The sequence below is a fragment of the Desulfovibrio sp. Fe33 genome, assembly GCF_028532725.1.
GTDB lineage: Bacteria > Desulfobacterota > Desulfovibrionia > Desulfovibrionales > Desulfovibrionaceae > Pseudodesulfovibrio.
In genome coordinates, this window is record NZ_JAQKGU010000008.1 from 115,344 (window position 1) to 173,014 (window position 57,671).

The 57,671-nt window shown below is 54.3% G+C and carries 46 protein-coding genes and 2 pseudogenes (1 of these 48 only partly in view); 28 read left to right on the top strand and 20 right to left on the bottom strand.

Annotated features, from left to right (window positions below; genetic code table 11):
• Nucleotides 1-110: 110 nt before the first annotated feature.
• Entirely contained in the window at nucleotides 111-554 is a 444-nt protein-coding gene (locus PSN43_RS11560) for a MucR family transcriptional regulator (RefSeq protein WP_272700879.1), read from the bottom strand.
• A gap of 429 nt (nucleotides 555-983) precedes the next feature.
• Here PSN43_RS11560 and PSN43_RS11565 point away from each other — a divergent pair, with 429 nt between their 5' ends.
• The 6 genes from PSN43_RS11565 (at nucleotide 984) to PSN43_RS11590 (ending at nucleotide 7,401) form a co-directional block, all read left to right on the top strand.
• Nucleotides 984-2,678, top strand: coding sequence for a primase-helicase family protein (locus PSN43_RS11565; protein ID WP_272700880.1), 1,695 nt, complete (start codon nucleotides 984-986; stop codon nucleotides 2,676-2,678).
• 331 nt (nucleotides 2,679-3,009) lie between these two features.
• Nucleotides 3,010-3,597 (top strand): hypothetical protein, encoded by a 588-nt coding sequence (locus PSN43_RS11570; protein ID WP_272700881.1) that lies wholly within the window; start codon nucleotides 3,010-3,012, stop codon nucleotides 3,595-3,597.
• Nucleotides 3,598-4,158: 561 nt separating this feature from the next.
• Complete coding sequence (locus PSN43_RS11575; protein ID WP_272700882.1) at nucleotides 4,159-4,758, top strand: site-specific integrase; 600 nt, start codon at nucleotides 4,159-4,161, stop codon at nucleotides 4,756-4,758.
• A gap of 106 nt (nucleotides 4,759-4,864) precedes the next feature.
• Nucleotides 4,865-5,101 (top strand): DNA-binding protein, encoded by a 237-nt coding sequence (locus tag PSN43_RS11580; RefSeq protein WP_272700883.1) that lies wholly within the window; start codon nucleotides 4,865-4,867, stop codon nucleotides 5,099-5,101.
• Between the two features lie 2 nt (nucleotides 5,102-5,103).
• Entirely contained in the window at nucleotides 5,104-6,126 is a 1,023-nt protein-coding gene (locus PSN43_RS11585; protein WP_272700884.1) for a tyrosine-type recombinase/integrase, read from the top strand.
• Between the two features lie 66 nt (nucleotides 6,127-6,192).
• Nucleotides 6,193-7,401 (top strand): hypothetical protein, encoded by a 1,209-nt coding sequence (locus tag PSN43_RS11590; RefSeq protein ID WP_272700885.1) that lies wholly within the window; start codon nucleotides 6,193-6,195, stop codon nucleotides 7,399-7,401.
• Here PSN43_RS11590 and PSN43_RS11595 read toward each other — a convergent pair.
• Nucleotides 7,395-7,772 (bottom strand): hypothetical protein, encoded by a 378-nt coding sequence (locus PSN43_RS11595; protein WP_272700886.1) that lies wholly within the window; start codon nucleotides 7,770-7,772, stop codon nucleotides 7,395-7,397. The genes PSN43_RS11590 and PSN43_RS11595 overlap by 7 nt on opposite strands.
• Before the next feature lie 233 nt (nucleotides 7,773-8,005).
• Here PSN43_RS11595 and PSN43_RS11600 point away from each other — a divergent pair, with 233 nt between their 5' ends.
• Entirely contained in the window at nucleotides 8,006-9,049 is a 1,044-nt protein-coding gene (locus PSN43_RS11600; protein ID WP_272700887.1) for a GSU2403 family nucleotidyltransferase fold protein, read from the top strand.
• A 509-nt stretch (nucleotides 9,050-9,558) separates the two neighbouring features.
• Here the strand turns inward: PSN43_RS11600 and PSN43_RS11605 are convergent.
• Entirely contained in the window at nucleotides 9,559-9,765 is a 207-nt protein-coding gene (locus tag PSN43_RS11605) for a hypothetical protein (protein WP_272700888.1), read from the bottom strand.
• 110 nt (nucleotides 9,766-9,875) lie between these two features.
• Here PSN43_RS11605 and PSN43_RS11610 point away from each other — a divergent pair, with 110 nt between their 5' ends.
• The 6 genes from PSN43_RS11610 (at nucleotide 9,876) to PSN43_RS11635 (ending at nucleotide 15,432) form a co-directional block, all read left to right on the top strand.
• Nucleotides 9,876-10,952 (top strand): DUF1214 domain-containing protein, encoded by a 1,077-nt coding sequence (locus PSN43_RS11610; protein ID WP_272700889.1) that lies wholly within the window; start codon nucleotides 9,876-9,878, stop codon nucleotides 10,950-10,952.
• Between the two features lie 133 nt (nucleotides 10,953-11,085).
• Nucleotides 11,086-11,886, top strand: coding sequence for a hypothetical protein (locus PSN43_RS11615; protein WP_272700890.1), 801 nt, complete (start codon nucleotides 11,086-11,088; stop codon nucleotides 11,884-11,886).
• 125 nt (nucleotides 11,887-12,011) lie between these two features.
• Complete coding sequence (locus tag PSN43_RS11620) at nucleotides 12,012-12,806, top strand: hypothetical protein (protein WP_272700891.1); 795 nt, start codon at nucleotides 12,012-12,014, stop codon at nucleotides 12,804-12,806.
• A gap of 564 nt (nucleotides 12,807-13,370) precedes the next feature.
• Nucleotides 13,371-14,288, top strand: a complete 918-nt coding sequence (locus PSN43_RS11625) for a hypothetical protein (RefSeq protein WP_272700892.1) — start codon at nucleotides 13,371-13,373, stop codon at nucleotides 14,286-14,288.
• Nucleotides 14,289-14,290: 2 nt separating this feature from the next.
• Nucleotides 14,291-14,743 (top strand): hypothetical protein, encoded by a 453-nt coding sequence (locus PSN43_RS11630; protein WP_272700893.1) that lies wholly within the window; start codon nucleotides 14,291-14,293, stop codon nucleotides 14,741-14,743.
• A 191-nt stretch (nucleotides 14,744-14,934) separates the two neighbouring features.
• Nucleotides 14,935-15,432, top strand: a complete 498-nt coding sequence (locus PSN43_RS11635; protein WP_272700894.1) for a hypothetical protein — start codon at nucleotides 14,935-14,937, stop codon at nucleotides 15,430-15,432.
• Between the two features lie 163 nt (nucleotides 15,433-15,595).
• On the opposite strand, the gene PSN43_RS11640 is transcribed toward PSN43_RS11635, so the two are convergent.
• The 4 genes from PSN43_RS11640 to PSN43_RS11655 all read right to left on the bottom strand — a co-directional run bounded on the left by PSN43_RS11640 (nucleotide 15,596) and on the right by PSN43_RS11655 (nucleotide 22,605).
• Nucleotides 15,596-16,420, bottom strand: a complete 825-nt coding sequence (locus tag PSN43_RS11640; RefSeq protein ID WP_272700895.1) for a HEPN domain-containing protein — start codon at nucleotides 16,418-16,420, stop codon at nucleotides 15,596-15,598.
• Between the two features lie 78 nt (nucleotides 16,421-16,498).
• The gene (locus PSN43_RS11645) at nucleotides 16,499-19,630 is read right to left on the bottom strand and encodes a type I restriction endonuclease subunit R (RefSeq protein ID WP_272700896.1); all 3,132 of its coding nucleotides are present in this window, start codon (nucleotides 19,628-19,630) and stop codon (nucleotides 16,499-16,501) included.
• A 22-nt stretch (nucleotides 19,631-19,652) separates the two neighbouring features.
• Nucleotides 19,653-20,951: a restriction endonuclease subunit S gene (locus PSN43_RS11650; RefSeq protein ID WP_272700897.1), complete on the bottom strand. Its 1,299-nt coding sequence runs from the start codon at nucleotides 20,949-20,951 to the stop codon at nucleotides 19,653-19,655.
• Nucleotide 20,952: 1 nt separating this feature from the next.
• A complete protein-coding gene (locus PSN43_RS11655; RefSeq protein WP_272700898.1) occupies nucleotides 20,953-22,605 on the bottom strand; it encodes a class I SAM-dependent DNA methyltransferase in 1,653 nt (550 codons plus the stop codon).
• A 287-nt stretch (nucleotides 22,606-22,892) separates the two neighbouring features.
• Here PSN43_RS11655 and PSN43_RS11660 point away from each other — a divergent pair, with 287 nt between their 5' ends.
• Nucleotides 22,893-23,951, top strand: a complete 1,059-nt coding sequence (locus tag PSN43_RS11660; RefSeq protein ID WP_272700899.1) for an IS1595 family transposase — start codon at nucleotides 22,893-22,895, stop codon at nucleotides 23,949-23,951.
• Here the strand turns inward: PSN43_RS11660 and PSN43_RS11665 are convergent.
• Nucleotides 23,876-24,367, bottom strand: coding sequence for a hypothetical protein (locus tag PSN43_RS11665; protein WP_272700900.1), 492 nt, complete (start codon nucleotides 24,365-24,367; stop codon nucleotides 23,876-23,878). The genes PSN43_RS11660 and PSN43_RS11665 overlap by 76 nt on opposite strands.
• Nucleotides 24,368-24,411: 44 nt before the next feature.
• On the opposite strand from PSN43_RS11665, the gene PSN43_RS11670 reads away from it, so the two are divergent.
• Nucleotides 24,412-25,101, top strand: a complete 690-nt coding sequence (locus PSN43_RS11670; protein WP_272700901.1) for a DUF1883 domain-containing protein — start codon at nucleotides 24,412-24,414, stop codon at nucleotides 25,099-25,101.
• A gap of 102 nt (nucleotides 25,102-25,203) precedes the next feature.
• Here PSN43_RS11670 and PSN43_RS11675 read toward each other — a convergent pair whose 3' ends face one another.
• The 3 genes and pseudogenes from PSN43_RS11675 to PSN43_RS11685 all read right to left on the bottom strand — a co-directional run.
• Nucleotides 25,204-25,866 (bottom strand): Fic family protein, encoded by a 663-nt coding sequence (locus PSN43_RS11675; RefSeq protein ID WP_272700902.1) that lies wholly within the window; start codon nucleotides 25,864-25,866, stop codon nucleotides 25,204-25,206.
• A 311-nt stretch (nucleotides 25,867-26,177) separates the two neighbouring features.
• Nucleotides 26,178-26,546 carry a tetratricopeptide repeat protein gene (locus tag PSN43_RS15990; protein WP_442874873.1) on the bottom strand — a complete coding sequence of 123 codons (369 nt, stop codon included), beginning with the start codon at nucleotides 26,544-26,546 and terminating at the stop codon, nucleotides 26,178-26,180.
• Nucleotides 26,547-26,614: 68 nt separating this feature from the next.
• Nucleotides 26,615-27,371 (bottom strand): annotated as a pseudogene (locus tag PSN43_RS11685) (IS3 family transposase); the annotation flags it as partial.
• A 127-nt stretch (nucleotides 27,372-27,498) separates the two neighbouring features.
• On the opposite strand from PSN43_RS11685, the gene PSN43_RS11690 reads away from it, so the two are divergent.
• Complete coding sequence (locus PSN43_RS11690; RefSeq protein ID WP_272700904.1) at nucleotides 27,499-30,195, top strand: S1C family serine protease; 2,697 nt, start codon at nucleotides 27,499-27,501, stop codon at nucleotides 30,193-30,195.
• Nucleotides 30,196-30,379: 184 nt separating this feature from the next.
• On the opposite strand, the gene PSN43_RS11695 is transcribed toward PSN43_RS11690, so the two are convergent.
• A complete protein-coding gene (locus tag PSN43_RS11695; protein WP_272700905.1) occupies nucleotides 30,380-30,736 on the bottom strand; it encodes a transposase in 357 nt (118 codons plus the stop codon).
• Nucleotides 30,737-30,787: 51 nt separating this feature from the next.
• Nucleotides 30,788-31,018 carry a hypothetical protein gene (locus tag PSN43_RS11700; RefSeq protein ID WP_272700906.1) on the bottom strand — a complete coding sequence of 77 codons (231 nt, stop codon included), beginning with the start codon at nucleotides 31,016-31,018 and terminating at the stop codon, nucleotides 30,788-30,790.
• 900 nt (nucleotides 31,019-31,918) lie between these two features.
• On the opposite strand from PSN43_RS11700, the gene PSN43_RS11705 reads away from it, so the two are divergent.
• A complete protein-coding gene (locus PSN43_RS11705; protein WP_272700907.1) occupies nucleotides 31,919-32,563 on the top strand; it encodes a hypothetical protein in 645 nt (214 codons plus the stop codon).
• 735 nt (nucleotides 32,564-33,298) lie between these two features.
• Complete coding sequence (locus tag PSN43_RS11710) at nucleotides 33,299-34,552, top strand: NRAMP family divalent metal transporter (protein ID WP_272700908.1); 1,254 nt, start codon at nucleotides 33,299-33,301, stop codon at nucleotides 34,550-34,552.
• Between the two features lie 80 nt (nucleotides 34,553-34,632).
• Here PSN43_RS11710 and PSN43_RS11715 read toward each other — a convergent pair whose 3' ends face one another.
• Nucleotides 34,633-35,355, bottom strand: a complete 723-nt coding sequence (locus PSN43_RS11715; protein ID WP_272700909.1) for a FadR/GntR family transcriptional regulator — start codon at nucleotides 35,353-35,355, stop codon at nucleotides 34,633-34,635.
• Nucleotides 35,356-35,677: 322 nt separating this feature from the next.
• Here PSN43_RS11715 and PSN43_RS11720 point away from each other — a divergent pair, with 322 nt between their 5' ends.
• The 3 genes from PSN43_RS11720 to PSN43_RS11730 all read left to right on the top strand — a co-directional run bounded on the left by PSN43_RS11720 (nucleotide 35,678) and on the right by PSN43_RS11730 (nucleotide 42,062).
• Entirely contained in the window at nucleotides 35,678-38,179 is a 2,502-nt protein-coding gene (locus PSN43_RS11720; RefSeq protein WP_272700910.1) for a 2-oxoacid:acceptor oxidoreductase family protein, read from the top strand.
• 99 nt (nucleotides 38,180-38,278) lie between these two features.
• Nucleotides 38,279-40,687: an acetate--CoA ligase family protein gene (locus tag PSN43_RS11725; protein ID WP_272700911.1), complete on the top strand. Its 2,409-nt coding sequence runs from the start codon at nucleotides 38,279-38,281 to the stop codon at nucleotides 40,685-40,687.
• Nucleotides 40,688-40,751: 64 nt separating this feature from the next.
• The gene (locus PSN43_RS11730) at nucleotides 40,752-42,062 is read left to right on the top strand and encodes an MFS transporter (protein ID WP_272700912.1); all 1,311 of its coding nucleotides are present in this window, start codon (nucleotides 40,752-40,754) and stop codon (nucleotides 42,060-42,062) included.
• Nucleotides 42,063-42,166: 104 nt separating this feature from the next.
• Here the strand turns inward: PSN43_RS11730 and PSN43_RS11735 are convergent.
• Nucleotides 42,167-42,349 (bottom strand): annotated as a pseudogene (locus PSN43_RS11735) (transposase); the annotation flags it as partial.
• 605 nt (nucleotides 42,350-42,954) lie between these two features.
• Here PSN43_RS11735 and PSN43_RS11740 point away from each other — a divergent pair.
• From PSN43_RS11740 to PSN43_RS11770, 7 genes are all read left to right on the top strand, one after another.
• Complete coding sequence (locus PSN43_RS11740; protein ID WP_272700913.1) at nucleotides 42,955-45,531, top strand: ATP-binding protein; 2,577 nt, start codon at nucleotides 42,955-42,957, stop codon at nucleotides 45,529-45,531.
• Nucleotides 45,532-45,540: 9 nt separating this feature from the next.
• On the top strand, nucleotides 45,541-46,977 hold the full coding sequence (locus PSN43_RS11745; RefSeq protein WP_272700914.1) for a sigma-54-dependent transcriptional regulator: 1,437 nt from the start codon (nucleotides 45,541-45,543) through the stop codon (nucleotides 46,975-46,977).
• Between the two features lie 194 nt (nucleotides 46,978-47,171).
• Nucleotides 47,172-49,607: a DMSO/selenate family reductase complex A subunit gene (locus PSN43_RS11750; protein ID WP_272700915.1), complete on the top strand. Its 2,436-nt coding sequence runs from the start codon at nucleotides 47,172-47,174 to the stop codon at nucleotides 49,605-49,607.
• A gap of 10 nt (nucleotides 49,608-49,617) precedes the next feature.
• On the top strand, nucleotides 49,618-50,238 hold the full coding sequence (locus tag PSN43_RS11755) for a DMSO/selenate family reductase complex B subunit (protein ID WP_272700916.1): 621 nt from the start codon (nucleotides 49,618-49,620) through the stop codon (nucleotides 50,236-50,238).
• Between the two features lie 2 nt (nucleotides 50,239-50,240).
• On the top strand, nucleotides 50,241-51,107 hold the full coding sequence (locus tag PSN43_RS11760; RefSeq protein WP_272700917.1) for a dimethyl sulfoxide reductase anchor subunit family protein: 867 nt from the start codon (nucleotides 50,241-50,243) through the stop codon (nucleotides 51,105-51,107).
• A gap of 45 nt (nucleotides 51,108-51,152) precedes the next feature.
• On the top strand, nucleotides 51,153-51,791 hold the full coding sequence (locus PSN43_RS11765) for a TorD/DmsD family molecular chaperone (protein ID WP_272700918.1): 639 nt from the start codon (nucleotides 51,153-51,155) through the stop codon (nucleotides 51,789-51,791).
• On the top strand, nucleotides 51,751-52,845 hold the full coding sequence (locus PSN43_RS11770) for a 4Fe-4S dicluster domain-containing protein (RefSeq protein ID WP_272700919.1): 1,095 nt from the start codon (nucleotides 51,751-51,753) through the stop codon (nucleotides 52,843-52,845). Before PSN43_RS11765 ends, PSN43_RS11770 begins: the two co-directional genes overlap by 41 nt.
• Before the next feature lie 148 nt (nucleotides 52,846-52,993).
• Here PSN43_RS11770 and PSN43_RS11775 read toward each other — a convergent pair whose 3' ends face one another.
• From PSN43_RS11775 to PSN43_RS11795, 5 genes are all read right to left on the bottom strand, one after another.
• A complete protein-coding gene (locus tag PSN43_RS11775; protein ID WP_272700920.1) occupies nucleotides 52,994-54,301 on the bottom strand; it encodes a (Fe-S)-binding protein in 1,308 nt (435 codons plus the stop codon).
• A gap of 3 nt (nucleotides 54,302-54,304) precedes the next feature.
• Complete coding sequence (locus tag PSN43_RS11780) at nucleotides 54,305-55,681, bottom strand: FAD-binding oxidoreductase (protein ID WP_272700921.1); 1,377 nt, start codon at nucleotides 55,679-55,681, stop codon at nucleotides 54,305-54,307.
• A 42-nt stretch (nucleotides 55,682-55,723) separates the two neighbouring features.
• On the bottom strand, nucleotides 55,724-56,068 hold the full coding sequence (locus PSN43_RS11785) for a DMT family transporter (RefSeq protein WP_272700922.1): 345 nt from the start codon (nucleotides 56,066-56,068) through the stop codon (nucleotides 55,724-55,726).
• Nucleotides 56,061-57,482: a sodium:solute symporter family protein gene (locus tag PSN43_RS11790; RefSeq protein ID WP_272700923.1), complete on the bottom strand. Its 1,422-nt coding sequence runs from the start codon at nucleotides 57,480-57,482 to the stop codon at nucleotides 56,061-56,063. The genes PSN43_RS11785 and PSN43_RS11790 overlap by 8 nt, the downstream gene beginning before the upstream one ends.
• A gap of 74 nt (nucleotides 57,483-57,556) precedes the next feature.
• Nucleotides 57,557-57,671, bottom strand: the 3' end of a protein-coding gene (locus tag PSN43_RS11795; RefSeq protein WP_272700924.1) for an MFS transporter. 1,133 nt of this gene lie beyond the right edge of the window; only the last 115 of its 1,248 coding nucleotides appear in the window; the start codon falls outside the window, past its right edge — the gene reads right to left on this strand; its stop codon occupies nucleotides 57,557-57,559.

A 57,671-nucleotide genomic window follows, 5' to 3' on the forward strand; every position in this document is an offset into this window, starting at 1 on the left:
ACGCGTCTTCTCCGAAAGTTGATAAGATCATGCCGATCTAGGAGCGAACACGCCCCTGCCCGGCCCTAGGAAACGAGAAGGCCCGCCGTGATCACGGCGGGCCTCCCAATCTAGGCATCCTTGGCAGATTCTTTGGCCGCGCCCTTGGAAGGCTTGGGCTTGGCGTCGTCCTTCTTCCCGGTCCGCGTCCAGATCTTCATCGCCTTCATGCGCTCTGACCGTGCCTTAGCCGTATCTCGGCAGGAAAGCGGGGCACGCTTCTTGTAGCCCCACTTGGCCCGGTACTCGTCCGGCGTCAGCCCGTGCGACTCCAGGTGCTTCTTCGAGAGGGTCTTGAATGTCCGTCCGCACTCCAGGCAGACGATCGACTTGTCCCTGATCGCCCGCTTGGGATCACAAGGGGGCTCCTGCTTGGGCGGCTCACTCTCGCCATCGGCGATCCTTTTCAGCCTTTCCGCTAACCTCTCAATGGTCTCGCACAGCTCGTCAGCAGTCATCGGCCTGACTCCAGCCTGCGCCTCCACGATCTTCACGGCTTTCTCCATGTGGTCCATGCTCATCTCCTTGTTTTAGCTTGAGATCCAAGGAGACGCCTTTATCTCGCCCTTTGGGTTTCGTACACCCCTATCACCACATATTCTCACCGCCTCCCCAAGCCACTCCCCCCCCTGCAGCTCTATATTTTTACAACTAAAATCAAACACCTATCCACCAACGCCACTTGTGCCACCTAAATCATCCAAAAACAAAAATTCAAAATGACCAGCCAACCTGTGAAAGATTTTCGGTGACGGGTGCGCGCCCCGGAGCGCGCTCCGGGGCGGGGCATTCCAACGTGCTGGCAACTTTTTAAAAAAAATACCAAATTCGACTCTCCCGCATGCCTCACTCAACTAAATAAACGAACCCTGCTGAAACGCGCCGCCGACAATGGGTCGGCGGACAGCACCCGGCACTAACGAGATTGTAGGACGGAAACCTGCATGAATGAAACATCAAAGGAAATGATCCAGAAAATCCTAAACCCCAGCTATGATACGGAGGAAATCACCGATGACAATGTCAGGCCTGAGGGGCTGAAAGCCCTCCTGTGCATGAACGAGATGTACTGCCAGGCCATGCACGACGGGGCCATGATGATTATGGAGCGCACCCACGACCATCGCGGAGCCAAAGAAATCAACGCGATGAAGAAGCGCGACTTGTACGACAGGCACGAGGCAGACACGATCCTGGTCAAGCACATGACCCAGAACGGCGAGTCATGGAAGCCGATGCCGATCGCCAAATACTGGTGCAAGTGGAAGCACAAGAACCAGAAACTCAAGACCGTATTCAGCCCCCGCCCCTTGTCCAAGGAAATGGCTAAGAAGTTCTTCAACTCGTACCCAGGCCTGTCCAGGAGGCCGAAGAAAGGCGACTGGTCCCGCTTGAAGTCCCACCTCCGCGAAATCTGGTGCAACGGCGACGAAGAACTGTTCGAATCTGTCATGGGCTGGTTTGCCCACCTCTTCCAGAGACCGTGGGAAAAGCCCGGCGTGGCCCTGATCGTCACTGGAGGCAAGGGCACTGGAAAATCCACAATTCTGGAGTGCGTTTTCAAGCCGATCCTCGGCAGCCTGTATTGCAAGGTGTGTCACCGAAACCACCTGACCGGCAATTTCAACGCCCACCTTGCCAGCAAGCTCCTGGTCGTGAACGAGGAAGCGTTCTTTCATGGCGACCACGAAGCCAATGAGGTCGTCAAATCGATGATCACTGAAGAACTGATGGGAGTCGAGCCGAAGGGCGTGGACATCCGAGAGGTAGAAACCTTTATGCGCGTCGTGTTCATCTCAAACAACGAGCACGTTGTCTCGGCGTCTCCCGACGAACGCCGCTTCCTGGTCTTGGAAATCTCGCCGGATAAGGCCCAGGATCACGCCTATTTCAAGGCCCTTCGGCATGAGATCAACAACGGCGGCATTGAAGCGTTCCTCGATGACCTGCTGGAGTGGGAAATCGACATGAACAAGCTCAGGACACCGCCGAGAACGGAAGGTCTGTTCAAGCAGATGGTCAACAGCTTCACCCCGCTCCAGCGCTGGGCATACGAAGGTCTGCTTCACATCGGCGACGATCACTCCTCCATCAAATGGAACCAGAGGGTCAAGACGGCTGATCTCTACACCCATTTCAAGGAGTGGCGAGAAAACCTGAAGGCCTGCGAAGTGCGCACCAGGGCGAACAGGATCGCTGATCCGGGAGCCTTAACCAAGGAAATTCGCAAGTTGCTCGAATTCGACCGAACCAGGATCGGTAACGACCGCGCACTGTTCCTTCCCCCGCGCGAAGAGGCGCGGCAGATGTTCGAGGAGAAGGTCAATTCCAAGGTTGTTTGGGATGATTTCGTGCTGGATAAACCCGCAGCCGCCGAAGTGGGAGGCGACATTATGGACGGCTTCATCCAAGGCGAAGAAGCGGCGTTCCGGGAAGAGCGCGAGAGAAAGAACCTGGAGCGTTTCTACAAGGAGAAGAACCAGGCATATCGAAGCGCCGGAGTGAACGGAGGCATCGTCGAACGAGCAGTCCAAAAAGAAACGCTGTTAGCCGTTTTCCAGGTGCCCCGCTTCCCCGCATGGAACGGCAATGAGCCTGCATCGTTTCAGATGATCGAAATGCCTTTCTGGAGAGGGTAGCAACAATATGGGGCTTCCGGATTCCGGGAGCCCTTTTCATTTCCAACGCCGAAAGACGCCCCTTCCTTCAGGTAGCCGTATTCGATAATCGAATTCAAACTGCTCGGCGTTTCCCACGAGTACTAAATCGATCGCCAAGCCATCGCCGACAAGCTCCACAAAATCATCGAATCAGCTTCTGATGAGGACCTCTGCGCCATCTACGGCTTCGCCTCTGACATCGTGAACTAAAATTTCTTTCCGTCCACATAAATAGAAACGTGAGGGGCTTGCGGATCGTCCGCCTGCCTGCTCACGTTCTCTATTCTTATATGTAATACGGAGAGATACGATGTTCGAAACCATCAACTACCAAGACCTTTTCGTCGAGCTCAGCCTCGACCCCATCGCAAAAAGCGGCAACCTCGTCTGCCCGTTCTGCGGCGAAAGGGCTTTCACCCCATACGACAATGGCCAGGTCCACTGCCACGCCTGCTCATGGCACGGCAACGCGATCATGCTCTGGGCCAAAGTGAAGGGGATCGACAACAAAACGGCGTACGCCGAGCTCGCGGAGCTTTACAAACTCAATCGGATCAAGGCGAAGAAGAGGACAAGAAGCGAAGCGCTCAAGTCCCTCGCCAACGACCTCGACTTCCTGGCCTGGGCCCGCCTCTACTTCGCCTTCTACAAGTCGGATCGAATAAGCCCGGCTCGCCTCCAAGAGGCGTCCGGCTACAGCAGGTCGCACTTCACCAAGGTCATGAACGGCCAGTTCGACAAGGTTTCTCGCAAGGCCTGGGACGAGATCGTGCTGCTGCTCAAGCAATCAATCAACCCCGACGAGCTCAGGAAGGACATGGGAATGAAGTCCGGCTACTGGAAAGAGCGAATCCAGCAGGATGCGGTGCTCAAGGAGTGCGTGTCGAAATTTCAGTAGGGACGATGGACGGCATTTGAAGAAGACGAATTTGGCGTTTGCGGGCTATGGCCTGCGAACGCCATTTTTGCGTTTGACCAACAATTCTATTGAAAGACACTTTGCGCCCACAGCTTGATCCCCATTCATCGACCATTCGATTCAGCACATTCTCAATATTCCAAATCAAGATTCAAGTTCATTGAATGAGCCATTGTGCGCTTCGCGCATGAGCACACTCACCGGAAAAGGTGAGCAAGGCTCACCCATCCGATGAGCGTTGCTCATCGTTGCATTTCTTGAAAGAAATCCACTCACGCTGCTTCGCTCCCCGCGATTCATCGCTCCTTATTAGTATTTATCTAATCAATGTTTCTGACTTCGACTTTTCAGCCACATTTCCGCATTTTTCTTCTCGACGCGACATTCACGATAACCGACCGACAATGTTAAGTTTTTGATAAAAGTTAACATTCTCCGAAAAGCGACTGTGATTTTGAAGACTTATCGACTCCTCAAGATCGTCCGCCCAGAGAATGTTAAAAATACACGCAAAACCAAGCAGATACTTAACATTCGGAAATGAGCCCTAGAAACGACAATCATCCCCCCAAGGGAAGTTCCATCACCGTCGAGCCCATCCGCTCCCTCGACGTTATCTCGGCCATCAAAGGCATACTCCACGACAAGCCGCGTGACCTTTTGCTCTTCGTGATTGCGACCAATAACGGCATCCGTTGTGGAGACCTCCTGCGGCTCAAGGTCGGAGACCTGCGCGGTAAGAACATCGACGACACCATCGACATCAAGGAGTCCAAGACGGGCAAGACCAACGTCCTTGCCGTCAACGATTCAGTCCACGCGGCACTGACGCGGTTCCTCGCGTCAGGCTCGTTCAGCGACGACAACTACCTGTTCCGATCACAGAAGGGAGACAACAGGCCTCTGACCATCCAGTCCGTCAACCGCATGGTCAAGGCGTGGTGCCGCGAGGCTGGCCTCGACGGCAACTACGGCGCTCACAGCCTGCGAAAGACGTTCGGCTACGTTCAGCGCGTCCATTTCGGCGTCGGCTTCGAGGTGCTGTGCAAGCGTTTCAACCACGCCTCGCCAGCCGTCACCATGCGCTACCTCGGCATCAGCGACACGGAGGTGGTCAGCATCCTGAAGAATTCCATCTAATTTCAGAGGACAAGTTTACTTATGCACCCGTTTTTTAGTCCCATGAAGAGAGAGAGGGAGACTCTTCACATTTTTTCATCAACGATTTAACCGGAGGAGATTAGAGATGAGCAAACCGCTTCGTGTCGAACGGCACTTCTTCAACCAACGCGAAGCAGCAGAATACTGCGGCTACAGCACGGCTAAATTCAGGCAGTTCGCCAAGGATTACGACATCCCGAAGTGCGGTCCGAACAAGGACAGGTACCGCAAGGTGGACCTGGATAGCTTCATGGCCTGCCCCGGCGACTTCTTCAATCCCCTGCGCGTCCGCAAGGCCGGGTTCGTCCCGGTGGAGGTGTAGGGATGGCGGTAGGAGTCACCAAGGACGGACGCTGGTTCGTCCAGTACCGCGTCGTCCACCGCAAGAGCCCGAAGAAGGAGTACTTCGGCAAGGGGACCGAGGCCAAGAAATCGGCCCACGAGCGCAACGCCGAGATCAACCTGATGAAGGCTCGCAAGGAGGATATCAGGGCGGGGCACATCTACCTGGACGAGCTCGGCCAGATATACCTCGACCACGAGAAGGCCCGTGGCCGTGAGCAGAAGTTCCTCAAGGAGGTGGCGAACAGGCTGAACAACTCGTACCTGCCTGCCCTGAACCACGCGCCGATCCACAAGCTGAAGGGGGAGGACTTCAACGTGTTGGCCCTAGAGTACGCCGACCTATCCCCCAGCTCGTTCAACCGCTACATCACGTACCTCAACGTCATGTTCAACTTCGGCGTGGAGTTCGAGTACATCGAAAAGAACCCGATGGCGGCTTGGCGAAAGCGCGTGCTGAAACGCGAGAAGCACCGCGACTTGCCCATCGACAAAGACGACATCCTGACCATCCTCGACCACTCTCCGCTGCACATCTACAAGGCGATCAGGCTGATCATGAGCACGGGCTGCCGACCGGGCAAGAGCGAACTTCTCAAGATCAAGTACAGCGACGTGGACTTCCATAACAAGCGCGTCAGGATTCGCGGCTCTAAGACGGCCAGAAGCGACAGGTACGTTCACCTGCTCGACGACATCCTTGAGGAGATCAAGGAGTGGCAGAAAACGGCAACTTCTGAATACATCGTTGAGTATAAGGGCAAGCCCGTCCAGAGCTACATCAAGGCGTTCAGGACCGCAGTGAAGAATTCCGGCATCGGCAAGCAGGTGGTGCCTTACCACCTCCGACACTACTTCGCCTCCAGCCTGATCGCCCAAAAGGCAGACATCAAGGCGGTCGCCTCCCTCATGGGCCACTCAGGCCCGGCAATGCTGTTTAACGTGTACTACCACCTGATCGGCGACGGCGAGAAAGAAGCCATCGAAAAACTGGCTGAGATATAAGCCCACCAACAGCTTGGGTGCTGTTTTGTTGCCCCGAGCTCCATCCTTCCAATCCAGGACACGACCATGAAAAAATTTATTTCCATCGCGGAAGGCAAGCTCGTCAACGACGGGATGCAGCCGACCGCAAAGGCCAAACTCGACCTTCTGACGGACTCCGAGGACGCCCAGCCCACGTTCCCTTTCATACTCGAAAACCTGGGACTCCACGCCTGTCTGGACGCCATGGATGCAGCATCCTACAAGCACGAGGATTTCATAGAGAAGACGCTCAGGCTGCTCGCCATCGATGCGGCATACCGCGTCATGCCTCTTTGGGAAGACTCCGACATCGCCCAGGACAACCTCGGGGGACTCATGCGCATGGCCCACCTCCATGCCCACGGCGAGGTCGAGTACGAAGAACTCCAGGAATGCCTCTGGCAAACGGCCCAGCCCATCATGCTAGAAAACATGACTGACTCGCCGATCTCGGGCCGAGATGCGCGGGACTGTGCCCTGCTGACAGGGTCGCACAACCTCGTCCCCGCTCTGAACAAAGCGGCCGAGGCTGTCAGGTCGTATCACGGAGCCTGGGCCAGGCTCGGTGCTTACAGCGGCACGGGCAACAGGGAGACGGGCCTACGCTGCGCCTGGAGACGAGGCAGCCCAATCTCTTTCGGCGCGGCATTCGGGGCCACGTCTAAGCACGTCCTGGCTGCCGTTGAAGCCGAGATATGGCACGTCGCCTACACCCTCGCCGATGAGCTGCTCAAGTTACAAGGGTACGAAAACGTCGAGATCACCGAAAAGGAAATGGAGAGCTTCCTCCCGGAAGCCCTGGCGTCAGCGGCAAGAGGCATTGCGCACAACGTGGTGCACAAGGGCGCGCGGAGGGTGATCGAATCGATCTTGCCTGCGAAGACGTACGAAGAGGCCCTACGGCAGGCGAAAAACGCTGCCCAAGAGTTCTTCAAAGACGCCTGCTCCGCTCCCGACCTGTATGAGCAATTGGCTATCGGCAGGGTGACGCTCACCGCCACCTGCCATGACTTCGACGACCAAGCGACCTTCACCGTATGTCACGCCCTGCACTACCTCCTCGATGAGAACTTCCACAAAGCCCACCCGCTCAACCCGAAAGCGGACGGAATTGCGAAAGAGGTCGCTCTGGACGCCCGGAAACAGCTTTATCTTGCGCAGGTGGCCGACGCTGCCGCCGGGAGCTTTGCCTGGGAGCGTGAAACAGAAGATCAGTCGATGGTCCTGGCAAGGCTCCTGTCAGAGGATCAATAGCGTACAATGTTTGGATACTTCGCCGCCATCTTCGGCCAGAAGTTCTTGGCCTCGCCTTCGGTAGAGTCATATACGCACACCGTCATGTCCTCGGACAAGCAGTCCATGACCACGGACACAAGCCCGGTCCCGCCTCCATTGATGCACGACTCGACCGTGACGATCTGCATGTGCTCACCGTACTCCTCATCCTCAAGGTCGAAATTGAAATGCAACGCGATACAAACATTGACCGGGTCAGTATTGGCCTGGCACTCCCCGTCCAGCGATGCCACGAGAACGTCCTTCGCCCAGGTTATCTTGGGCAGGTTCAGTTTGCTCAGTCCGTTGATGATTTCCCTGACAATGGGGTGGTTGCGGTATTTTGACATTAGTTTCTCCGTTTCAGCTTTTGTATGGCGGCACTTGATGCTTATCATAGCTATTTATATCAACCGGATGGACGCAAAAACTTTGTGCCGCAGAATAGGCGGGTACAGGCTCGGGAGGAAGGGACACGCTCAGTTCCAGCCCATCTTCGGGATGCAGAGACTGCCCGATCGAGCGGGAAGAATTATAGCCACACACGCTATACTTCATTTCCAAATTGAATTATAGTCGCTTCATGAAACGACTTCCCATCATAACTCACAGTCTGTTTGCCGAGCTTGTTGATCAATGCAGAGCCGAACCGCGTGATCCTGAACTTTGGCCTTTGAGCGGCAGCATCGTCACCGTTCCCGTTGACGGCCAAGACCACTGGTATTTCCAAAAAAGCAGGAGGACGACACCTGGGAAATATCAACAGCGGGAATACCTCGGCCCCGTGGGCGACACTGAACTTGCCCTCAAGGTGGGAAGATTCGAAGCGGCCAAAGCGGGCTATACAAGCCGAGGCGAGATCATCAGCACTCTCAAGTCGTCAGGGGTTGCGGCCCCGACGGGCAAGCTGGCCAACCTGCTCCTGGGCCTGCACGAAGCGGGAGTGCTTGAAAAAGCCATCCTCGTCGGGACCATTGCCTTCCAAGCCTATGGCGCGATGCTGGGGGCGAAATTCGGTCAAGCCGCATTCTACACCATGGATGTTGACATGACTCAGGCCGATGCGATTTCTCTCGCCGTAAAGGACAATTCGCTTGATGTCCCATTGCTTGATATCCTCAAACAGCTTGATGACACGTTCAGCGAAGTTCCGGGGATTGATCCCAAGATGCCTCCGGTATCCTACATCAACAAGGACAAGCTTCGCCTTGATGTGCTCATGCCCTTTTCCGGTCCTAGCCGAGGTCCAATCCACTCGCGCACACTCAAAGCGCATGGACACCCTCAGCGATTTTTGGATTTCCTCGTCGTAGAACCCGTGCAAACCGTCGTACTCGTCGGAGGTGGTGCTTTGACGCATGTGCCATCCCCAGCACGGTTTGCCCTGCACAAACTGATCGTGTCGCAACGCCGTGACGCCATTGAAACAGCCAAGCGGCGCAAGGATCTGCTGCAAGCTCAGCAGCTCATCGAGATACTCATGGAAGATGACCCGGACGCCCTGCTTGAGGCACATGAAGACCTCAGACAACGCGGCCCCAACTGGAGCAAGTATTTCCAGGGTGGTCTGAACGCGTTGGACAACTCGACGACCAAGCAGGTCGCACTATCCTTTTTCGAAGAATAAGGGATGGGAATTCAACGGCCTCAGATTCAGACGACCAAATGACCAACAATCAGCAAGTCGCCACTCTATCCGCTTGGGAACTCGACAAATTTAGATACACCTTTAAGCATAACACATCAGAAAACCAAAAGTAACCGTCCAGAATTCATGAATTTTCCCCTGGTATACGAACTGTATACCAGGGTATGTTTTTATGTGCCCAGGCGGCAGATTTTGTTGAAAAAAGTTAATAATTTCAAAGCGTATATTTTCAGCACAGGTCTTCGTAATCAGTAGGTCGTCGGTTCAACTCCGATTCCTGGCTCCTGAAAAGACAGCCACTTACATGAATGTGTAAGTGGCTTTTTCTTTGTCAGTCGTCCAAGTGAGTCCGTAAGTGAGTCTTGGAGGGGCAAAGTACCAATAAGGTTAAATAGGGGTTAATGGGCGGATTGCCAGAGAACAAACGAGAAGAAATCGAGCAGCGGAACGCCGCGGCCAATAAAGAAATCCGCCATGGAGAAATAACTCTACCGCCCCATCCTCTCCAACGCCGCCAACCTTTCCCCGTACAGCCGGTTGAACTCCGCAGCGGTAGCTTCGGCGTATCGACTGTCCATGCCTTTGTGGTCGGACTCCGGCGGGAACTGGGCCACGGTGCGGCTCGTCTTGAGGTCTTTGACGATGGCACCGTCAGTGCTGTCGAGTTTGGCCTGAAACCGGTTGGGGTGTCGCATGGGGTAAGGGGGACACCGAGCGACCCTATGGAGCCACAATCTTTCCCCTAATTAAAACTACCCCTTCGATTATACCCACTTGGGACTTTGCCCCAATTCCATTCAAACATATGTACGAATATTCAATTGTTTGCTATGTAGGCGGCAAACATTTTCAAAAGGACATTCACATGAAGGCATTAATTTTGTGTTTTTTTACTGCAATCGGGTTGGCCATTTCGGCTCCGCTGCCTGCAAAAGCCGTGGAAAAAGTTACGGTTGACAATTTTATCCGGGCTGAAACGGATACGACTTTTGCGCGCTATGTCAAAGATCAGGCCTTTGGCAAGCTTCTGCACTTTCGCAAGCCCACGCCCATAGACAAACAAAACGTGATCCGCATGAACCGCGATACGATCTATTCCGTGGGGGTATTCGACCTCACGGAACCGGTCACCATTGTGAAGCCCGACGGCAAAGGGCGTTATCAGTCCATGCAGGTCCTCAACCAGGATCAGTACACGCTTGCGGTGGAAACCGGTAAAGGAGAATTCACTTTTACCGAAGACACCGTCGGCACCCGGTATGTTCTCTTTCTTTTTCGGACATTTATCGATGCCAACGACCCAGCCGACATAAAGGACGGCAACGAACTGCAGGATCAAATAGCCGTCAGGCAAAAGAGCGCGGGTACCTTCGATGTCCCGGATTGGGATCAGAAGTCCCTTGCCGGACTTCGTGACGCCATTAACGTCCTGGCGGCGACCAAAACCAACACCATAGGTATGTTCGGCAACATAAAGCAGGTGGATCCCATAAACCACCTGCTCGGTACGGCTTATGGCTGGGGAGGCCTTCCCGAATACGCCGCGTTTTATGTCAATGTGGAACCTGAGAAGAACGATGGGAAAACACCCTACAGCCTGACCATGGCGCAGAAGATTCCCACAGAGGGGTTTTGCTCAATAACAGTATATAACATCAAAGGATTTATGGAGAAAAATAAGTGGAACGCCTACTCCGTGAATAACGTAACCGCCAAAAGGAACCCCGACGGTTCAGCTACGGTTCATTTCGGAGGCGATCCGTCTCAATCAAATTTTCTGCCGATTACGCCGGGCTGGAATTACATCGTAAGGATGTATCAGCCTGACAAGGAGGTCATCAACGGCACCTGGAAATTCCCGGAGGCCCAGCCAGTAAAGTGAGCAGGCTCTTCGAGAATACAACAGCAGCCATTCGCTGCATTGATGTTACAGAAAAAACAACCATTGTATCCATGGCCTGGTGAATTCATTCAACCATGATAGTGCGTAATTCTTGTTCAACAGGAGAAGATCAATGCCAAGTACGAAAAATGTTTTGATGCTGTTTGCCATTGTAATGATGACAATGCTTCCTTACGTCGTTCAAAATGCACATTGTTCCGAACCAGAAATTATTTCCGATGGCACCAACCCGACATACAAGCGCGTCGATAACATGCACGAAACACGGTATATTGAAATATTTCTAGCTTTCCCCGACCCGAAGTCAGGGGAACTGGTGGCGGCTTGCTACAACTCGATGCCGACAGCCAAGGGAATCCCCGCGTCAAAAGACACGGCACCGCAGAAACTTGTTGCAGGGCTCAACTTTGATCAAATGAAAAAGGAATACGGCGTATTGGGGGCATCGCTGAACGGTCCGAAAATCTGGTCGCCCGATTGGATGGGAATCGATACCGGAGTTGAGAGAACCTTCAATGGCATTTCCGCCATCTGGGTAGCCCAGCTGAACATGGGAGACAACACCGGAGGGGTGGCCGAGAGCAAGCCGTATGAGCCCAAAACCATCGCACGAAAGAGCGGAATAGGCTGGAACAAGGGAACCACCGTATTTCTTCTTGATGACGCGGACGGCAATACCTGGATCCTGAAGGGATTCCAACTGGGACTCAACCCGAAGCATACCTATGGGGAATTCGTTGCGTCAGGGGCGGACATGTTCAAGAAACTGCCAGATGGCTGGAAGGTCCGGGTGAAAACATTGGATAAGGATCTGATCGAGAAGCCGGAAAACGGCCTCGCCACTATCATGCCCGATGAATTCTTCAACGTCTATGACAAGACGGGACCGGGCATGACCAATTACAAACCGTAACTATTCCATCTTCCCCAAGCTGTTCTACCTAGGCAGCTTGGGGAACAACTCACCGCGTTAATCTTTTGGACTTTAATACATACTGCCACAAGGCAAGAACAAGAGCGAAAAGAGGAGTGAAGAAAATGAGAGTCAACGTGCAGAAAATGGCAACCATGACCGTGAAAGCAATTGCGCTGACGATTGGGCTACTGTGGGCCATTACACCGGCCATGGCCGAACAGAACGTTGGCCTGAAGGATCCCTGCCCGATCCAGATGGAGAACTGGCGCGGCAAGGCCTTCTACGAAATTCTGTTCATGAACCGCGAGGCCGACGGCAGCGGTGTCGGCTACTACTACAATTCTCTCGGCAACGACCTTGAGGCGCCCAACGATGTGATGGACGCCCGCTTCCGCGCTCTTGATGCAGATACCTTGAAAAAGGAATATGGGAGCGATGGCGTCCTCTTCAATGGTCCGCGCCGTCTCGTGGCGAACGGCATAACCGGGATGGCTTGGTTTGGCTGCAAAGAGAGGGTGATCGCCACGATCCCCTTGCGTATCCTTGGCATCTTCGAGACCCCTGACCTCAGTAAGGCTGTTTCCGGAACGTTGCCTTCTTACAAGGTGCTGGTCTCCAAGCGTACCAACACCTTTAGCTTCAATGCCGGCGAAACTGTGTACGAGTTGATCACCCCCGAGGGCGCCGTTTACACCATGTTCAGCCTGTCGCTGAAGATCGACCCCAAGAATACCATCGAAAACCTGCCCACCCTCGGCGAGCGTCTGACTTTACCCAAGGGATGGAACTTCAGATCTCGCAAGTTGGAACAAGACTTGACGCTGAAGTCCACCGCCGATTCCAACCCGCCCAACACCATCGTTCTTGACCAGTTTGAGGGCAACTATCAGTACAACGCTGGTGCCAGCGCCAAATAATCGCCTGTGTTCCGCTCGGCTCCGGCACCTGGGAGGTGCCGGAGCCGATGCTGTCGCAATGATCGCTGTATCTTGATGTAATGATATGACTGCAAAATTTCATTAATTTTGCAGTCTAGTCATTTCGACGAACGTCGAAATCCAGTATTTTCCTTTGGTATACCGAGTGTATATCAGGATACGCCTTTTTGCCCCGGTATACAAAAATTTTCCAAATAAGTTCAATCATTTCAACACTTATTCCCCAGACATTTTCTTCGTAATCAGTAGGTCGTCGGTTCAATTCCGATTCCTGGCTCCAACGAAATCAAGCGCTTATGAGAGATCATAAGCGCTTTTTTCGTGCCTTGGTATACGCCCTGGTATACAAATTGGGACAAGGGGATGCCCTGGAGTGGCCGGGGGGGTATACCGATATTCGATGAAACCGGATAGTTCGGAGAGTTCGCAAAACCTTTTGTCTAAATTAGCCCATATGGATTGAAATCTATTTGTCATGCCTATATACAAAGACAAACAATTCATGCCATTTTGAAAGATTGTCACGAATAAAAGGTATAGCACATGACAAAAATTAGACGCACGCTGAATTACCGCCGTTGCCAGTTCGCTGACAATGGTCCTGCACCGACATTAGAAAGCTACCTACGCCGCGCTATCCAATCTCTTCCGTTAGTTGAAAATCGATCCTTTCAACTTTCAGCCAAAACATTTGAAAGCAACGAATGGGACAGTCATAAACAAGATGGCATTTACCTGCATCTCAACGGATATACCCCAGATGCTACCACAGCCCTCACTAGCAAAAACAAGAATGTCGCCTTATCGGAAATGGATACAGATCAGGCCAAAGACGGATTTGATTTCGTGGAAGGGGATATGAATCTCCGCGTACGAGGCAATCACTTGGTATTCTGCTCGACGCACATTCACGAATCATACATTACTCGCTACCTGAGAACGCTGTTCAAAGAAGGATTAGAGGATCATGACCGCGCCTGCTCTCTCCAACTCGATAAAATTGCTAAAGTTGAACAAATACGGATGATTAAAGAACAGGGAGTTAAAGAGATAATCATCAATGCATCTATCTATGAAGCATCAATGCGTGAAATTGAAAATGCCGATACTCGCATCGGTTTTTTCAAAGCTCTGATTGAAACCAATCAGAACTTACAGGATTGCCAAGAAGAGGAGTCCATCAGTGCTAGCATCACCCTAAAAAAGGGAAGAAAACGGGATATGGAAATCACCCAACGCCGTTTGCAGCAAATCGCTGAAGACATCCTTGACGAAGATGAAGATGGGGGATGGACCATTGTTACACTTAACAATCAAATCATCCGAAGCGGCGAAATTATCGTCCGAGATTTTTTCAACTTTGAACCATATGGGAATACTATTCTTTTCAGAGAAGCCAAGGCTGCTCTAAACACGTTTTTAAACGAACTAGACGCTGCTGGGGTTTTAGATAATAATTAATTATGAACATTTCGAAGGCCAGAATCGCCTATGTCGCATTCTCTTTGCTTGCTGCGGGAATTGCGGCTTACTTCCTCAAGCCTTACTACTACTTATCGTCTAGTATCGCTGGATACTTGGGTACCGTGGTTGCGGTCATGACAGGCTTATCAATTTCCTTGCTCTTTTACGTAGGTGACCCCTCTGCCCTTGTCATGACCTGCAATTGGCGCATTCTCCAACTCTATCGGGATACCTTTAAGGGCACCATCATTCGAATGCTTTTTGTTATACTCATTCAAGTGTTAGCCCTACTGGTCACGCTGATTTACTACTTTACTAAGGAAGCTATATGCGCCAACCAAACTATTTTCAATTGGACTGAGACTGCCTATTTCTTCCTATCTATTTGGGCAATTTTATTGACCATACCCCTATTTTTCACGGTATTATGTAGCATTCGCACAAATCAATGATGACGGCAGGTTGCCGTCATTTTTTTCTCCCATTCCCCACCAATACGGACCCTAGCTCGATAAGAAAAAAGAGTCGAGTCAAACTTGGAACTTTTTTATCCAACCACTCGGAATCACTCCTTCTTATGTGGTATTATGAAAGGGAAACATCGCCTGAAAGGCTTTTAACACCCTATAGGAGGAAAAACCGAATGGACAAAACTGTTTTGACCTATGCTGACGGGACCAAGGTTATCGCTCTCGAGAACGACAGCCTCAACACGAACAAGATCATTCCGCTGGCCATGCCGTTTGCCGGAAAGCTGGATCACGAATGCGGATGGGAAACCGACTATCTCACGAAGCATCCGGGGCGTTACATCTTTTTCGCCTTGGTCTCCCCGTGCGGAGATCGTGTCGAGGACGCTTTCATCTACGACCGCGAATACCAGGAATTCATCTACACGGACAGCGAGTACACCAAGTTGTCCATCCAGGCTTCCATGGATTACATCAAGTCTTTCCTGTGCTCCGGGAAAAAGGACATCCGTTCCTGCGATGTTTACTGGTATGTCCGTGGGTTCCTGGAGGATCCCAGTTCGGGCCATTCCGATGATGTTATCAAGGAACGTGACGAATACATGAAAAAACACCATGACCCTGATCGCGAGTTGATTTTGGTCGAGGATGAACCCGAAACCGAAAAATAATTTCACAAAAACAGAAGGCCGCTTCATGCGGCCTTCTTGTTTTTATGCGGCATCACTCCACCCGTCAGCCAGGGATTCCTTCTTGTCACCGGGAGACCACGACCCTGATATGGACCGGGATGAGCGTCAGGGAGTGGGCGCTATCAAGGTGGACATGTCCAGATTATTCTGGATAATATCTTATTGAAGTTCGAATCTTCGGTTCTGGCAAATTAAACATTGACCTTGCAATACATCCTATTCCGAACAGACTGGCGTTAAATGCTTCAATGGCGACTTGCAAAGAATATTCTTCATTTTCCCCAGTTTCAGCATATCGAGCCGATGGCGAACATTCGACGATGGAAACCAGATCAACAGAAAGTGGTGGCAAGCCAAGCTCAACGGCTTTCCTGTGAAGTTTCTCTAGGTCGTGTATTTTTTTATAGCTTCCCCCTTTATTACTGATAAAGTGTTTTAGCGTTTTTTCAAGACTTTGTTGTGATGCCCACTTTGAAAGGCCACAATTTCGCTTCTGGGATAATATGTGTCCAACAGCACTAGATAGATCGTCAGAGCATTTCCTTGGTAAATGTTCAATGTGTTGGAAGCTGTAGAACTGTGTCAATATCGCTTCACCTACAGGCCGCCACATTTCTTGTGGTATAGATGAAAGCATTGCGTCGGTGATATCCTCTATCCAGTCAAAAGGATTAACGCTGACTGTCCCGTATACACGTGGGAATTTTATGGCATACGGTTCATGGTTGATGGCTATAACGCCAGTTCCCGGGGAAAAGTCTATCAACAGTTTATTCCCATAAACCATCTTGTACCAATCGCTGATCGTTTTCCTGATCCAATGGTTGCCCGTTATGGGAAAGTCAATCCCTGTTTTTTTCCCGAAACGTAGAAATGCCTGCATTTCCCTGTTCCGGACAGGCACTTTTTCCTTTTGGAATTCACGATCAATTTCAGAAACAATTTTAATGACTTCTTTTTTGTCCATATTTGATTTTTTCTCTCGCCAAGTCTGAAGTCAAGACCCCGCAATGAAAAAGACCACCGTTAAGTGGTCTTTTATCTCCTATGCGGCCTCACTCCACTCGTCGGCTAGGGATTCAGCCTGTTTTAGAACATCGTCAATGGCTTGTTTTTCTGCATCCGGCGGATATTTATATCGTTTGAGGATCTTCTTGACCATGATACGCATCCTTGCCCGAACCTTTTTTTTGTGCTGCCAGTCAACAGTTGCACTTTTCCGGAGTTTACTGGTCAATTCCTTGGCGATCTTTTTCAGGACATCATCACCAAGTTCCCGAACAGCGGATTCGTTTTCTTCCAAGGCATCGTAAAAAGCCAGTTCGTTGGGGGCCAATCCTATCTTGTTGCCACGGCTGATGGCTTCGTTGAAGTCCTTGGCCATTCGGATCAGTTCCTCGATAACTTGGGAGGTCTCGATAGCCCGGTTCCGATACTTGAACAGAGATTCCTCAAGTCGCTCCGAAAATTTCTTCTGCTGGGTCTGATTGCGCCTGAACCTAGCCTTGATCTCGTCGGCCAACAACCGCTCCAGAAGTTCCACAGCCAAGTTGCGATGCTTCATGTTCCTGACGTCGTCTAGGAATTCCTCGGACAAGATGGAGATATCCGGCTTGTCTAATCCGGCCAGGGCGAAAATGTCATCCACACCTTCGGGGACCACGGCACGGGCAAGTAATTGGTTCAGGACCGCTTCTTTTTCCTGTTTCGTTTTTTTGCCCGTCCTAGCCATGGCCTTGTTGATGAATATCTTAATCGCTTGGAAGAAGGTTATTTCGTCCCGAAGGATGATAGCCTCGTCCAGCGTGCCACACAACGCTTGGGCGCTGTTCATGGCGTTGACCGTGTCGAAAAAGTGCTTCTTGCGCTCTTCCTCGGCCACCACGTGGTCGGCCGCCGAAGGCAACAGTTCCACAGCCCTGGTTTTGTAGGTCGAGTAGTCAAAGTCGTGGAACATATCCCGCAGGATCTGTAACTTCTCTTTCAGCACCCAGATGGCTTCCTGAACATCGATTGTGGGTTGTCCGTCACGGCCGCCGTTTCTTGTATAGGCATACAGGGCATTTTTCAGTTCGCTGGCAATACCGATGTAGTCCACGATCAGGCCGCCCGGCTTACCTTTGAAGACCCGATTCACGCGGGCGATGGCCTGCATGAGGTTGTGCCCCTGCATGGGCTTGTCGATATACATGGTATGGGCGCACGGGGCATCGAAGCCGGTGAGCCACATGTCACGGACGATGACCAGTTTCAGGCTGTCGTCCGGGTCCTTAAAACGCCTTTCAAGGCCCTTTTTCTGCTGTTTGCTATAGTGGTGTCGCTGTATGGCCTGCGAGTCAGAAGCATTGGCGGTCATGACGATACGAATGCTTCCGTCAGCGGGGTCATATCCGTGTTCGGTTTTGGTGCCTGCCCATTCGGGACGCAGGGCAACGATTTTGTCAAACATGTTAACGCAAATCTCGCGACTCATGCAGACGATGACCGCCTTGCCTTCAGTCGTTTCCAATCTGGTTTCGAAATGCTTGACGAGATCTTCTGACACTTGATTCAGACGTGGATCGGCACCGACCAGCTTCGCCAGGGCGGCCCATTTTCCCTTGGTCTTTTCCGCCTGCTGAATTTCCTCGTCTTCGGTGAGTTCGTCCATTTCGTCGTCAATGACAGGCATCTCGTCCCTGTTCAGATTCAACTTGGCCAAGCGGCTTTCGTAGAAAATCTTAACCGTGGCACCATCGGTCTGGGCTTGTTCGATGTCATAAATGCTGACGTAGTCCCCGAAAACGGCCCTGGTGTCCTTGTCTTCCTGGGAGATGGGGGTACCGGTAAAGCCGGTGAACGTCGCATTGGGCAGGGCATCCCTCATATGTTGGGCGAAGCCTGCCACGAACGCCTTGCGTTTCTTATCCAGCTTGGCCTTGAAACCATACTGGGACCGGTGACATTCGTCGGCGATGACCACGATGTTATGGCGATCAGACAGGGCGGGGAATTTCGTCTCATCATCGTCCAGGGCGAACTTCTGGATCGTGGTGAAGATGATCCCGCCGGATTTCCGTTCATTCAACGCTTTGCGCAGATCTTTCCGGTCATCGACTTGGATCGGCGTGTCGGAAAGCAGGTCTCCGGCCTTGCAGAAGGTTTCGTATAGTTGTCCGTCCAGATCGTTGCGGTCCGTGACCACGACCAGGGTCGGATTGGCCAGTGCCGGATGTCGAAGAAGCTTTCCGGCCAGACAGCACATGGAAATGGATTTTCCCGATCCTTGGGTATGCCAGATGACACCTCCGCGCCCTTTAACTTTCTGCGAGGCGTATTCTGATGCTCCTTTGACGGCTGCTTCCACGGCTTCGCGAACACCATGGAACTGATGGTAACCGGCGATCTTTTTGATTGTGGTCGGACCGTCTGATTCGAAGAGGACGAAGTCACGAATGTATTCCAAAAACAAAGAACGGTCGAAAAATCCTTTAACCACGTTTTTCAACTCGTATTCGAAGATGGGCCGGTCGTCCTCGTGCTTGATCGCCCGCCAAGGCAAGAACCATTCCCTGGAAGCCGTCAGTGATCCCACGCGGGCCAGTACGCCGTCGGAAGCGATAAGCGCTTCGTTGAACATGGCGAGGTCGAATAGCTCCGACTTGTAGGTCTGCAACTGGTGGAAGGCTTCTTCCAGGCCGACTTCTTCTTCCATCTTCGGATTTTTCAACTCGATGACGGCCAGGGGGAGGCCGTTGACGTAGACGATCAGGTCCGGCCTGCGGTTGTCCTTGGTTCCCTTGATGGTCAACTGGTCAACCACCCAGAACGCATTGTTGACGGGATTCTGGAAATCGATCAGGAACACCTTGTCCTCGACGAGTTCCCCGTCCTGTTTGTAGGACACGCTGATGCCGTTGCGAAGCCAGGAATGGAAATGTTGGTTCGCCTTGGCCTGGATCGGTTCGGACAACGTCCTGATCTGGTGAAGGACATCCTCGATGGTCGATGCGGGCAACTGGGGATTGATGCGTTCGATGGCGGAGCGAAGCGGTGCGATCATCAGCACTTCGTCAAGCCGGGATCGCTGGCCGGTTCCGTCCGGCTCCGGGTTCAGGTCGGGACCGTGATGGTTTTCGTATCCCTCTTCCTGAAACCAGGTGATGGCAAGCTTTTCCAGTTGATCTTCGGTAATCATCGGGCCACCGTGTTTTTGGGTGTTATAGGACTTTTTCCAGTTGCTTTTCGACCGCGGAAACGGACAACTCGCCGGAAACCAGCTTGGGGAGAAGGGTGTCCCTGATAGCCCCAAGTCTCGCAGACTCTTCCTTGCAAGCGAACATCTTGTCAAAAAACGGAGAGATTTGCCTATGAAAAGCCTGAACAACAGTTTCTGTTGGTATCACTGACTTCAAGTCTGCAACAACTGACGGGCGTACAGCCGGATAGGCTGCACCATCTGCTAGACGTGCCAAATGGGCTATGGATTCATCCGATGTCGCTACCAGATACACATATTCACGCCATTCTGTTGACTTCGGGGTCAATGCAGCAAACCCTGTGCTTCCGGTCAAAGGAACGGCTTCATCACCTATGTACGCATATGAACGATTGCCGGGTCTAACAGTTCCGACAATGGTATCGCCTTCCGACAAAATCCTTCTTGCCCTTGAAGGGGCCTTATCAAAGGCATATTCAACCGAGCATGAAATTATGCCGTTTTTCGTATTGGCCAGATCAACATAGTTGATTTGTGGAGGATGTTTCTTTTTCGTCCATGCTTTTTTGTTTAGAAATGCTACATCCGACAATATCCCTTGCTCCCAACCATCTGGTAACACCCCTTGCTCAGAACACATCAGCTTATTTGGGAATAAGGCAATCGTCTCTTTATCAACACCATTAGGCTGTTGGCCTTCCATTTTTGCCTTGACTGGATCAAAATCCACAAACCAACTCTTGAAAATCGCCCTCGCTACGGCTTCCAAAGTCTCGTTCATTCGACTATTCAAAGCGATTTTTCTGGAAATACATTCTAACAAATCAACTAGAACAGCTCGCTCAGGAGTTAATGGCGGCACTTCGTAAGAAAGGAAGTCATCTCTGGATAAGCCTAAATTCGTCGTTCCCGTTGCGTGCATTTTGCAATATTCACGATACGCGGGAGTACGAAGTATCCAGTAGACATATTCTTTAGAAAAATCGCTTCTGATAAAACGCAATTTTACGGTGTCTTGTGTCAGCCTGCCGACTTCAATATCACTCGGCACCCTGGCTACAGCGCCCAATAAATCTGCGGATTGGGTTACGTCTTTCAATGAAACGTACATCTCGCCTGGATAAACCAACAACTTCTCGGGACTTTCTCCGCCATAGGTCGTGAGATTGTCGTTTCTGAACCCACCATTCCTTCTTATTGTTGCCAGGCCAAGAAGCACCGGACCTGGTAAGTCTTTTTGCTTGCTTTTATAGGTAGTACCACGCTGCAACTCAACGATATCGCCAATCTTGGAGGTCATGTTAACACTTCCCCAAACCAATCTTATGCAAATTTTCCAGAATATCCTCGTCTATTTTCTGGCTTTCCATCATCCCTTCCACCAATGCGTCGACTAATGGACGTATCTTTTCTTCAAATGAAATAACGTCATTCTTTTTTGTAGAAGCTCCAACGTATCGTCCCGGCGTAAGGATATAGCCATGTTTACGGATGTCATTTAACTCAACCGAAGCACAAAAGCCGGCTTCGTCTTCATAAGGTGTTTCGGCTTTGTTTCCCATTTGCCAACGGAAAAGCGTCTGGGCAATTCTCAAGATATCCTTTTCCTGATCAAAATCGCGACGGGCCCGATCGACCATGTAGCCGCAATGGCTTGCGTCGATGAACAACACCTCGCCGGTTCGGTTGCGCAAGTCCTCGATGTTTTGCCCGTTGGACTTGTCGTTGTTCAAAAACCAGATACAGGCCGGGATAGGGGTGTTGGTGAACAGGTTCCCAGGCAAGGACATGACGCATTCCACAAGATCGGCCTCGACGATCGCTTTTCGTATCTCGCCTTCTCCACCAGTCGTGGAGGACATCGACCCATTCGCCAGGATAATCGCCATTTTCCCCTTGGGGCCAAGGTGGTGGATCATGTGTTGCATCCAGGCGAAGTTGGCGTTCTTGGCCGGAGGGAGTCCATATTTCCACCGCACGTCATCGGCCAACGCTTCCGCAGGCCAGGGAAGGTTGAACGGCGGATTGGCCATGATGTAGTCGAACCGCTTGTGCTGGTGCTGGTTCTTGGTGAACGTGTCGCCGGGTTCCTTGCCGAAGTCGAACTCGATGCCACGGATGGCCATGTTCATGGCCGCCAAGCGCCAAGTGGTCGGATTGGACTCCTGGCCGTAGACGGACAGGTTGTCGATGTTGCCGCCATGGGCATCCACGAATTCCTCACTGGAAACGAAAAATCCGCCGGAACCGCAGGCGGGATCGTAGACGCGCCCCTTGTACGGACGAAGCATCTCGACGATGAGCGTGACGATGGACTTCGGGGTATAGAACTGGCCGCCCTTTTTGCCTTCGGCGGCGGCGAACTGGCCGAGGAAATATTCGTATACGTGGCCGAGGATGTCCTTGGCCTTCAGGCTGTCATGTTCGAACGGGATAGTGTTGATCAGATCCATGACCTCGGCCAACTTGCCGCTGTCGATCTGCAACCTGGCGTAGTCCTTGTTCAGGACGTTCTTCAAGACCGGATTCTCCTTCTCGATGGCAATCATGGCATCGTCGAGAAGGTTGCCCACGCTTTTGAAATCCTTGCCCCAAGGAAGGGGTGAACCGGGGTTCAGCTTGGCGCAATCAAGCAGGGCGGCCCAGCGGGCCGATTCCGGCACCCAGAAGACATTCGCTTCCGTGTAGTAGTCCCGATCCTCAAGCTCTTCCGTGACAAATCCCTCGTCGTCGGCATCCTCTCCCAGATAATAGTCATGTTCGGGATCAGCGAACCATCTGCGGAGTTCCGCTTGGCGTTGCTCGAAGCTGTCCCCGACGTATTTCAGGAAGACGATGCCAAGAACAACGTGCTTGTAGACCGCGGCATCCAGGGAGGGGAGCAACTTGCAGGCGGCATCCCATAACCGCTTGTCCAGTTGCTTGAGGAACTCGTGCTGTTCGGAAGTCGTCATGAAATTTGTCCCTTTCTTGTTGGTTCTTTTCCGTCTTTTTAGACGGTTACACGGATGCTATACTTGCCAAAAGACTCAAGTCAATCGCCGGTGACAGGAAATATGATACTGGCATACCGGAATTTCGACACACCCACCTTCGCAACCCGCCAGGAAAAAAGAAAAAGATAAACTCTTCACCGGTATTTCAACCGGTTATCAAGGCTTGTTCGACATTTCACAATATACTTAGCTAACACCTCGCAATACTTGACAAAAGTTCAAAAATATGCTTTATACTGGCCGTAATGCCCTCGAAAAACCACACGCACGAGCAACACTTCCTGCTTTCGGCGAAAGCCCGCAGCCTGTCCATACCGCAGATCGCGGAATGGGACGAGGAGACCGTCTTCAAGACCTTCCGCGAACTGCGGTGGCCGAAGACGGGTGGCGAGCCGTATTGCCCGATCTGCGGCAGCGTGGACCACTATTTCATCAAGGGGCGGCGGCAATGGCGGTGCAAGGATTGCGGACGCACCTATTCGGTGACCAGCGGAACCTGGCTGCATTCCTCCAACCTGCCTCTCAAGACCATCCTGATCGCCATCGTCCTGTTGGCGAATGCAGTCAAAGGGGTGTCCGCATCCCAGCTCATGCGCCACCTGGATGTCCAGTACAAGACGGCGTACACCCTGTACCACAAGTTGCGGAGCGCACTTCTTAAAACCCGGTATGACCAACCGGCCATGAAGGGCGAAATCCAGACCGACGGGGCATACCTCAATCCGTACAAGCGGCCGGCCAACAGAGCCATGGACAGGCCCGATGGGGACCGGGAGTCCTCCATGCCCGAATCCTGCATCCTAGTCATCAGGCAGGCCGGGGAAAAGGGCAAAGGCGCGACCAGGACGCTCACGTATGTGATCGACAAGGAAAACGCCAAGGACATCCAGTATCACGTCGAGGACAATGTCCAGCCGGGATCCACCATTGTTTCGGACGAACACTCGGCCTACGGCAATCTTCAGGTCAACTTCGAACGGGTGGTGGTCAACCACAAGATCTGCTATTGCGGCCCCGCAGGCGAGAACACCAACCAGGCGGAAAGCTTCTTCGCCCGGTTCAGGCGCATGTTCAAGGGGCAAATCCACCGGGCCAGCCGGGAATATCTCGAACTCTACGCCAACGAAGTGGCCTACCGGGAGGACACCCGGCGGTGGGACAACGGCAGAATCGCCTTCGATATGCTTGGCCGCATGCTCACCCTGGCCGATGATTCCCCGTTCAGGGGCTACTGGTCACGCAGCAGACGCAACCCCGCGGTCGCTTCCTTGGAATCGCCGCCATCCTTTCCCTTGGCGGCGTAGCCCACTAGGGACCAGTATTCCATATGGTCGTCGGGATCGCCGTTGACCTTTTCTACGACATCATAGTTGATCAGCGCCCGGCGGACTTCGGTCCAGCAGTCTTCGGTCATGCCTTTTCGTTCCATGACTTGGTCGGCGATGGCCCGGGTGGACAGGGGGCCGCCTTCGGCCGCCTTCAGCGTCCGGATGATCAGGGATTTCAGTTCGCCCCGATCGAACTTCTTGGTGTACTGGCGCTTGGGCAGGACCATGCCGGGATCGAAGGCGGGGTCCATCAGGCCGATGGCCGTGTCCAGGGCCTTGATGTAGCCGTCGTTCAGCCGGATGCGTTCCCGCATCGCCTGGTTGTCGGCGATCAGTTCCGCCCGGCGCTTGGCCAGGGCCGCTGTGGTGTGGGGATGGGTATTCTCGCTCATGCAGCCAGATTACGCTGCGTGGAGAACCGGGGGCAAGGTGGGCTTTGTGCGAATGCTACATAATACCGAATTTCTCCAGTTACAAGAACGGGCGTAAGCATAAATTTTATGGTGGATTAGCTAAGCAGTCACCTATCCGTATCTCCATTCCAAGCACTGGGCATTGGCATGTAGCAGTTGACATGCAAGGGCTACGTGGCAGTACCAGAGCCTCAGTGAGAATGTTGCCAGGTCCTTTGCCTGAAATACGGCAAACGCCACTCTCCGATATCCCTAGTCTTGTGCAAAGGAATATTCCACCATCAGTTGAATCTGAAGGCAGAACACATGATGTATTTATATCTCACGCGTCAGAAGACAAAGATGAAATTGTAAGGTCGCTAGCAAACGCTTTGATTGGACAAGGTCTGAGTGTCTGGTATGATGAATTCTCTTTACGCATTGGCGATAGCTTGCGGCAGAAGATAGATAAAGGGCTAGCTACAAGCCGTGTCTGTCTTGTTGTGTTATCACAATCATTTATAAGTAAAGGCTGGACAAACTACGAACTTGATGGAATCGTTACCCGATCTATATCCGGCGAGCAAATTCTTTTACCTATTTGGCACAATATTACCAAACAACAAGTTATGGACTTTAGTCCTTCTTTGGCTGATAAAGTTGCAAGAAGTACAGCAACTCACACAGTCGATGAAATTGCTATAGAAATAGCAGAGTTGCTCAATAGGGATTAATAAACACACAGAACCAATAGGCATGGCTCCACAGAGGAGGGAGGACCGGCCACTGTATATATTCGGCATTGAGACGAGCGTCTTCTTGCCTGAAATCGCAGACTACTCAAACCGCCCGTACATGGCCTCGTGGCACTCCCTCAGAAAGCCCATCATCTCGGCGTAATCGCCCGACTCATAGAAACGGATCATGCCCGCGTTGTACTCGGTGAGCCGCTTGGCGGGCACCGACAGCGGCGCATAGCCGTGGCTCATGAGATGGCCGTTGAGCATCAGCAGGCCCGTGCGCTTGTTGGCGTCCCAGAAGAACTGGTTGCGGGCGAAGTCGAGGTGCAGTCGATAAGCCTGCCCGCGCACGTCCTCAAGCACCAGGATATCCTTGATCACCCGCTCGAAGATTGAGTCCAGTTCGCTCGCCTTGGGCGGCTTGTACTCGGTCCCGGCGATGCCGACCTGACCCGAGCGGAACTGGCCGGGGTCCAACGCCTCGCCGAGCCCCAAGACGCCCTGTATCGTGCAGGCCGTTTCCTTGGTCAGGCTGAACGTGTCCTGCCTGACCATGTCGATGACCAGCTCCCAGCCGAGCTTCTGCTGTTTGAGCTTCTCGACGTCGGCAACCTTGTGCCCGCCGACAGTCACTCCCTGGAGGTAGGTCTGCACCTCGGGCATGGTGAAGGGCATCCCTTCCAGGCTCTGCACGTCGAACACGAGCTCAGCGAAGACTTTTCTAGCTATGAATAGTGCTTTTTCTTTGTCCTGTTTCATGCTGTTTCCTCCCGATCAACGCAATCGCCGGTCTCGGGCGTTTTCAATAACTGTCTCGAATTATGGATGGAGTCAACTCTGATCGTCGCACTTGCAGCCCCAGTAGCCACTACCTTTCTATATCGCAACTGGACTCATCTTTCATGTCAGACTCAGCGTTTGCCGCTCCATTGAGCCATTCTGAGGTTAGGCGCTGTGCTTCATCAACTTCGTTCGTATCCATATCTTCCTCTAAGCTATCTCTTGCGCTAGCCGCTCCATCAACGTCTTCGTAGGCTCCCAATTTGTACCACATGTACGCTTGGACATTATCAATTTCTGTCCCTCTCCCATTCTCGTACGCTTTGCCCAACTCGAAATAAGCGGCAGATCTTTTTTTGATTCGCAGCGCGCTGATACCAATTGAAAGCCATTGCATAATTTTTCGGAGTGCCATCGCCTCTAGCAAACATCATTGCTACCCACAATTGTGCCTTGCTATCCCCCATCTCCGCAGCACAGAGAAAGCATTCGTAGGCTTTTTTCAAATCTCGATCGACACCGCTCCCATCATAATAAAGGCCTCCCAGCTCACATATCGCTCGCATTTCGCCATTTGCGGCTGAGATGGAATAATACTCGAATGCCCGCTTAGAATCTTTCTTTGTCCCCTTCCATAAGCATACATTCGTCCCAGGCAGTAGGCCGCGTTAGTATCACCAAGCTCGTATGCAGAGGTCAGCGATAAAACAGCTTTTTCCTAGTTGCCCTAACCTACCCCCAGTTTATATTCCGGGCTTATGTGAGTCTGCACTCTTCCTGCTGAGGTTGTCCAGGCCCCCAGCATAGCTCCCACTAGAGGGAGCCGCGCGACCGGCGCAGGCGGCTTGTATCCCAACGAGCTGTGAGGTATAATCGCATTGTATTTCTGCCGCCAATTTTCGAGCACAACCTGTACTTCCTTCAACGAATAGAATATTTCTCCATTCAGCAATTCATCCTGCAACTTCCCATTGAAGCTTTCGCTGTATCCGTTCTCCCACGGGCTACCGGGTTCGATGTAAGCCGTGTTCACTCCGATGTTTTTCAGCCATTTCCTGATCGCCGTTGCTGTGAACTCGGAACCGTTGTCCGATCTGATGAAATCAGGCTGACCTCAGCTTACGAACAGGTCGGCAAGAATATGCATTACGTCCTCATTCCGTATTCTTCTCGCTACAGGAATTCCAAGGCATTCTCCCGTAAATTCATCAATGATGGTCAGCATACGAAATGCCTTACCGTCATGCATCCGGCCCATGACAAATCATAAGCCCAAACATAATTCGGCCAGCAAGGGCGAAGGCGCAAACATGATCCGTCATTGAGCCACAGTCGTCCTGTCTTGGGTTGTTTTCTGGAGACTTTCAGCCCCCCCCGTCGCCATATGCGTTCGACCCGCTGTAGTTCACATGCCCACCTTCATTTTGAAGCAGTGGCGTAATTCGCCTATAACAATATTGTCCGTATTCTCTGGCAAATAATATGAACCAAAAGTGAAAAGGGCTATCTCTAAGGATTTTAAGAAGGACTGCTATATTGTCTCCTTATCCGATAAAATGTTATGAAGATTAAACGATACGCCTAATTCTGTTTTTTTAAGGAGCCTTCCGAATGCCTAAGCATTTACCCAGATTTATTTGCAGTAGTTCTTCAAACTACATGCGAGTGGTATGCTTTATAATTCCAATCTTGGTCGCTTCATGCGCAACGCTGCCTGAGAAGATTCAAAAGAACATTTATCAAAACGATTTTAGTTCCGCTTTGATCTTATTGGAAGAGAAAGGGGTTGGGGCCGTCGTCGATCCAAAAGCAGATGAAGAAGAGTTAGCTGCAAGGAATATATACGAGAATGGAGTTAACAACTATTATCGTCAAAAGATTGATGATGAACTCTCCTCAGGCAATCTAAGGCAGGCATATCAGTATTCATTGGAAGCAAAGACTTTTTGTCCATGGTCTTCTTGGGCGCAAAATGAATCAAACGACCTTCATGAACAGCTGCAACGAATTAAAAACCTTGAAATAAAGTGGAAACGCATCCTCGGAAGCAATGCTATAACGCTAGAGGATGCTTATGAAATTAAAAAAGATGTAAGTGCTGTCTACAACATAATTAATGACACGCCATTTTTGGTAAGCACTTTTAATTCAGCTACAAAAGTAATTGTGAAAAAGCTTGCTGAGGGCGTGAAGTCTTTAGGCGAAAAGCTTACAAAGGAGGATGTTGATGTTTTTGAAAATTCCTTAGACGATTTTCCAAACCTTGGACACGAGAAAGGGTTAATCGTTGGGGCATTTAAGGACTATGCGTTGCTCCCGAAGATAAAAGACATAAAGGATGAAGATGTTTTACTTAATGGCCTGCCAAAAGAGGCTTTAAATAATTTAGTAATATTTTTTCAAAACAGCAATCGTTACCGCCTAATGGATGAATGCTATATTGTAGTTAAGCAGTTGTTCATTAGCTGGACGGAATCCTATTTTTCAGCATGGTTAGTGGACGACAACGTCAGTTATGCTATGATTGACTTGGCAGAGAAAATAAATAGCGATCTAGCATTTCTATCAACAGAACAATTCAAAAACAGCATATCAACTGGTCACATTCTGAGAGCAAATAGACGTTCTGGCGACGGGAAAAGTGCTGCAATATCTCTATTGCATTTACAAAGAGCAAAAATGCTGAGCAGCAAAATGTGGGAGCGTGATGGTAGAAAAGTTTTGAGTGTGGCAGAGGCCAGCCTAAAATCGACAACACCAGTGTCAGCTTCTATAAGTGTCGGAGGAGACCCAAATATTTCTCCAATTCTTTATGATCTTTTGCGAAATTCTTTCGCCTATAGGGTAAAGTCAAACACCAAATCATACTTTAAGTGGACCTGGAGAAGTCCAGAATTGGAGAAAAGTGATGTTGAAGTTTATTTTTCCGACATTAAGGCTTTTTTCCCATCAAGAAGTGATTTGAGTGTCGTTAACTCAAAATACCTGTCACATTATCAAGACGTGCCCAACCCACAAAAAGAGTACCTCGCATCGAGACTACAATGGGCCGAGAGCTCTGTAAATAGTGCAGAGTGGAATTACGACAGTGCGGTGTCTAGACACAATTTCAACCCTACACAGTTGAGTCTTAACAATGTAAACAATGCATATAACGATTACTCCATGGCTGTTAACACATATAATTCGATTCTTAGGCAGTACAATAGGACCCCGTCGACGATTAGTGAACCTGTATTCTTAGCTTATACCTTCGAGCAAGGCTCAATCAAATCTGGATGGTCAATCTCCGCTAAATTTTATTCTGGTAGCTATGTTGATAATTTCTCAAAACAGCTAGTCGACTCGGACTTTGTTCGATTGGGTTCTAAGTACAATGACAGTAATTCAAATTACAGACGGGATGATGGCATTGATATCGATGTGTCTAACGAGGCTATGATCGATAAACTCAACAAGATACTTTCCGCCATGATGATCTCATTCGAGGACTCAATTTCCAAACTAAAACTACATGATTTTCAAAGAGTTGAAGGAGAGGAAAAAGAACTGTTGATCTCTCTGTATCAGCCGTTTGGCCCTCGTATGCCTAAGACGGCAAGCAATTGGATTAAGGAGGCGTTTACAAACTTTGACCTGCCCTCGAGTGAGGCCAAGCCACGAGCTATCTCATTAGCCCGCAAGCACCAGTCCACTAACGGCATGAACCTTAAACAATTTGTATCTTACCATGAAGACACCGTCTGTGAAATTAAACATGATTTTGGCCGAGGAACAGGCACTCTGATTTCTAATGATGGATTGATTCTGACTTGCGCACATGTGCTGAACGGCTCTCGATTTATCGCCACATTCCACTCTGGAACAAATAAAGGGAATTATGAATGTAAGACCGTATTTGTGGATGAAAAAAATGACGTCGCCCTAGTACGTGCTATAGGCCTAAAGGCTTCTAAATGGGCTACTATCCGCTTAAAACGACCTACGGTTAAGGGGGAACAAATTATTGCTATAGGTAATCCCGGTTTGCGAGGAGGAGAAACAAACATTGCCGGAGCAACCAAAGGCATCGTTAGTAATCCCGATTTGAGTGTCTACGGCACTCAAAGAACCGTAAATGATATTACAATTGCTTCAGGGTCTAGTGGAGGGCCGGTGTTTTCGTTTGAAACCGGTGAATTGGTCGGTGTCGTTACAGCAGTTTGGTCCGCAGGCTTGGCGCAAGAAGGCGGCGTGTCCTCGTCCGGTTACTTTTGCCTTAGTGCACCAGCCGCACATTTAACTGAATGGTTAGGAGTTCGCTATTAAATGCAAGATTGGGAGAACTGAAACGTGGGATATTCAAGGGCCATGAGGAAGCCATCAACTCAGAATATCGCCCTGGCACGACAGGTAACCTCGAATAGAAGGGAGAGATGGTAATCCCCCCATTTCTAGAGGGTCTGAAAAGAAGAACCTACGCACCCTTTCCCAGCCTTGCTACTTTTCTGGTTCATCCGGATAAAGCATACTTTGCTTCGTGAATCCCCATGATCCTGAGCTTGACGAACTCGGTATCCCGATAGCCGTAGGCTTGCCGTTTTAGCGTCTTGATCATGTTGTTCGTCCCTTCGATTGGGCCTGATGAGATGGGGTGTTCGTGGTAAGCGAGGATGCCGAAACGATACGTGGCAAGCGTCCTCGTCATGCCCCACAAAGGGCGCATCTCCGATGTTTCGCCCCTGGCGATCCAGTCGTTGATTACCTTCTCGGCCGTCGCCTGATTCGGCTGGGACCAGAGTTGTCGCAAATCATCTTTCAGATAGTAGGCTGTCGCCAAAGGTTTGTTCAGCCGCAACGCTTCATCCAAGCGCTCCTTTTCATCGCGGCTTTTGTCTTTTTGAGATGTCCCAAAACGGGATCAGCGTTTCTCGGCTTCGTCCTTCGCCGACAAAGACGACTGCGCCACTTTTGAGGTCCATGACCAGCGTGAGGTACTTTTGCCCTTGCGGACGCTGATTTCGTCGATAGCGATATACTTGATCTTTCCCAGACTGGGTCTTGAGAAACGGCGAAACAGATAACGCATGAAGATCGATTTGATGGTGTCCCAACCGACGCCCAACAGATCGGCAACATCCTGAATCGTCATCTTTTTTGCCTGGGCGAGGGCATATCACTCAAAAGCTTTCGTATACCAGCGCCTGGGGTCGGCGATCTGAATGTCGATCAAGCGAATGACGCCGCAATTGCAACATCCTACCCGTTGGACGGGAATGACCAGCCAAACGGGCTTGAAACCGATGGGCACAGTCTGCACTCATCTTGCGGCAAAGCCGTGGCGAATGATGTTCTGGGATGGCAGCAGGGGCAACGAATCAAGTTATCCTTGGGCCGCACTCTCAGGATGATGTTGCCTTCGATGAAATCCTGCCGAACGTAGTCGTAGCCCCCCGCAAGCCGAATGCGTAGTAGATGAAACTCGTGGACATGGCGATTACTCCCTCCGCTGGTTGGTGATGCTTCCAACGGTTGGACGCCATGTCCTTTCATTTTGTCAAAAGTACGCTTGAGCCGGATGAACTCATCTTCTCGCCGACCTGTACTTTCAAGGCAAAGCCTGTTGCAAAATACCAACAAGTCTGCGACAGCTCGGGGAACAAAATAACTTAACCGGCATATTTTATGGACGAAGACTCGATCGGGAAACAGATTGAATACAGAATCGCGCGCCTGAACACATACCGTTCGTTCGGCGTTTTTTTTGTCCTCTGTTTCTTGGGATACATAATCATCACCTCGTTCAGGGATGTGGCTATACACGCACCTGAACAAATGTGCCAGATTGTGAAGATCGTCGACGCTCTAAGCTTGGACAGATGGATAATCGGGGCTATCGCGGCCGTTACCTCTACAGGGTATATATACGAGAGAAAGGGCAAGAAACGGGCTATCCGTGAAAAAAGCAAGCTCCAAAAACGATTAGAAAACAATGATCCCGGACGGACCAGCAGTCACTTGACGGAAACTGGAGACACACCGGAGGAATGATATGGCGCATCTTTTCCTGGCAGTATTTGCCTCATTTGTTTTGGCGGTCGCATGGGAAAAAATGTGGCGCAAGTCTTTGCTTGATGACAGCCGTGACCGGCTCTTCGACCTGCGGGACGAATCCAGACAGTGGTTCCTGGAAAACGGATACACACTGGACAACAATGTCTATCAATCTCTTCGCTCTTTGCTGAATGCACACATTCGGCATTGCGAAGACTTGACCCTGACTAGATACGTGGTGACCACCCAGATGTATGCCGAATCTCCAAAGCTTAAGGAAAACCTCGACAGTTACCTACAGGCAAGTTTTTGGACTGAGGACGAGAAGATTAATGATTACGTGGCACAGTCAAGAGAAAAGGCTTCAATGATTGTTATGGACCACATGATGAAAGGCAGTTTCTTCATAGCCTTGCCCGTGCTGGCAGCCGTTCTGGTCATGTTCGTTTTAATCATGGGCAGGGCGCTATGGGCATCCCTTCGCGACTGCCGTCTTGTTACCTTGGGAGTGCGGCGCACAACAGTCCTCGCCACGGTAGCAGCCCTGATTTTCATGCTTCCATATAGGACATTAACCATTCATCCGAATGTGGCCCGCTACTTTGGACAACAGCAAATAGAAATTTACTCTGCAAGAGGGTGATTCATACGTCCGTAAGCTACAGACAACAAAGCCCCGGCAATCTGCCGGGGCTTTTCTTATTCTTCTTCCTGTGCTTTCTGTTGTGAAATATACGCGTCCGGGTCGCACCGAGGGCAAAGGTATAGCCTGTCATCACACCGTTCGCAAACCGGCATTTTTATAGAATCTTCAGCCCCACTGCAGTACTCGCATTTGACGATATCTTCACATCCACACCTCTCACACTTCGAATCAATCATTGGAACCTCCTAAATTCTTGGAGGCTGTACCAGATAACTAGCCATTATCTTTTCAAAACAGCGCGTATTTTCATGTGATCACTCCGGTTATTTTTGGAAACACATTCTCCAAGCTCGGCTGCCACCTTTGTGTTTTGTGCAACTCGCGGTTAAGAATCATGATCGGTTCGCCTAACGAGTGAACGCATGTTTTTCTAAAAAGCCCACAAAATTGCGCGGCCGTTCATGAAGGGCAGCCCAAAGTCCTCTCTTCATTTTATCCTGCCATTTATTCTCGAGCCAGGTAAGGCAGATGTACAGGACGGCTATGTGGTTGTTTCGCCACTACAACGTACACAATACAAGGCAAAACCGGCTCTCTTGCCCCTTTTGGGACACCTCTATTTTTACTGAACAAGCTTGACTTATCTTCTCGATCAAGCCAATAAGTCTGACATTAACTTCCCGCAGCAAAATTTCGGAACGAACGCCCTCTCAGTTTTCCAAGGAGGCTTGTATGAAAGCAGGGGAATGCAAGAAAAAACGCAGATTAATTAATGCGATAGGGCCTGGGTTGTTATATGCGGCTGCCGCTGTCGGAGTGTCTCACCTTGTCCAGGCGACTCGCGCCGGGGCAAACTATGGACTCGGCCTCACTGTGGTGGTCATTGCGGCCTGCCTCCTCAAATACCCTGGACTTCGTTTTGGTGGCATATACTCGGCGGCAACCGGAGAAAGCTTGATCGCCAGCTATCGCAGAGAAGGATGGTGTGCTTTTCTCGTTTATAGCCTTGCCCAATTGTTCAGCATGTTCTTTGTCATTGCCGCATTGTCCCTGTTCACCTCCGGGCTGGTCCAAGCGGCACTCAACATTCAGATTGGAAGTGCGGTAGGCGCAGCCGGAATGCTTGCCCTCGTTATTCTCATGCTAAACATCGGACAATATGGCACTGTCGAACGAATTACTAAATATATAGTCGCCATATTTTCTGTTTTGATTGCAACGGCAACGATTCTCGTAGTCCCCAAAATTGAATGGTCGCTTTCAGCGTTCGCCCTGCCCAAAATCGATGCAACACTATTTCCCTTCCTACTTGCGCTTATCGGTTTTATGCCGAGCCCCACCGATGCATCGGCCCTCCAGTCGCTATGGACATGCGCGCGGGCGACCGAACGGTGTGAGCGGGCAAGCCAGAAGGATGCGGCCTTTGACTTCAACTTTGGCTATTCCATAACAATACTCACAGCCATGTGCTTTCTGTTTCTTGGCGCCGGTGTCCTCCACACCCCCGGTATCGAACTGGCTACGACCAATTTCGGCTTTGCGCGACAACTCATGACTCTCTTCACCGAAACAGTCGGAGCGTGGAGCCTGCCTATTATTGCCCTTGCTTCCATATCAGTGATGTTCTCGACCCTGTACTCGGTGGTTGACGGGTACGCCAGGATCGTTCTTGAGGTTATCAACTACGGCCTGCCCCAAAAAAAATCATCCCGAAGCACTAAAACAATATATACCGCCACTGGCATTGTGCTCTGTTCCGGGGCCGTTGTCATATTGGCGACAATGATGAAATCCTTCTCGACCTTCATGGATTTGGCATCCACTATTGTCTTTATCACCAGCCCCATCCTGGCCATCCTGAACCATCGAGCCGTCTTTGGAAGCACCTTTCCGAAAGAATCGCAGCCCAACTCCTTCATGAAGGCCTGGAGCATCGCAGGCATTCTGTTCCTGGCAGCTCTCACTGTTGCCTATTTCTGCACTTAGCGATCCCTTGTATCCAAAAATAAAAAAACTAAAGCGAACGGCAGAACACCGTTCGCTTTTTCCTACCTTTCCTCAAAAGTTCATCTCAGATTCACATCGCGAAGCAACTTCTCCTGGGACACCATGGCGGCTTTCAGGCCGGAGACATGGACATACATCCTTTCAAAGACCAATTGTGGATTGCGGGATTGAAGTGCCTCAAGGATATTATGATGTGCATCATCGTCATGCACATACGGAGTCGAATCGCCAAGCATCTCCGTGAACATTATGGTGAAGCTCATAAAGCTACGGATAGACACGTCATAAAACGGATTGCCGCTCAATTGTCCCAATTGAATGTGAAATTTCGCATTATGCCTGACCCGCCTCAATGTTGCTTTTTGACTGACAGCCATATCGTTCAAATCGGCTAATTTCTGCAAGTCCATTGGAGAGGCCTTCATTGCGGCCAGCCGTGCCGCTTCCGGCTCAATCAGCAGCCGGGCCGTCAGCAAATCATCAATTTTCATCTGCCCCATAAGGATCAAATCACCGAAAAGATCCCCCATCGCACAGGACTCAATCACATCCCTGACAAATGTCCCTCCATTCTTGCCGCGTCGGGACTCCAGATATCCTTGGGCTTTCAACGCTCCCAGAGCTTCCCGGATCACCGCCCGACTTGAAGCATACCGTTTTGACAACGCTTCCTCACGAGGCAGGGCATCCCCCGGAACATACTGCTGAAGGAGAATCTCCCGCTTGATCTTGGCGACAATAGCCTCTTTACGGCTCTGCTTCACAACTATCTGTTTTTCCATGCTTACTTCCGGCGTTAATTGAACAATATTTTGAATATATCCCATCTTTTGCCGTGTGTCGAACCAGAAGTTCAGACTTCATAGGCTCAAAATCTCTCAAGCAACCAAAAATCTATTCGCCACAGGATACTCGTCAACGAAGAGTTTAATTATTTTATTATTTCTTAACAGCATATTAAAGTTAATCGTAGGCCTTGATGACAATTCCGAAACCATATTGACATAAAGTCAGACTTTATGTAAAAAAGGCTGTAACCAAAGCAACCGTCAGCCGTACAGGCCACTTGCTGGCCATAACCCTATTCATCTTAGGAGAACATTCATGAACCCCATCAAAACGCTCTGCACCCAAAGCAATGGCGAAGCCGCTGTCCTGCAGGGCAACATCGCATTTGCCGTTGGCTGTGTCCGTTCCGGAATTCACGCCGTTGACGGTTACCCCGGCACCCCCAGCACGGAAGTTATCGACAAGGGGCTGAGTTGCGTTCAGGACATGATCACTGTTGGTTGGTCAGTCAGCGAGGCCGCCTCTGTTTCCATGGCATACGGCCATTCCCTGGCGGGTAAGGACTGTGTGTCCACCATGAAAATCCCCGGCCTGTTCCAAGCTGCCGATCCGTTCAGCAGTTCCGCTTTTTTCACTGAAGACCGGGGTGCGCTGGTATACTACATCGCTTCGGACTTTACCCCCAGTTCGACCCAGCACCTTGTTGACCCGCGTCCTTTCATCAAAAGCTGCTTCATTCCTATTCTTGAACCACGCAATCATCAGGAAATGCACGAGGCTGCCGAAACCACTGCCAACCTGAGCCGTGAATACAAGACCCCGGTAGTCATCCTGGCAAGCGGCACCCTGTGTCATAGCGAAGGCTTGATCCGATTGTCCGAAATCAAGAAACGAGAACCGGTCGAAATCAAGGTTCCGTTGAAAACGTTCAATACCCTGCCGGTGCTGGCTCGCGCCAATTATGACAGAGTCGTCACAGAGCGCCACCCCGCCCTTGTGGCGATGGCCGAGAGCACCCCCCTCAACAAATGGGAGAAGGGCTCCGGAAGGGTCGGCGTCATCACATACGGCGCCAGTGAGATGATGGTGCGAGAGGTAAGACAGTCCATGGGCGAGGACATCGACGTTTTGTCTTTGGGCTTCACCTTTCCTCTTCCCATGAAGCTGATCAGTGAATTCTACGATTCCATTACCGGCGACGTCATCGTCGTGGAAGACGGTTACCGTTATCTCCAGGAGGAATTGGAGCGCGAGGGTTTTCCCGTCAAAGGCAAGAAAACGGCCGACACCTTGACCGAATGGACCCCTGCGCAGGTTGCGGAGTTATTGGGATACTCCCTGCAATCGGCTTATTCCAGCGACGTGATGCCGCTCAGCCGTCCGCCGATGATATGCGCAGGCTGTCCTTACCGCCTGTTCGGTGAAACCGTCCGTTTGATGAAAAAGAAGGGCAAAATCGAGGCCTGCTTCGGTGACATCGGCTGCAACACCTTGCTGTATTTCATGGACGCTCTCGACACCAACGTAGCCATGGGTGCCAGTGAGGCCAATCGTGCGGGATATGTCCTGGCCAATCCCGACAAGGCCTCCAAATGCATCAGCTTACTGGGTGACGGCACTGAATGCCATAGCGGTATGGATGCTACCCGCAACACGCTTTTCCGCCAGATCCCCGGCGTGAAGGTCATCCTCGACAACAACTGGACCGCCATGACCGGCGGTCAGCCCGGACCGACATCCCCGGTCAACTTGGCCGGCCAGGAAAACTCGTTCGACCTCCAAGCTTCCCTGAAAGCCCATGGCGCAAAGGTCGCCACCGTGGACGGCTATGACCGCAAGGCCATCAGGAAAGCCCTGACCAGCGCCTTGGCCGACGCCGAGAACGGTACGTTCACCGTTCTGGTCGTCACCGGTGTTTGCATCCGCAAAGTTCCCAAAAGCGCCTACGGCACGAGACTTACCGTCGATGCCAATACCTGCAAGCGTTGCGGAATCTGCCAGATCTGCCCTGGCATCCAGGCCGATGCGGAGGGACTGCCCTTCTTCAACAACTTGTGCAGCGGTTGTGTCAATCAACCTGCCGCCTGTTCCCAGATGTGTCCGGTCCAGGCCATTTCCGTGGCCGGGCCATCCGAGAGGAAAGAAACCGCCGCTCGCGTCGAACGGCCTGAGGCCCCTGAAGAAATCACCATGCCCAAGGCCGGTTCATACGAATTGCCCGAAAGAATCGCCGTCGCCATCCGCGGCATTGGCGGACAGGGCAACCTGTTCTTCGGCAAGGCGCTGACCCAATTGGCCTTCCTCGCGGGCTATGGCGATACCAATGTAATCAAGGGGGAGACCCATGGAATGGCCCAAATGGGTGGCCCGGTCATCTCCACGTTCAGTTGCGGCAGAGTTGTTTCTCCCATTCTGATGCCTGGTACGGCCGACTGCCTGGTGAGCATGGAGATGAGCGAAGTGCTCCGCCCCGGATTCGTGGATATGCTCCGCCCCGGCGGCACCGTCCTTCTCGCAGACACACAGGTTTTGCCTCACGGAGCGAAGGAGGACCAGTACCCTTCCCAGGAGACAATAATCGCCGCCCTGGAGGGATACAATGTTATTGTAATAGACGTGTTGAAGGCCGCTCTCGAGCTGGGCGACCCCACTGGCCGTATTGCCAACGTGGTCATGATGGGCGCGCTGAGCAGACGGCCCCCCTTCGACGGATTCCCTGTGGAGTTATGGCACCAGGCCCTCAAGAAGGTGAGCCCCAAAGCGGCAATCTGGACCGCCAACCACGCGGCCTTCAACGCCGGTAGAAAACTTCTCTAACAAACCCTATTGGCCGGAAGGGGCATCATCGCCCCCTTACAACCTCCACCCCTTCCGGCCTCTTTCTTTACTGATAAATCAGAAAAAGGACCCAATGCCATGCAATCCCAAAGTGCAGTCTCCATCGACTACGACGCCATAAGCGCTCTTTTTCGTTCGGCACAAGATGAACACCGCAATTTCCTGTATGAATATGAAGTATACAACCTTCTCGGCAAATCCGGTGCGGAAACCCCGCCCCAATGCATCCTCATACCTCAGGGTGCCCGTTCATCCGACAGTGAACTGACCGCGTTGCCCGGCGAGAAAGTGGTCCTGAAAATCGTCTCCGCAACCATCATCCACAAGACGGAGGTGGGCGGCGTGCGCGTTGTCCCCAAAAGCCCGGACAAGATACGTTCGGCGATCCGGCGCATGCTGTATGAAATTCCGGAAAATTTTGCGAACATGATCAACCTGGACCCCAGCCATGCGCCCGAGGCATATAGAGGACTGACCGGGGACGCCCTCATCACGGCCATCCGTCGTGACATCAAAGGGGTGCTCATGGTGCAGTTCATGCCGCCGGATTCCGGGGCATTCGGCAACGAACTCATCGTCGGCCTGCGCAACACCAGAGAGTTCGGCATGGTCATAAGCGCGGGCCTTGGCGGCACCGACACCGAACTCTATGCCGAACGATTTCGCAAAGGGCAGGCCATCGTGGCCGCCTCCTGTGAATTGACCGACGGCGACAGTTTTTTCAAGCTCTTCCAGAAGACCATTTCCTACAAGAAGCTGGCGGGACTTACCCGAGGCCAACGCAGGATCGTCACCGATGAACAACTGATCGAATGCTTCTCCTCGTTTATCGAAATGGGCCGCCGCTATTCTTCCTCCAATCCGGACGCCGAGTTCGAGATTCAGGAGATGGAGATCAACCCCTACGCATTTACCGATTACCTCATGGTGCCTCTGGACGGCATGTGCCGTTTCGGCCTGCCGGGCGAACAGAAAAACACGCGCCCCATCGCCAAAATCCACAAATTGCTTCACCCCGGCAAGGTCGGAGTGATTGGAGTGTCCACCAAGCGCAGGAATTTCGGTCGGATCATTATGGACAATATCCTGGCCGCAGGATTCCCCATGGAAAACCTGTGTGTTCTCCGGGAGGGTGTCGATGCAATCGATGGAGTCATATGCTATCCGAGCCTGGAGGCCTTGCCCGAAAAGCTCGACCTGCTCGTGGTCGCTGTTGCGGCGCCGCAGGTACCGGATTTGGTGGATGAAACACTACGCCTGGACGCCGCCGAGTCCATAATGCTGATTCCCGGAGGAATGGGCGAAACGGAAGAAAGCAAGGACCGTGCTGCCAGAGTCATCTCCGCCATTGACGAGGCGCATGGAACGGAAAACGGCGGCCCGATCTTTCTCGGCGCCAACTGCATGGGTGTGGTTTCCCATCCCGGTAATTACGACACCTGGTTCATCCCGGAAGAAAAACTCCCCAAGGACCGTGAGGCCACATACTACCGAGCCGCTTTGGTCAGTCAGTCCGGCGCATTCATGCTCCATCGCTCCAGCCAATGTCCGGAACTGAACCCGGCCTATATGGTCTCCATGGGCAACCAGACTGACTTGACGCTTGGCGACATGGTCAAATATTTCAAGGATTCTGACAAAGTGGATGTCATCGCGGTCTACGCGGAAGGCTTCAATGACCTCGACGGCCTGGAGTTTTGCAATGCGGTCCGTGAAGCGGTGCTGGCAGGCAAGGAGGTGGTCTTTTACAAGGCGGGCCGTACGCCTGAAGGCAAGAATGCCACCAGCGGTCACACCGCGTCCTTGGCGGGCGACTACATGGTTTGCGAATCCTGCGTCCGGCAGGCCGGGGCCATCGTTGCCCGGAGCTTCACCGAGTTTCAGGATCTGTTCTTCCTGGCTGAAAATCTGTTTTCCAAGGAAATCAAAGGCAACCGGCTTGCCGCCGTCAGCGGGGCGGGATTCGAGGCCGTGGGCATGGCGGACTCGATCCAGTCCGATGATTACCAGATGCACCTTGCCGACTTCAGCGAAAAATCCATCGAAAAGATTGGAGATATCCTCAGCGCAAAGCGGCTCGACAGCTTGGTCTGCATACACAACCCGCTGGACATCAACCCTGCCGCCGACGACGAAACCCATGCTGTGATCGCCGACATCCTCGCCCAGGATCCGGGCACCGATGCCATTGTCATCGGCCTGGACCCGCTCTCCCCGGCCATACACTCATTGGCTGGAACCGACATCCCGGCCTTCTCCATGAACGAGGAGAACGGCGTCCTTTCCCTGCTTCCGGAAGTGGCGAAACGCAGCGACAAACCGATTATCGGTATCATCGACGGTGGCCGCCTCTACGATCCCATGCGTGACGTCCTGAACGCCAAAGGCATTCCCGTCTTTCCCGTATGCGATCGGGCCGTGGCGGCACTGTCCCTGTACATTGTGGCAAGGCTGTATGCCGACTCCATCCGCATGGAAAGAGATTAGGGGAAAACAGCCACGCCAATTAATCCGCGGCATATACAATTTCAGAAAAGTGAAGGAGAACCACATGTCAAAAACGGCCAACACCATGACACCCCCAAATCAGGATATCCAAATGGAAAGAAGACGGAAATTATACGGCTATTCTGTCGTGGCGGCGTCCACTCTGGCCATTTTCAGCCTTTTCGGGTACAGGGCTACCTTTGGCGTTCTCAAGGGGGCCATGAGCGCCGACATGGGCTGGAACCAGTCCGAAGTGGCCTTAGGCTACTCTCTCATGATGCTGTGCTACGCGATATCCGCCGTCTTCTGGGGGATGATGCTGGACAAAATCGGGGCAAAGCTCAACTTTTTCGTCGGCTCATTCCTTGCCGCCGGCGGCTTCTATTTCACGAGCCTGGCCGACTCGCTCTACACTTACTATGCAGCCTTCGGACTCCTGTCCGGATTAGCCACAGGCATGCTGTGGGTTTCGTCCACCATTACCGTTCGCAAATGGTTCGTCGGCAAGGATTATGCGAAAATGTTCGGGTTTGCCTTTGCCGGAGCACCATTGGCAACCATTATCATGAATCTTTTCGTGAAACAAAGCCTGGTCAACGCTTCAGGCGGTGATGGATGGCGCGACGCTCTGCAAGTGCTGGCCATCATCACCCTGGTCCTGTTGCTCCTGGCAGCCTTCATTACCAAGAAGGCACCCGAAAATTACGGCATGAAACCTTTCGGGCAGCTTGAAAACGCCTCGGGAGAACGAATTTGGTCTGCGAAGGAGGCATTCTCAACTTTTCCGGTGTGGGGGGCAATCCTCGTATTCCTCACTGCCATGCTTGGAGAATTCCTCATCTGGACGCAAGTGGTCAGCTATTGGACAACAGATTTGGGAATGCCCTTGGGCAAAGCAGCCAACATCTTCATGGCAATCGGCTTCCTCGGCCTTGTTTTCATGCCGGTCCTTGGTGGCATCGCCGACAAGGTCGTGCAAAAGTCTGAAGACGAAATCCATGGCCGCAAGCGAATGCTCATATATTCGCCCATCGCGGGTATGCTCTGCACTGTCATTCTACTGATTCAAGGCTTCAGCCCGACGGGATTCGGCATTTTATTCTGTGTACCCTTTGCCGCCTACTGGGCAATCTTTTCCGGTGGTGTGTACGGCTATGTGGGGGCAGTCTATGGCCGAGTTTCCCTCGGCAAAATAGCTGGCATAATGAGTTGTATCGTCATGGGGACCGGCCCCTTTCTCGGCCCTCTCATTGGCGGCTATCTGAAGGACCTCACAGGAAGCTACCAGTATTCCATGGTCTTTGCCCTCTGCGCCTTCACGCTCTCCATGCTCTTGGCAACCCGACTTCCCCGATCAGTGAAGGCCAATGACTGATCGACTGTTTATACCTTAAAAATGCTCACCAAGAGGCCACTCATCCACTGAGACGAGTGGCCTCTTTCATTGGAAGACGCCACCCTCATGGTGGCAATTCATTTCACTTTTTCATCACGACCAACGGTAGACACAAAGTAACCTCTTGCCCAAAAGGATTGCCCCGCATACCCGCGAACCCGCCCTTCTACTTCTCGCGCAATGTGAATTGCGCTCTTACCTTTTATCAATCCAACCACTTCGGAAACCGAATGCTTGGGAGGGATTGCTCTGTACATATGCCCATGGCTATCCCCTCCGATGACACCCGCCTGAGCACAATCCCCTTGCCGTTGCCACTTGCCCCAACCAATTTGAATCGAGCAGGTGCGGCGGTATCTGGTCGGCCTGTTCCTGGAAGCGTTCCCTGGGACCTCCTCTTCTTGGGTACTTATTCTCGCGCCGGCCCCTTCCAATCTTCAGGCCATTCGCTAACCTTGTTTTTTTCCAGAATTAGTGGAATAGCAGCCTCTTGCCGGGCCGTTCTTTCCAAAAAACCTGGAATTCTGCGAGTCTCCCTTTTGTAATGCGTTGTAATCCATCGGAATAAATTGTATTTTTGAATTCCAGCATGGTACGATTAATGTAGTCCTCAAAGCATAATGCATTCAAATAAAACACATCTGCCCGCATCCTCCGTATCTGCCATTGGATTCCAAAGCGCAGCCCGGGGCTGTTTTGGCGAGTTCGCCGAGATGTTTTCCGTATCGCGCAACGCCAGCGCTTCCCGAACGCTAATCGGCGGGCGCCGGATCGAGGCGGGCATGTGGATGACCGGCATGGGCACGGAGCGCCCAGGCGTCCCCTTCCCATGATTTCCTTCGGTCAACAAACGGCATCCTGCGGAGAAAACGTGCGATTTTCAACAATCACCCTTGTAGTTCTGCTTGCGCTCGCAACTTTCGCCGGGTGTAATTACCTTGAAGCCGAAAGTCCTCTCACGCCCGATGAACGGCAATGGGTAGAGGATCATCCGGAGGGAGTGAAGGTCGGCGTGGGGCTGCACTATCCGCCCTACGAGACCTTCGACCTCAACGGCGATTATCAGGGATTGAGCGCCGACTTCATACAACTCATCAGCGAAAAGACGGGGCTAAAAATCACGCCTGTCCGCTTCCGCAACCGCCAGGAGACGCTCAAGGCCCTCCTGACCGGAGAAGTCCAGCTCATGGCGGCGCTGGAAATGACGCCCCAACTCCGTGAGAATTTGGACTTCACCCAGCCATACATCAGCGTGCCCGCGGCCATCATCTGCCGCAAGGAGTACACCGAGGATCTGACCCTCGACAAACTTTCCGGTATGCGCATCGGCGTCACCGTATCCGACCATTTCACCAAATACCTGCACGAACGGTATCCGGACGGCGGCTACTCCATCGTGCCCATGGCGGGCGGCTACATCGGCGGCCTCCGGTCGCTGGCGGTCGGCGACGTGGACGCCCTGATCTGCGACATGGCCCTCGCCTCGCGCTACATCGCCAACGCCCGCATCAGCAACCTGCGCATCGCGGGCATCACCAACTATTCCATTGAATTGCGAATTGCGTCACGCAAGGATTCTCCCATGCTCGGCAATGTCCTGCGAAAGGGACTGAGCCTCATACTGCCCCACGAAAGACAGAGCACCGAAGAGGAATGGCTGTCGCTCCAATACCGCCCCTTCTGGACCAGCCGGACATTCTGGTTCTCCGTGTTCGCGGTCTTCGGCGTAATCATGGGAAGCATCATACTTATCCTGTTCTGGAACCGGAGCCTCAAACGGCAGGTCAACCAGCGGACCAGAACGTTGAGCTCCATCAACAAGGTCCTGCTCGGGTCCCTGGACTGCCGCACCGAGCAGGAAGTCATGTTCCGCTGCCTGGCCGAGGCCAAGACCATGTCCGGGAGTGAACGGGCGGCCCTCTGCCTTGTCGCCAAGGGCGGCGGCATGACGCGCATCCTGTCCGTTTCCGGCGACGATTTCGTCGAAGACGCCACGGTAAGGAAAATGGAGTCCCCCAACCTGACGTCGGAACAGATCGCCGAACTTGAGGGCGGACGCCACATCCGGCTATCCATCGAAGACGAGGACAGGCATATCGTGGCTGTCCCCATCAAGACCGGGGCGGGAACAGCCCAGCCGGTCATCAACGTCATGCGGTCGAACCGGGATTATACGGAAAATGAGATATCCCTGCTGACAGAGGTGCTTTTCGCCTTTGACGAGGCGCTCCAACGAAAACGCACCGAGATATCCCTGCACGACAAGGAACGCCAACTCCAGAGGGTCCAGCGGATGGAGGCCCTCGGCACTCTCGCGGGCGGTATCGCGCATGATTTCAACAACCTGCTCGGCGTCATCGTCGCCAACGGCGAGATGATCGAGCTGTTCCATATCGACGGAAGCGAGACGCTGGAATCCAAGACACGGGCCATCCTGGCCGCCGCCTACAGGGGACGCGACCTGGTCAGCCAGATCCTGAGCTTCACCAGCAGGGGCAATGAAGAGGCGCGGCTCATCAACATCAGTCCGATCATTAAGGAGGCGGTGAAATTCCTGAAGGCCTCCCTTCCCGCCCTTATCAACATCAAATATGAAATAGGGAAACCGGAACCGTCCATCCTGGCGGACCCCACCCAGGTCCATCAGGTCATCATGAACCTGTGCACCAACTCCGCGCACGCCATGGAGGGAAACGGCGGCACCCTCTCCATCAGCCTCCGCCTGGCCGAACCTCCCGCCGATGCCGTCGCCACAGGTACGATTCGCGCCTGCGACTACCTTTGCCTTTCGGTGAGCGACACGGGCAAAGGCATCCCAGAGAATCTGCATGAACGGATTTTCGATCCTTTTTTCACCACCAAGACCCTGGGAAAGGGAACCGGCCTGGGATTGGCCGTGGTACAGGGAATCGTCAAGGGATGGGGCGGGTTCGTCCGAATGGAATCGACCGTGAACCGCGGCACCACGTTCCGCGTCTACATCCCCTCGTGCACCGACGAACAATTCGACCAGCCGAGCCCGATTGCCCGGCGCAAGCTCCCCGGCGGGACGGGCACCATCCTCTTTGTCGACGACGAGAAGGAACTGGCCGAATCATACAGCGAGCTGCTCGGGAGCCTCGGATACAAAGTCCACTCCGCCACCGACAGCAAAAAGGCGCTTTCCATGTTCGAGGCGTCCCCGAACGCCTTCGATCTCGTCATTACCGACTACAACATGCCCGGCCTGCGGGGCGACAAGCTCGCAAAGAGCATCCTCGCAATCCGGCCCGATCTTCCGATCATACTCTGCACCGGCTACAGCCACAGCTTCGGCGAGCAGGACGCAAAGCAAATCGGCATCGAGACATTTCTGAACAAGCCGGTCGAACTTCGAAACCTGGCCATGGCCGTCAGCAAATTCCTCGGCCCGGGCGACGGCCTGTTCAACAACAACCGGAACCAATAGAGAGCACACATGGCGAACGTATTGATCATTGACGATGACCAACCCACCTGCGATGCCCTGACGGAACTCGTAAGGAATATCGGGCACAAGGCGGACTTTGCCCTGACCGCCGGGGAAGGGGTCGAAAAGGCCGAAGAAGGCGATTTCGACGTGGTTTTCCTGGACGTGCGCCTTCCCGACGCCAACGGACTGAGCATTCTGCCCACTCTGCGGCAACGCCCCCTCCCGCCCGAAGTCATCATCCTGACCGGGCTGGGCGACCCCGACGGCGCGGAGCTGGCCATCCGCAACGGGGCCTGGGACTATCTGCAAAAGCCCTTGTCGCCCAAGGAAATACTGCTGCCCCTGCAAAGAGTGCTGAAATACCGCGACACGCTGCGCCACCACGCCAAGCTTCCCGAGACCTTCGACCGCAGCGGCATAGCCGGAACCAGCCCCGCCATCACCAGCGCGCTGGAGAAACTGGCCTCGGCCGCCAGGAGCGACGCGGGCGTCCTCATCACCGGCGAAACCGGCACGGGCAAGGAGCTGTTCGCCAGGGCGCTGCACAACAACAGCAGCCGCGCCGCCGGGCCGTTCATCGTGGTCGATTGCGCCGCCATTCCCGCCACCCTGCTGGAAAGCACTCTGTTCGGCCACGTCAAGGGCGCGTTCACGGGTGCCGACAGAGCGTGCGAAGGGCTGGTTCTCAAGGCGAACAAAGGCACCCTCTTCCTGGACGAAATAGGCGAAATGTCCCTGGACCTGCAAAAACGCCTTTTGCGCGTCCTTCAGGAAAAACGATACCGCCCTGTGGGCGCAAACCATGAGGAGCAAAGCGATTTCCGCCTGGTGGCCGCCACCCATCGCAACCTGGGCAAAATGGTGGACGAGGGGGATTTCCGCCAGGACCTCCTCTACCGGCTGGGGGCCATGGTCATCGAACTGCCCCCCCTTCGCGACAGGCAGGAGGACATCGCGAAACTCGCGGAGAGCATCGTCCAGCGAATCTGCGGCAAATACGGCATACCGCCCAAGGTGCTCAACTGTGAGGTCGTCCAAGCCTTCTCGGCCTACGAATGGCCGGGCAACGTCCGGGAGTTGGGCAACGTATTGGAAAGTTCCATAGCGGCGGCCTACGAAATGCCCGAGTTGTACGTCCACAACCTGCCGGAGCAACTGCGTATCCGTATGCTCAAGAAATCCATGTCCAAGGAAGGCGGAACCGCCGCGTGCCGCCAGGACGAGTTGAGCAACGCGGAAATCGACGACGCCTCCCGGACGGACGAAACGATGCTCCCCTACAAGTCCTTCCGGCAAGAAGTGCTCGCCAAGGCGGAAAAGCGTTATTTTTCCAAGCTGATCGAGGTCTGCGGCGGGGACATAAAGCTGGCGTCCAATGTCTCCGGATTGGGCAAAAGCCGCCTGTATTCGCAACTCAAAAAATACGGACTGGAAAAGGACTGATCGTTTCCGATTTTTTCGGAAATTCCACAACAAGTGCACGGAATCCTTCCGCAACAAGTGTAACTGAAGGGACGCCCCGAAGGAGCTCGCTCATAACCTGCTGTTTTTCCATGGCAACATGATTGGCACGATAGTTGTTAAGTCGCTTGGTAGTTTGCGATTGTTGTTACCTCTGAAAGAAGTAGAGAATGAGAATGAGCAAGAAAAAAACCGACTCTCCTGCCTTCGGCAGCGTCAAGCGGCGGAGCGTCCTCAAGTGGGGCGCGATGTTGGGCAGCATGGCCGCCGTCTCCGGCGGGGGCCTCTTCTACGGACTGAACAAGGCCAACGGAACTCCTGCCAAGGATGAAAAGCTGGTCTGGACGTCGTGCAACGTCAACTGCGGCGGCCGTTGCCTGCTGCGCGCCCATGTCACGGACGGCGTCGTCACCCAGATCGAAACGGACAACGGCGGCGACGAGACATACGGCCTGCATGAAATCCGCGCCTGCCTGCGCGGCCGTTCCATGCGGCGGCGCATGTACGCCCCCGAACGCCTGAAGTACCCCATGCGGCGCGTAGGCGAACGCGGGGAAGGCAAGTTCGAACGCATCTCGTGGGACGAAGCCCTGGACGAAATTTCCAACAGGCTGAAGAAAACCCTCAAGGATTACGGCAACGAGGCGGTGTACCTGAATTACGCCACAGGCAACCTGGGCGCGGTGCTGTCCAAGTCCTGGCCCCCGGCCGCCACTCCCGTAGCGCGGCTCATGAACTGCCTGGGCGGATACCTCAACCACTACGGCGACTACAGCACCTCCCAGATATCCGCGTCACTGCCCTACATGTTCGGCAGCTCGTGGGTACGGGGCAACCACATCAACGATGTGGCCAACTCCCAGTTGACCGTGCTCTTCGGCAACAACCCGGCCGGCACCCGCATGAGCGGCGGCGGCACCTCCTATGACCTGATCGAGGCCAAGAAGAAAGGCAACACCCGCATCATCGTCATAGACCCCAGGCACACCGACACCGCGGCCGCCGTGGCCGACGAATGGATTCCCATTCGCCCCGGCACCGACGCAGCCCTGGTCAGCGCCCTCGCCTACGTCATGATAAGCGAAGACCTGGTGGATCATGAATTCCTCTCCCGCTGTACCGTGGGATTCTCCGAGGAGTCCATGCCGGAAGGCATCCCCGCCGGGAACTCCTACAAATCCTACATCATGGGCGTAGGTCCCGACCGCACGCCCAAGACGCCCGAGTGGGCCGCGGCCATCACCGGCATCCCCCGCGAACGCATCGTCAGGCTGGCCCGCGAAATCGCCACGGCCAAGCCGTGCTTCATCGCCCAGGGATGGGGCGTACAACGCCAGGCGAACGGCGAGCACAACTCGCTGGCCATCTGTGCGCTTGCCGTCATCACCGGCAACGTCGGCGTCCAAGGCGGCAACACCGGCGCCCGTGAAGGCGACCAGGGCCTGAAGTTCGGCGTGTTCCCCACGCTGAAGAACCCCGTTTCCACGTCCATCTCCTGTTTCATGTGGACGGACGCCATCGAACGCGGACCCGAGATGACGGCGCTCGCCGACGGCGTCCAGGGACGCGACAAGCTTGAAGTGCCCATCAAGTTCATCTGGAACTTCGCGGGCAACTGTATCGTCAACCAGCATTCGGAAGTCGCCAAGACCTCCCGCATCCTGAAGGACGACAGCAAGTGTGAAACCATCGTGGTCATCGACAACTTCATGACCGCCAGCGCCCGTTTCGCGGACATCCTGCTTCCCGGCACCTTCAACCTGGAAGAAGACGACTTCGCCAACAACGGGAAAAGCGCGTTGCTCAAGTATGTCATCTTCGCCAAGAAGGCCGTGGAACCGTTCTTCGAATCGCGCTCCATCTACGACATATGCGCCGGAGTTGCGGAACGCATGGGCGCGGGCCAGGCTTTCACCGAGGGCATGACACGCGACCAATGGGTGCGCAAGATCTACGAGGAATCCCGGAACTACCTGCCGGGCCTGCCCCCGACCCTGGAGGAAGCGTTCGAGATGGGAGTGTACAAGGAGAAGATCGAAGGACCGACGCCCGTTCCCTACAAGGAATTCCGCGAAAATCCCGAGGCGAACCCCCTGTCCACGCCGTCCGGCAAGATCGAAATCTTCAGCAAGCGGTTGTGGAACATCGGCCACACCTGGGAACTGCACGACGGCGACCGCATCTCGGCGCTGCCTGAGTACCAGGCCGCATGGGAAGGACCGACCGACCCCAAACGCAAGGAATTCCCCCTTCAGATGATCGGGCACCACTACAAGCAGCGCACCCACTCCACCTACGGCAACGTCGACTGGCTGAAGCAGGTCGCCCCGCAGGAGTTGTGGATCAACCAGCTGGACGCGGACAAGCGCGGCATCAAGCACGGCGACATGGTGAAGGTGTTCAACGACCGGGGCACGGTCTTCATCCAGGCGAAAGTGACGAAGCGCATCATGCCCGGCGTCCTCAGCCTGCCCCAGGGAGCCTGGTTCACCCCTGACAAGGACGGCGCGGACCACGGCGGCTGCGTGAACGTATTGACGTCACAACGCCCCAGCCCCCTGTCGAAAGGCAATCCCCAGCACACCAACCTCGTCGAAGTCGTCAAGGCTTAAGGAGGAATTCATGTTGAAGCGTCCAGCTTTCCATATAGACAACTCCCGCTGTACGGGGTGCAAGACATGCATGATCGCCTGCATCGACAAGCACGACCTGCCCCTTGGCGTCCTGTGGCGGCGGGTAACGGAATACGTCGGCGGTGAATGGGTGGAGCGCCCGGATGGCACCTGCACGCAAAACGTGTTCAGCTACTATCTGTCCGTTTCCTGCAACCACTGCGAGAACCCGATCTGCGTCCGCTCGTGTCCCACCACGGCCATGCACAAGAACGAAGACGGCATCGTGACCGTCGATCAGGACAAGTGCGTCGGCTGCCGCTACTGCGAATGGGGCTGCCCCTATTCCGCTCCGCAATACAATGCGGAGTTGGGCAAGATGACCAAGTGCGACTTCTGCCGCGACTACCTCAAGGAGGGCAAGGAGCCCGCCTGTGTCGCCGCCTGCCCCTGTCGCGCCCTGGACTTCGGTGAATACGACGAACTTGTCGCCAAATACGGCAATCTCAACATCGTGGCTCCGTTGCCCGATCCCAACATCACCCAGCCCAACCTGATCGTCACGCCCGCCATGAACGCCAAGCCCGGCGGGTCCAAGATGGGTAAAATCAGCAACCCCGAGGAGGTGTAGCAATGTTTTCCAGTGATTGGAGCCTCGTCCTGTTCACCATCCTCGTTCAGAGCGCCGTGGGTATCGTGGTCATAACCGAAGCCGCCCGGCTCTTTGCCGGAGCGTCCGGCTCGGCCCTGCGCTGGCAGACTCCGGTGGCCTGCGTCATGACCGCCCTGGGACTGATCCTGTCCCTTACCCACCTCGGCACTCCCCTGCACAGCGTGTTCACCATCATGAACCTGGGCAACTCGTGGCTCAGCCGCGAAATCCTGTCCGTGTCCGCCTTCTTCATCGCGATCTGCGCGCTCGCCTTCATGAGAATGCGCAACGATGCAGTCAAGGCGACGGGCCTGTCCGTGCTCGCCATGGCGCTCGGACTTCTCGCCGTCTTCGTCATGACCAAGGTCTACCTGCTTGAGACCGTGCCCGCGTGGAACAGCGTGGCCACGGCGTTCAGCTTCTACGGCACGATGCTCCTGGCCGGAGCGGTCGCCAGCGGCGTGATCGGCAGCATTGAAAACAGCGGCAAGGATTGTGGCGAAGACTGCACGTCCGTCACCGGTCTGCTCTGCGCCTCCGCGCAAGCGGGTCTCGCCCTCAAGTTCATCGCCGTGGCCCTGGGCATGATCGCCCTTGGCAGCGTCGGCAGCCTCGGGACCAGCGGTCTCGATCTCGTCGCAGGCGAAGGCGTGTCGGCGCAGATCGTCCGTATAGCCATGATCTGCGCCGGTGCCGGCGTGTTCACATGGTTCGGCTTCAAGGCCATGGGCACCCGGCAGCTCCGCCTCGCCATGAACCCCGCCCTCTGCGCCCTGGCCCTGGTCATGGCCGGCGAGATCATCGACCGGCTCATGTTCTACGGGACCTACATGCGCATCGGCATATAACGTCAACAATGGCCCGGAGGTTCGCCTCCGGGCCGTCATTACATTATGAACGCAGAACAACTCGGCGCGTGCGCCCTCAGCCTGAATTTTCTCGCCCGGCTCTTCATCGAACCGCCGGATGCGGCCTTCATCAACCAGATTCGTGAAAACAACGTGTTCGGGGAATGGCCCCTTGAGCCTCTCTCCGATGCGGCGAACGAAGCGCTTCTGCTCCTCGAAAAAGACGTCCAGGACCATGACGAAGCGGCCCTTGAGGCGGAGTACACCGTCCTCTTCATCGGCCCCGACGACGCAGTTCCCCTTTGGGAATCCGTATGGACCACTAAGGACAAGCTGCTGTTCGACGGTCCCATGTTCGACGTACGCGACGCCTATGCCCGATACGGTCTCGTTTCGCCCAACCCCGAGCACGAACCCGACGACCACATAGGGCTGGAAATGTCCTTTCTCGGCGGCGTGATGGGATGCGCGGCCGAGGCGGTCGACAACGGCGATACGGAATCGGCGGATCGGCACCTGGCCATGGCAGGCGATTTCCTGAACAAACATATCGCCCCTTGGTCCAACCTATTCCTGGAAGCTGTCTCCGGGCACGAGTCATCCTCTTTTTACAACGCCGTTTCCACCGTTTCCATCGACACTCTTGCCCAGGCTGCCGACCTCCTGCGACCTGAGCAAGCCTGATTACCGACGGGCCGCCGCCATGCTCAACGCCCCTGCCGTCAACACCTCGCTTTGTCCACTACATATGGGCGGCCGGTGTGCGCGGTGCATGACGGTATGCCCATCGGACGCCATAGACCTGCGCGACGGACCGGCTATCCGCGCCGATTCGTGCAGAAACTGCGGAGCCTGCGCCTCGGTGTGCCCCACTGGGGCGCTGGTCCACGACGCACCGGCCGCCCTGCTCCGCAGCCTTGCGGAACGCCCTGACGCCCCCCAGGCCCTGCGCTGTCCCAAAGCAGGACGATGCGCGCCGGACGAACTTCCGGTTCCCGGATGCCTTTCCAGCCTCGGCCTTGAAACCCTGCTGGCCCTTTGGCGCCGACAAAAAGGGACCGTCACCTTCCTCACCGGAAATTGCGCCGCCTGCCGGATCGGCGACGAAGGTACGACATTCAGGAGAGTCCTTGAACAGGCCCGGTCAATCCTGGCAAAATCGACGGACGCTCCGAAAAAACCATTCATCGTAAAAACCTGGTCCCCAAAAGACGCGCCGTCCCGCCGTGAAAGCGACGTGTCTCTATCCAGGCGGGGATTTCTGGGATTCCTGGCAGGAGGCCACACGGCCTCTTCCGGCTCAGGATCGTCCTCCACAAAGAACGAAGGCGGCAAACGGCACCAATTGGCCGGACACCTTAAGGCGTTGAACGCCAAAGGGCCCGCGCCCGAAGGACTGGCTTTCGCCATGATGCGGGGCGACGGCCATTGCACCGCCTGTGGAGCCTGCGCCAACGTCTGCGCAACCGGCGCTATTAGATTGACGGGTGAAGACTCCCTGCGCGCGCTGGAATTCATTTCCGCCCTGTGCGTGGACTGCGGAGCCTGCGTCAACGTCTGCCTGCCGCGCTTTCTCCATCCCTATCCCCCGGACCTCGCCTCCTTCTCGCTTTCCCCGCACACGCTCTTTCAAGGCGAGACCGGCACTTGCAAACGATGCCGGGCCAAAACCACCGCCCTGGACGAAAACGGATACTGTCCTGTTTGCTCCCGCCGAATCCAGGCGATGCGCGACTGATCCCGCCCTCATCCAAAAAGGAGCGGCGGCGAAGCCCGGGACGCAATAGGTCCGGCTTCGCCGCCGCGTGCATGTCTTCTCGGCCCGGGCCGTGGATGACGGAAGGATGGGGCGTCCCCTGTCACCCGGCGGCCCGGACGAGGTCTTTCTATTTCTTCATGGCTTCGGCAAGCAATTGGATGACGTGCTTGACCGGCATGTCCGTGCCCACGTTCCGGCGAATCCCGTCGCGCAACTGGAGAATGCAGCCGGGACACGCCGTGGCCATGACGTCGGCGCGGGTTGCCGCCGCGTCGTCAATCTTCTTGGCCTGAATCCGCTTGGACCGCTCCATGTTGGCCAGGCAGTAGGTGCCGCCCAGGCCGCAGCAGGCTTCCGGGCGGCGCATCTCGTTGACCGGACCGCCGGTGGCCATTTCCAACACAGCGCGGGGTTCCTTGACGATCTTCTGCGCTTTGCGCAGATGACACGGGTCATGGTAGGTGGCGCTGACCGGAGCCTTCTTTTCCAGCAACCCTTCGAGCCGTTCCCGGTCCACGCGAGTCATCAGATATTCCGAGATGTCCAGGGTGCGTTCAGCGATGTTCCGCAGACCGGCCGCGAGTTCGCCGTCGTCTCCGAAACGGTCCAGGTAGCCGTGCTTGAGCATATGGCCGCACGACGCGCACGCCGTAACGATGGCTACGTCGTCGCCGTCGTTCGCCAGAGCCTTCACATTCCGTTCGGCCTGCTTGCGGACCACGTCGGCCTCGCCCGAGGCCAGCATGGGCATACCGCAGCACGCCTGCTCCTGCGGAACTTCCACCGACACGCCGAGCCCGTTGAGGACCTTGACCAGGCTATGGCCGATTTCGGTCATGCTGTAGTTGGTCATGCAGCCGGTGAAAAAGACGACGCGGGGTTGCCCGGGCTTGCCGGAGAACCGCACTTCGTTCCGGAAGGACTTGGCGGCCAATTGGGGAACGTACTGTTCCTTGTCCACGCCAGGCATGGCGAAACGGCGGTAAAGGCCGCTCGTGCCGGGAACGCCCTTGAAGGCCAGCCGCTGCGCCACGGAGCCGATCCTGGCCCCCGCATCGAGAACCGCCCGAGGCAGGGACAGGGTTTCTGCCACGGCCTTCTTGAGAGCCGGGACGCCCATCTCGTCGGCGAACGCCTCGCGCACGGCGATGACCACCTTATCCGCCCGCGCGCCGCTGGAACACTGGCTGGCGCAGCCGGTGCAGAGCAGACAGTTGTCGAAAAGCTCACGGGTATGCCCGTTGAACTCCAGATCGCCGCGCGCCAGACTTTCGGCAATGGCGATCTTGCCGCGTGCTGTATACCGTTCCGAAGGGGTATCGTCGAAAACGGGACAGACGGTCCGGCATTCGCCGCAACGGATGCACTTGTCGACCTCATTTTTGACCAGCCTCAGGAGAACGGCCATTTTTTCTTCGTGTGTCTGTTTGGTCATGATTTATCCCTTGAGCATGACTTTGCCCGGATTGAGCAGGCCCTTCGGATCGAACAGCGCCTTGACGCTGCGCATGAGCTTCATGGTCGGCTCGTCGATGTTCCAGTGCAGGTTCTCGACCTTGACGCACCCGATGCCGTGCTCGGCCGCGATGCGCCCTTCCAGCTCGACCACCGCCTTGACCACGTCCTGCTTGGCCTGCATGGGGAAGGGGCCGCCGCCCTTTCCGGTGGTCATGCCGATATGGATGTTGCCGTCGCCGTAATGGCCGAAGTTGGCGATGATGATGTTGTAGCGTTCGGCGATCTCGTCCAGCTTGCGGATCATCATGGGGATGCGCGCGATGGGGACCGAGACGTCGTCGTCTTCCCACTCCGTGGCGATCTCGCACAGTGCGAAGGAGAGCGCGCGCCGCGCCTTCCAGAGGTCCTCGCGGTCCTCGTCGGACTCGGCCTTCCTGAATGTGATGACGCCGCACCGCTCGCAGGCGGCCTGAATCTTATCGACCTCGGAATCGAGCGCGTGGTCGGAGCCGTCCACCTCCATCAGCAGAAGCGCGCCCTCTTCCGGCTTGGCCCCGAAACCGATGGCCTTTTCCACCGCTTCCACGGAGATGCGGTCCAGGAATTCGAGCGTGGCGGGACGCACGCCGGTCGCGTAGATGGCGCTGACCGCCTCGGCGGCCTTCTCCAGGGTGGCGAAGGTGGCGGTCATGGTGCGGCGCGCCTCCGGCTTGGGTACGACCTTGACCACAGCCTTGGTGATGATGCCGAGCGTTCCCTCGGAGCCGACGAACAGTTCGGTCAGGTTGTAGCCGGCCACGTCCTTGATGCATTTCGAGCCGGTCTTGACGATGTCGCCGTTGGGCAGGACCACTTCCAGCCCCATGACATACTGCTTGGTGACGCCGTATTTGACCGCGCGGATGCCGCCCGCGTTTTCCGCGATATTGCCGCCGATGGTGGCGAAACCGGTGGACGCGGGGTCGGGCGGGTACATCAGGCCGATCTTGTCCACCTCGGCCTGGAGATCCTTCACGACCACGCCGGGCTCCAGAATGACGAGAAAGTTATCCCTGTCGACTTCGAGAATCCGGTTGAACCGGTCCATGGCCATGACGATGCCGCCCTCGACCGGGACGCAGCCGCCGGTGTATCCGCTGCCCCCGCCGCGCGGCGTGACGAAAACGTCGTACTTGTACGCCAGCTTCATGATTTCGGACACCTCTTCCCTGTTCATGGGCGAAACCACGCCTTCCGGCTTGGCCCGCTTCTCGGGATTGGCGTCGTACGAGTAGGCGACCATGTCCTCCGGGGAGAAGGTGCAACGGTCTTCGCCTACGAGCTGTTTCAAACTGTTGATGAATTCCTGATTCAGCATGGAATACTCCAAGATGGATTTATGGTTTGGTTGTTGCGATGCCTACTCGCCCGAAGTGAGGTTGAGCGAGATGACGCCGATCATGATAATGACGATACTGAGCAGCTTTTTTGGGTTGATCCCCTCGTGGAAAAGCAGGACGCCCAGGGCCGAGGTGGCCACGATGCCCACGCCCGACCATATGGCGTAGGCCACGCCCAATTCGATCTTCTTTACCGCCAGGCTCATGGCGTAGAACGAGGTGCAATAGAGGCAGACCACGCAGGCCGATGGAGCGAACCTGGTGAACCCCTCGGAATACTTGATCGCCATGGTGCCGCCCACTTCGAGCAGGATGGCGGAATAGAGCAGCACCCAACTGTTCTTCAACAAGGCGAGGCTAGCCATTCTGTTCGGCCTCCCGATACCCGGGAGCCGTCAGGCTCAGGGGGAAGAACAGGAGCGCGGACGCGACCAGGCCGGGCCACACGGGGTCGATGGCGAACAGGACGCTGTCCGGGAACGCGCCTTTGCCCAGATACCATCCGAGGACCGTGACGAGGGAAATGCTCATGCTCCAGAATGCCGCTCTGGAGGAGGCGCGTTTCCAGAAGAAGACGCCGAGGGTGGGCAGGAACAGGCCCGCCGAATTGATGGTGAACGTCATGATGAGCAGGTTGATGATGCTTTTGGAATACCAGCCGACCAGCGCGCCGATCACGCCCACCAGGATGGAGCTGCATATGCTGATGCGCATGACCCTGGCCTGCGGCGCGACGGGATTGATGAACCGCTGGTAGACGTCGCGGGTGAGGTTGGCGGAGGCGCACAGGATGCAGGTATCCGCCGTGGACATGATGGCCGACAGGATCGTCACGAGCATCAGCCCTTTCACTCCCGCCGGGAAGACGTGCATGATGAGCCGGATGAGCGTGGACGAGCCGTCCGTTCCCTCCGGGATCAGGATTTTCGCGCTCATGCCGAGGAAACAGATGGAAACGGAGATGCACAGGACGATCAGCGCGGCGACCAGTGTGCCGTTGCGGGCGGCGCGGACCGATTTCGCCGCGAAACACCGGGTGTAGCTGTCCATGGAGGTAAAAAAGGTCAGGACCATGCTGATGAACATGGCGACGATGGCCCCCCACCCCCAGGAGCCGAGCTGGAAGAAGTCCGCCGGAAGCTCGGTGCCGAGCCGGGAGGCGTCCCCGAGCGCGCTCCAGGTCAGGGGCGTGGCCACGGCGCTGATGCCCACGATGACCAGCAGGGTCTGAAACCTGTCGGTCTTCTCCACGGCGAAGAAACCGCCCACCGAAGTATAGACCACGGTGACGGTGGTGGCCACGAGAAAGGAATACCCGAGGCTGATCCCGGTAATGGAGGTGATGATATGCGCCGCGCTCAAAAGCTGGCTGGCCGTGTAGCCGACGAACGCCAGGATCGTGGTCACCGTGCTGACGAGCCTGACCCTGGTGTCGTACCGCTGCTCTATCAGGTCGGGATAGGTGATGTGCCGGTGGCGGTCGCCGAGACGCTTGATGCGCCCGGCGAAGATCAGGGCGAAGAAGATGAAGCCGCTGAACATGCTGAGAGGATACCAGAGAGAGGATATGCCTATCTCAAAGGATTTCTCGGCAGTCCCCATGATGGCGGCGCCGCCTACCCAGGAGGACATCCAGAGCGCCGCCAGCGGCAGGGTGCCTACCCCGCGTCCGCCGACATAGTAGTCCTCCGCGGTTTTCTGCTTCTTGTTCGCGTACACGGCTATGACGAGCAATGTACCGAAGTAGAGTACGAGTACGATGTAATCAACAGGTTCCATGACAGCCTCTCTTGTGGTCCTCCGTGTCGGAAGGGCCGGGCGGGACTGGGCCGCCCGGCCTCAATGCCGCATACTTACGCTGTTTGAGCCGCCCTTCCGGAGGCCGCCACACTGTTGCGGCGAATCAGCAGAGCCGCCAAGAGGCCGACCACGCCGGACGCGGCGAGGAAGCTGAAGATGTACAGGTAT

Excerpts from the sequence above, each read along its gene's own strand:
- PSN43_RS11655 (WP_272700898.1), bottom strand. The coding sequence starts at position 22,605 with ATGACGACTTCCGAACAGCACGAGTTCCTCAAGCAACTGGACAAGCGG.
- PSN43_RS11595 (WP_272700886.1), bottom strand. The coding sequence starts at position 7,772 with ATGTCAAAATACCGCAACCACCCCATTGTCAGGGAAATCATCAACGGA.
- PSN43_RS11615 (WP_272700890.1), top strand. The coding sequence starts at position 11,086 with ATGCCAAGTACGAAAAATGTTTTGATGCTGTTTGCCATTGTAATGATG.
- PSN43_RS11610 (WP_272700889.1), top strand. The coding sequence starts at position 9,876 with ATGTACGAATATTCAATTGTTTGCTATGTAGGCGGCAAACATTTTCAA.
- PSN43_RS11585 (WP_272700884.1), top strand. The coding sequence starts at position 5,104 with ATGGCGGTAGGAGTCACCAAGGACGGACGCTGGTTCGTCCAGTACCGC.
- PSN43_RS11645 (WP_272700896.1), bottom strand. The coding sequence starts at position 19,630 with ATGATTACCGAAGATCAACTGGAAAAGCTTGCCATCACCTGGTTTCAG.
- PSN43_RS11725 (WP_272700911.1), top strand. The coding sequence starts at position 38,279 with ATGCAATCCCAAAGTGCAGTCTCCATCGACTACGACGCCATAAGCGCT.
- PSN43_RS11560 (WP_272700879.1), bottom strand. The coding sequence starts at position 554 with ATGGACCACATGGAGAAAGCCGTGAAGATCGTGGAGGCGCAGGCTGGA.
- PSN43_RS11720 (WP_272700910.1), top strand. The coding sequence starts at position 35,678 with ATGAACCCCATCAAAACGCTCTGCACCCAAAGCAATGGCGAAGCCGCT.
- PSN43_RS11580 (WP_272700883.1), top strand. The coding sequence starts at position 4,865 with ATGAGCAAACCGCTTCGTGTCGAACGGCACTTCTTCAACCAACGCGAA.
- PSN43_RS11570 (WP_272700881.1), top strand. The coding sequence starts at position 3,010 with ATGTTCGAAACCATCAACTACCAAGACCTTTTCGTCGAGCTCAGCCTC.
- PSN43_RS11780 (WP_272700921.1), bottom strand. The coding sequence starts at position 55,681 with ATGCTGAATCAGGAATTCATCAACAGTTTGAAACAGCTCGTAGGCGAA.
- PSN43_RS11575 (WP_272700882.1), top strand. The coding sequence starts at position 4,159 with ATGAGCCCTAGAAACGACAATCATCCCCCCAAGGGAAGTTCCATCACC.
- PSN43_RS11675 (WP_272700902.1), bottom strand. The coding sequence starts at position 25,866 with ATGAAACAGGACAAAGAAAAAGCACTATTCATAGCTAGAAAAGTCTTC.
- PSN43_RS11775 (WP_272700920.1), bottom strand. The coding sequence starts at position 54,301 with ATGACCAAACAGACACACGAAGAAAAAATGGCCGTTCTCCTGAGGCTG.
- PSN43_RS11730 (WP_272700912.1), top strand. The coding sequence starts at position 40,752 with ATGTCAAAAACGGCCAACACCATGACACCCCCAAATCAGGATATCCAA.
- PSN43_RS11785 (WP_272700922.1), bottom strand. The coding sequence starts at position 56,068 with ATGGCTAGCCTCGCCTTGTTGAAGAACAGTTGGGTGCTGCTCTATTCC.
- PSN43_RS11745 (WP_272700914.1), top strand. The coding sequence starts at position 45,541 with ATGGCGAACGTATTGATCATTGACGATGACCAACCCACCTGCGATGCC.
- PSN43_RS11620 (WP_272700891.1), top strand. The coding sequence starts at position 12,012 with ATGAGAGTCAACGTGCAGAAAATGGCAACCATGACCGTGAAAGCAATT.
- PSN43_RS11590 (WP_272700885.1), top strand. The coding sequence starts at position 6,193 with ATGAAAAAATTTATTTCCATCGCGGAAGGCAAGCTCGTCAACGACGGG.
- PSN43_RS11640 (WP_272700895.1), bottom strand. The coding sequence starts at position 16,420 with ATGGACAAAAAAGAAGTCATTAAAATTGTTTCTGAAATTGATCGTGAA.
- PSN43_RS11765 (WP_272700918.1), top strand. The coding sequence starts at position 51,153 with ATGAACGCAGAACAACTCGGCGCGTGCGCCCTCAGCCTGAATTTTCTC.
- PSN43_RS11755 (WP_272700916.1), top strand. The coding sequence starts at position 49,618 with ATGTTGAAGCGTCCAGCTTTCCATATAGACAACTCCCGCTGTACGGGG.
- PSN43_RS11600 (WP_272700887.1), top strand. The coding sequence starts at position 8,006 with ATGAAACGACTTCCCATCATAACTCACAGTCTGTTTGCCGAGCTTGTT.
- PSN43_RS11605 (WP_272700888.1), bottom strand. The coding sequence starts at position 9,765 with ATGCGACACCCCAACCGGTTTCAGGCCAAACTCGACAGCACTGACGGT.
- PSN43_RS11710 (WP_272700908.1), top strand. The coding sequence starts at position 33,299 with ATGAAAGCAGGGGAATGCAAGAAAAAACGCAGATTAATTAATGCGATA.
- PSN43_RS11750 (WP_272700915.1), top strand. The coding sequence starts at position 47,172 with ATGAGCAAGAAAAAAACCGACTCTCCTGCCTTCGGCAGCGTCAAGCGG.
- PSN43_RS11665 (WP_272700900.1), bottom strand. The coding sequence starts at position 24,367 with ATGAGCGAGAATACCCATCCCCACACCACAGCGGCCCTGGCCAAGCGC.
- PSN43_RS11760 (WP_272700917.1), top strand. The coding sequence starts at position 50,241 with ATGTTTTCCAGTGATTGGAGCCTCGTCCTGTTCACCATCCTCGTTCAG.
- PSN43_RS11660 (WP_272700899.1), top strand. The coding sequence starts at position 22,893 with ATGCCCTCGAAAAACCACACGCACGAGCAACACTTCCTGCTTTCGGCG.
- PSN43_RS11705 (WP_272700907.1), top strand. The coding sequence starts at position 31,919 with ATGGCGCATCTTTTCCTGGCAGTATTTGCCTCATTTGTTTTGGCGGTC.
- PSN43_RS11650 (WP_272700897.1), bottom strand. The coding sequence starts at position 20,951 with ATGACCTCCAAGATTGGCGATATCGTTGAGTTGCAGCGTGGTACTACC.
- PSN43_RS11635 (WP_272700894.1), top strand. The coding sequence starts at position 14,935 with ATGGACAAAACTGTTTTGACCTATGCTGACGGGACCAAGGTTATCGCT.
- PSN43_RS11630 (WP_272700893.1), top strand. The coding sequence starts at position 14,291 with ATGAACATTTCGAAGGCCAGAATCGCCTATGTCGCATTCTCTTTGCTT.
- PSN43_RS11790 (WP_272700923.1), bottom strand. The coding sequence starts at position 57,482 with ATGGAACCTGTTGATTACATCGTACTCGTACTCTACTTCGGTACATTG.
- PSN43_RS11625 (WP_272700892.1), top strand. The coding sequence starts at position 13,371 with ATGACAAAAATTAGACGCACGCTGAATTACCGCCGTTGCCAGTTCGCT.
- PSN43_RS11715 (WP_272700909.1), bottom strand. The coding sequence starts at position 35,355 with ATGGAAAAACAGATAGTTGTGAAGCAGAGCCGTAAAGAGGCTATTGTC.
- PSN43_RS11700 (WP_272700906.1), bottom strand. The coding sequence starts at position 31,018 with ATGACGATTCAGGATGTTGCCGATCTGTTGGGCGTCGGTTGGGACACC.
- PSN43_RS11565 (WP_272700880.1), top strand. The coding sequence starts at position 984 with ATGAATGAAACATCAAAGGAAATGATCCAGAAAATCCTAAACCCCAGC.
- PSN43_RS11690 (WP_272700904.1), top strand. The coding sequence starts at position 27,499 with ATGCCTAAGCATTTACCCAGATTTATTTGCAGTAGTTCTTCAAACTAC.